We start from the raw sequence: 56,055 nt of genomic DNA on the forward strand, positions 1-56,055 counted from the left end.
AGGGCGCTTTTACGGGGGCGTTGGCGACCCGTAAGGGACGCTTTGAATTGGCCCAAGGTGGCACCCTTTTTCTGGATGAGATCGGCGAGATGAGTCCGCAGATGCAGGTGAAGTTGCTGCGGGTCCTGCAAGAACGGCGGTTCGAGCGGGTGGGTGGTACGCAGAGCTTTCCGGCCAACGTACGGGTACTAGCGGCGACCCACCGTAATCTGGAAGAACGAATTCGCGATGGTTCTTTTCGGGAAGATCTCTACTATCGGCTCAATGTATTCCCGGTTGAAATACCACCATTGCGCGATCGCTGCGGTGATGTTCGCCTGTTATTTCATCATTTTTTGCAGCGTCTGGAAGAATGCGGCTATAGTCCCGTAATGCTGTCAGAGTGCAGCATGGCTGCGCTCGATGCCTATCCCTGGCCGGGTAACGTACGCGAATTGCAGAATCTCGCGGAGCGACTGACGATTCTGCATGGCGGAGAACGGCTAGATGTTGCTGATCTGCCTCCGCGCTTTCGTGCTTCGGTGACAGAAAGTGCGGAGGCAGAGCGGCAAAGTCTTGCCGCCATCTGGTCCGAGCCCGTGACCTTTTTGCCTGATGGACCCTTTGATCTCAAACAGCATCTGGAGGGTATCGAAAAAGACCTGCTGCTCCAGGCTATGGCTGCCTCCGATCAGGTGGTGGCGCATGCCGCCCTGCGTCTCGGGCTGCGTCGCACCACATTGGTGGAGAAGCTCAAGAAATATGCCTTGGCCAATCCGCGGGAGTGTAGTAGCTGATGGTGCCTGGCGATAAGCAGATCCCGGATGCCGCGAGCCTTATGGAAGCCTTCTCGCTCTTTAATCAGGCGTCCAGAGATTTAACGGAAGCTTACGGCACCCTCCAGATGGAAGTGCAGCGCCTGGGTGCGGAACTGGCCGAGGTGAATACCCGCCTGCGTCAGGAACTGGAGGCGAAAGAGCGCATGCGCGAACGTCTGGCCATGCTTCTGGAGTTGTTGCCGGGTGCGGTGTTGGTGGTGGACCATGCATCCGTCATTATGGAAATGAACCCCGAGGCGCGACGGATTCTCGGAGCGGATCTGCGTGGCGCCGATTGGCGTGAGGTACAGACGCTGCATCGGCAGTCAGGCCCCAATGAATGGATCCTGCAGGGGGAAGGGGAGGCGGGGTTGCGCGTGACGGTGGCCGTCAATGCGTTACCAGGGGATGGCGGACAGATCATCCTGCTGCAGGATGTGACGGTGGCACGGGCACAGGAGGAGGCGGCGCAACGCCGCGAACGCCTCGCGGCGATGGGGGAGACCATGGCTGGTCTGGCGCATCAACTGCGTACCCCGCTGGCCACCACGCTCCTGTCGGTGTCGCAATTATCCTATGACCGTGGCGAGGCGCGTTTTCACAAGCAGCAGCAGCGCGCCCTCGAGCGTCTGCAGCATCTGGAGGCCACTACTGATGCCATGCTGCGTTTCTTGCGCGGCACCGAACAGGAAGAGGGCGCTGTGGCGGTGGTGGAGATTCTGGAAGGTTTACAGCAGGAGTTCGAGCTGCTCTTCCGTCAAAAAAATGTCATTTTGCAAATGCCGCAAGTATCACCTGACTGGTTTTTGACGGGAAGTCAGGCTGCCTGGGTAAGTGTACTGGCCAATCTGCTGCATAACGCGTTGTTCTACAGCCCCCCGGCAAGCACGGTGCTGCTCAGCTTGCAGTTGCTCGGGGAGGGGGATTTGATCCTGGCTATTGCCGACGCAGGTCCAGGTATTGCAGAGGCCGACTGGGAGAAAGTGTTTACCCCTTTTTATACCAGCCGTAGCGATGGCACCGGCCTTGGTCTGGCCATCACCCGCAATTTTGTGGTGGCCATGGGGGGGGCGGTGGGGATTGAGGCTGCCGCGAGCGGGGGAGCATGCTTTATGTTGCGCCTGCCGCTTTGGCAGCCGCCGCAACCGTTGCCCAGTGGGGCGATGACGCAGGAGAAAGCATGATGGGCCGTTACCGACCCCAGATATTACTGGTAGAAGACGATGATCACCTTGCCGAAGCCCTCCAGGAGGGTTTGGAGGATCATGATTATCGGGTGCAGCGCGCAGGGGACGGCACGGCAGCCCTGGCAGCCCTGGCAGCGACGTCCTTTGACCTGGTTCTGAGTGACGTCCAGATGCGCCCTATGGATGGCTATGTCCTGCTCAAAGCTCTGGAGGGCCGTCTCGAAAGCCCGCCGGTACTGATGATGACGGCTTGGGGCACCATCGCCGAGGCGGTACGGGCGTTACAGAACGGAGCCGTGGATTATCTCGTCAAACCTTTTACGATGGACGTGCTGTTGGAAAAAATCTGCCGCCATGCCCACCGGGCGCGTCAGGTGGAAGGTGGTCCCATTGCGGAATCCGCCGCGATGCAGTCCACGCTGGAGATGGCACGGCGGGTAGCGGTAACCGATGCGACGGTCCTGCTGACGGGCGAGAGCGGGGTCGGCAAGGAAGTGCTTGCCCGCTATCTGCACCGGCAGAGCAAGCGTCAAGAGGGGCCTTTTATTGCGGTGAATTGCGCGGCGATACCCGATACGCTATTGGAGGCGACGCTGTTTGGTCACGAAAAAGGGGCTTTTACCGGCGCCAGTCAGGCCAGTGCCGGGAAGTTTGAACAGGCCCAAGGGGGCACGCTGCTCCTGGATGAGGTCACGGAAATGCCCCTGGCGTTGCAGGCCAAGCTGCTGCGGGTGCTGCAAGAGCGGGAGATGGAACGGGTGGGCGGCAAGCAGACCATTGCGCTGAATATCCGGGTGATCGCGACCAGTAATCGCGATCTCCAGGCGGCCGTGGCCGCCGGGCACTTTCGTGCGGATCTGTATTACCGGCTACAGGTGTTTCCCATAGGGATTCCACCCTTACGGGAGCGGCAGGCAGATATCCTGCCCTTGGCAGAGCATCTTTTGGCACAACACTGCCAGCAGATGGGTTTGCCGCCGAAGAGACTGGACGCTGCCGCCAGCCGTACGCTCTGGGCTTATCCTTGGCCGGGCAATGTCCGTGAGCTGGAGAATGCGTTGCAACGCGCGGCCATACTGGCCATGACAGAAGAAATCCAGGCGCCAGACCTGGGAATCGCCGTCGCGGACGGCGTTGCGGATCGCCCCCTTCCCGACCTGGAGGGACTATCCTGCGAAAAAGCGCCGGGGGCCGTAATGGATGCATGTTTACCGCTGGACGATCTGCGCGCCCACCACGAACGGGAGGCCATCGTCCTGGCGCTAGCCCAAAGTCAGGGTTCGCGGACGCTGGCGGCGCAGTTTCTGGGGATCAGTCCGCGTACTTTGCGACACAAGTTGCAGCGCTTTCGTGAGGCCGGGTATGCGTTGGGCTAGAAGTGGTGCAGATTTTGCTTATTAAAACGCAACAACGGATAGAGCAGGTGTAGCCATGAGCAGTGTAGATTCCCTGGATTCCCTTTTAACGCAATTGCGAGCCCTTGCCGATCAGGCGCAGGGGATGAAGGCACCAGCTCCGTCCACCGGCAGTGAAGGTGATTTTGCCAATACCCTGAAAGGCATGGTGAACTCTGTGAACGAACTGCAGGCCAAATCCAGCGCGTTGCAAGCGCAATTTTCCAGTGGGGATCAGTCGGTGAGCCTCAGCCAGGTGATGGTGGCCTCGCAAAAAGCGGGTCTTTCTTTTCAGACGATGCTTCAGGTGCGCAATAAACTGGTATCTGCATACCAGGATATCATGAATATTCAGGCCTGATCGGTGCGATTCATGGCGACCAAGGACTGATGCATGGCCACTGAAGCGGCAAGACCTATCACGCTCTCCGGCGGTGCTGCGGAAGCTCAGCGGCGCTGGCAGGAAATGACGCCCAATCGCCGTTTTACGGTATTGGCGGTTCTCGCCGCCGTGCTGGCCGTGCTGATCGTTGCCTTCGTATGGAGTGGTAAACCGCCATACAAAGTGCTCTATACCAATCTTTCGAATCGGGATGGCGGTCAGGTCATTGCCGAACTGCAAAAGCTCAATATTCCCTATCGGATCAGTGACGGTGGTGGAGTCATCTCGGTGCCGGGAGGTCAGGTTTACGGGACCCGGATGAAGCTCGCGGCGGCGGGGCTGCCTAAAGGAGCCGGGGTTGGCTTTGAACTGCTTGACCAGGAACCCATGGGTACCAGTGAGTTTGTCGAGCACATCAATTATCAACGGGCGCTGGAAGGTTCTCTGGAGCGGACGATAGCTTCCCTTTCAGCGGTAGAACACGCCAAGGTGCATCTCGCTATCCCCAAGCCTTCGGTGTTTCTCAGTGAACAGGAGAATCCCACGGCATCAGTGATGCTGGAAGTCTATCCGGGGCGGGTGTTGAGCGCGGCGCAGGTGGCGGGAGTGGTGCATCTGGTGGCGGCCAGCGTGCCCGGTTTGCGGGACAAGAACGTTACCGTGGTCGATCAGCACGGTGACTTGCTGAGTTCTCACGCCAATGCCGACAGCGGTCTGCAGCCGTCGCAACTAGCCTATCAGCGCGAGGTAGACCAGCAATACCAAAAACGCATTCAGGAAATGCTGACGCCCATAGTGGGTCACAATGGGGTGCGGGTCGCCGTTTCCGCTGATATTGATTTTGCCAAGAGTGAAAGCAGCTCGGTGCGTTACGGCAAGGGACAGATACTGAGCGAACAGACGCATGTCAGCAGCGGTACGGGTGGTACCGGACCCTACGGCGTGCCGGGCGCGCTTTCCAATCAACCGCCAGGGGTGGCCATCGCGCCTCTGGTGGCGCCGGTGGTTTCGGCGATGTCGCCGGCCGCGCTGATTGCGGTCGCCCCCACCCTCAAGATGCTGGCGCCCACAGAGAGTAGCAACGATAGCACCACGAATTACGATGTCGATAAGACCATCGTGCATACCGTGCAACCGGTGGGCCGTGTCAAGCGCCTGTCGGTTGCGGTGCTGGTCGATGACCGGGTTACGGAAAGTGGCCTGGGTGCCATCCACGCCAAACCCTTGACGGCGGCGCAACTGGCACAGGTACAGCAACTGGTGGAAGACGCCATCGGCTACAATGCGCAGCGCGGCGATACGGTGAAAGTAGTCAACATGCCCTTCACTACGCAGTCGGCGGCGACTGCCCTGCCGTGGTGGCAGCAACCCTGGTTCCTTACGCTGATGAACAGTGGCTTGCGTTATCTGGTGCTATTGATTCTTGCCCTCCTGCTTTATGTCGGGGTAGTCAGGCCATTGCTGCGCCGTCGCATGCGGCAGGAACCGGTAATGAACACCGAAGACGGCGCCGGTGAAGCCATTTCAGCAGAGGATAAAGGTTCGGCGACAGCAGGGGTCGGCGTGCCCGCAGCCACCCCTGCCGGAGCGGGTCATGGACCGGTGGCGCTGCCAGAAAATCCGCTGGAAACCGATCTCTATGTCGCCCGCCAGCTGGTCATGCAAGACCCGGCGCGCGCCGCGCAGGTAGTGAAGGAATGGTTAGCCAATGACCGTGAATCGGGATCTTAACGGCATTGATCGCAGCGCGATTCTCCTGCTGAGCCTGGGGGAGGACGAGGCTGCGGAGGTGATGCGTCATTTGGGGCCGCGCGAGGTCCAGAAGTTGGGTGCCGCGATGGCGCGTATGTCCCATGTTTCTACCGATCAGGCGCAGACGGTGTTGTCGGATTTTCGCTCACGTCTGGAACGTCAGACTTCCCTGGGTGTCGGGAGTGACCAATATATTCGGGGGATGCTGAATAAGGCTTTGGGCGCGGATAAGGCGAGCACCCTCATTGATCGTATTCTCCATGGCGGTGATTCCAGTGGGTTAGAGAATCTCAAATGGATGGATGCCCGTTCCATCGCCGATTTGATCAAGCTGGAGCATCCGCAAGTGCTGGCCATGATCCTCGCCTACATGGAGCCTGAACAGGCGGGTGAGGTGCTTCATCATCTGCCCGAGCGGCTGGTTAGCGAAGCCATGATGCGGTTGGCCAGCCTGGAGACGGTGCAACCCGCAGCGATACGGGAGTTGAATGATATCTTGGAAGAGCAGTTATCGGGAGAGACGCAAAGCCTGCAGGTGGCCAGTCTCGGTGGCCCAAAAGCTGCAGCCGAAGTGCTCAATCGTCTGGAAACCAGCCTCTCCGGTAGCATTCTCGAGAAGATGCGGGAAAATGATAGTGAACTGGCGGAAAAGGTGCAGGAGAAGATGTTTGTCTTTGATGACCTGATCAAGCTGGATGACCGCAGTCTGCAGGTGTTGCTGCGGGAGATCCCTTCCGATGGATTTGTCACCGCGTTGAAGGGTGCCAGTCCCGGGCTGCGCGAAAAATTCTTCACGAATATGTCAAAACGTGCTGCAGAGATGATGCGCGATGATCTGGAGGCCAAGGGGCCGGTGCGGGTCAGCGAGGTGGAAACCGCGCAGAAGGCCATCCTGCAGATTGCCACCCGTTTAGACGCGGCCGGGCAGATTAACCTGGGCAACGGCAGCAGTGAGGCCATGGTTTGAGGGTTGGAGAGCGCCTATGAAATTGCCCCAGGAAGTGATTTCTCGTGACACGATTGGCGAGCTGCAACGCTGGCAGTTGCCGGATATGTCTGTTGTCGCGGTGCGAGCCCAGCCGACGGAGGCGCCGGGGGAATCCATTTCCGCGCAATCCGTAGTCTTGCCGACGGCGGATGAATTGCAAGCCATTTATGGGCAGGCCGAGCGGGAAGGGCGGAAACAGGGGCATCAGCAAGGTTACGCGGCGGGGTATGCCGAAGGCATGGCCGCTGCGGCCCAGGATCGACAGGCTTTGCAGCAGATTTTTCATGATTTCAGTGCGCCGTTACGGGCGCTGGATGCGAGTGTTGAACAGTCACTGTTGGCGCTGGCCATGGAAATTGCCCGACAGGTGATTCGCCACGAGCTGGTGCTGCGGCCAGAGTCGCTGTTGCCGTTGCTCCGGGAGGCATTGCGCGCGGTGCCAGTACGGAGCGCGCAGCCGAGTATCCGCCTGCATCCCGATGATCTGGCATTAGTGGAACGTTTGATGCCGGATCTGACGGAGCAAGGTGTGGTGTTGCAGGCCGATGCTGAACTGGAACGGGGCGGCGTATTAGTGGCCGCCAGCCTGGATGCCGAGGTGGTGCGCCCCGACCGCCGCTGGCAGGGACGTGAATTCGATCATTCGGCTACGCAACTGGATCTTCGTCTGGAGACGCGCTGGCGGGAAACCCTGGATCAGCTGTTCGGCGAGATTTCCACATGACCGGTATATTTGCCGACCGCCAACAACATTGGGGCGAATATCTGCAGAGTATACAGTCGCGTATGCAACGGCAGCCGCCCGCATTATTGCCCAGCGGGCGGCTGGTGCGCATGGTGGGTCTGGTTTTGGAGGCAGAAGGTTTTGATGCGAGTATCGGAACGCGCTGCCGGGTGGCCGCAGCGCATCAGCGCGGTATCGACGCCGAGGTGGTCGGTTTTCAGGCCGGACGTCTACAACTCATGGCGGCGGGAGATTTGCACGGAGTGGCGCCTGGTGCACGGGTGCAACCTTTGGCGGGAGAGGCTCAGGCAGGGGTAAGCCCGCAGATGTTGGGTCGGATTATGGACGGGCAAGGTCAGGTACTGGATGGTGGTGGGCCCATTCTTGGTCAGGAACGCGTCCCTTTGCTGGGAACAGCCATCAATCCCATGCGGCGCGCGCCGGTGCGGGCGCCCCTCGACGTAGGGGTGCGCAGCATCAATGCGTTGTTTACCATCGGTCGCGGCGCGCGCATGGGTCTGTTTGCCGGTAGTGGCGTGGGTAAGAGCGTCCTCCTGGGGATGATGGCGCGCAATACGGATGCGGATGTCATTGTTGTCGGATTGATTGGTGAGCGTGGCCGCGAGGTCAAGGAGTTCATTGAGGATATTCTCGGTGAGTCCGGTCTGCGCCGTGCCGTGGTGGTGGCGGCACCTGCCGATGTGCCAGCGCTGACCCGCATTCGCGGTGCGCACCTGGCAACCGCCATCGCCGAATATTATCGGAGTCAGGGCCAGCATGTGTTGCTGCTGATGGATTCATTGACCCGTTATGCAATGGCGCAGCGCGAAATCGCCCTGGCCGTGGGCGAGCCGCCAGCCGTACGGGGTTACCCGCCTTCGGTATTCGCGCGCTTGCCCGCATTGGTGGAGCGCGCGGGCAATGGTCCCGAGGGGGGCGGCAGCATTACGGCTTTTTATACCGTGCTTATGGAAGGCGATGACCAGCAGGACCCCATTGCCGATAGCGCGCGGGCCGTGCTCGACGGACATCTGGTATTGTCCCGCAGCCTCGCTGAGCAAGGGCAGTATCCAGCTATCGATCTGGAAGCCTCTATCAGCCGGGTGATGCCGAATATTGTGCCGCCACTTCAGTTGAGTCGCTTGCATTTGCTCAAACGCCTCTATAGTCGCTATCGCGACCAGCAGGATCTCATCGCGGTCGGTGCATATACGCCTGGCATGGAGCCGCTACTTGACCAGGCGGTGCGCGCCCATCCCGGAATTCTCGCCTTTCTGCGTCAGGATCAGCGGGAATCCGTATCGCTGGCCACAAGCCAGGCGCAACTGGCAGAAATTATGACGCATTACATGGACGATCACGCGGGCGTTATGCCCGCTTAACTATTATGAGCCGCCAAGATACCATCCTCTACCTCCGTGAAGACGCTGATAACCGGCAAAAGGAGCTGGCCCAGACACTGGGTCGGCAGCGTGCGCTACTGCATGAAATACAGAATAAGCTACAGTTGCTGGAAAATTATCTGGCGCAGTATCGCGAGCAGGCGGTCGCCGCGGAGCAGGCTGGTATCCTCAGCGCGCAAGCGATGGAGATGCGCCGTTTCATCGCACAGCTTGAACAGGTGCTTCATTTGCAGCGAGAAAATCTCCAGCACCAACAGCAGCAGGTGTGTTGGCTGCAGGGCGAATGGGTGGCGGCCCGGGGCCGGGGAAAAGGATTGGCCACCCTCGCGCAGCGTCTGGAAAATGAGCAGCGCGACCAGGCGTTGCGCAAAATGCAGAAAGAGCTGGATGAATGGGCCATGCGCTCCTCCACGCTGCGGATCGGGCGTGTTTTTTGCTTATGATGCTGCAAATATCTTTCTGAGGAGGTGCTGGCCATGGCTGCAGAAATCACGAGCGCAACCGTCAGCCCCATAACGACGCCTGCGTCGACAGGTGCTCCGGCTTCGGCACAGACCCCAGGAGGCACCGGACCGGTGCCTGCTTTCGCCCAAGTGATGGCGGGGCAACGGGCGGTGGCGCCGGCGAGCGCCCAGGGTAAGGTGGGTACGCCTGAAAAAAGCGCGGGAAAAGGATCAGACGCGCCACAAAAAGTCTCGTCGCACGCGCTTCGCCAGCAGGTGGGGGAAAGCAGTGGCAAAACTTTGCCGGTGGCGCTGGCTACCAAGGCGACGTCGACGGTTCCCGCTCCAGCGACAACCAGCGCCACTGCGGTGCCGCCCAAAAAGGTTGCTGATAAAACCCATGCGGCCAAAAACACGGCTGTTGCTCCCCTGCCGACAGCCATGTTTTTTTCGCCGACACTTCCCTTGGCAGCCACCGCCGCGTTCCCCCATTACCAAGACGTATCCGGGAAACCGACACCTTTAGGGGGTGCCGACGAGTCCGGTCATAATGTGGTGGCGACGCTGTCCCAAAAAGGTGCGAGCCATGCAGCCGGAGCATTGGAGACAATCCATGTTCAGAATCTGCAGGGCAAAGAGGCAGGTACGCAAGCGCCGCGTCCCGCGCTGGCTCGGGATGTTGGCGTGGTTACCGCGGCCAGCCCTTCGGCAGCCGCGTTGGCGACGGTCTCCACCAAGCGTTCGGAAGGGACTAATGGTGCCAGTCAACCCGGCGCCAATCTGCCGAATATGACGGTGTTAAGCGGGGTTGCGCCGACCGCAGGCCCTGCCCAGGCGGTGGCTGTCGTGGCGCCCCCGGTGGATAGCCATCCGCAATGGGGTCAGGCGTTGGGGCAGCAGGTGCAATTTTTGCTCGGCCAGGGGATACAGCAGGCTACCCTGCATCTCAACCCGCCGCACCTGGGTCCGCTGGAGGTGCATCTGGATCTTCAACAAAATGGTCAGACCAATGCCTTTTTCATCTCACCACATCCGGAAGTGCGAGGCGCCATTGCCACGGCCATGCCGCAACTGCAGGAGAGTTTTGCTGCGGCCGGGATGAGCCTGGGGCAGGCGGGTGTAGGGACGGATGGCGGCGGGCGGCCCTTTGCGCGCAACAAATCGGCGTCTGTCTCCGGTATTATCGCGGTTAGAGAGGGGACAGGTGGCGTTGCCGCACTTCCGATATCGGTCCGTGCCCGGTTGGGATTGGTGAATACCTTTGCATGATTCTTGCAAAGCAGTACCGCTAACGATACGGTGACCGCATGGCACAGGATATTCTTTCTCAGGATGAAGTAGACGCCCTCTTCAAAGGGATGGCAGGTGGTGATGTTGATACCGAGACTGATGCAGCGCCCGATCCGGGTGGTGTGCGGCCTTATGATCTCGCCAACCAGGATCGTATCGTGCGCGGACGTATGCCTACCCTGGAGGTGGTCAACGAGCGTTTTGCTCGTCTATGGCGGGTCAGTCTGTTCAACTTTTTGCGGCGCACGGCAGAAATCTCCGTCGGTCAGGTGCGGCTGATCAAATATAGTGAGTTTATCCGCAGTCTGGTGGTGCCCAGTAATATCAATATGGTACAGATCAAGCCTCTGCGCGGGACCGGGTTGTTCGTCTTTGATCCCCGCCTGATTTTTGCGGTGGTGGACAACTATTTTGGTGGTGATGGCCGTTTTCATGCGCGTATTGAGGGCCGAGACTTCACCCCGTTGGAGCAGCGCATTATCACGCGGCTTCTGGATATGGCATTTAAAGACTTTAAGTCGGCCTGGGCGCCGGTGGCGGCCCTGAACCCGGAGTTGATGCGCTCGGAAGTAAACCCGCAGTTCGTCAATATCGCGACGCCGACAGAAGTAGTGATCACCACCACGTTCACCGTAGAGCTGGAGTCGGGGACGGGCACTCTCCATGTCTGCCTTCCTTATGGCATGGTCGAACCGGTACGTGATCAACTCACGGCAGGCACGACGGCGGATCGTTCTGAGGTGGACCGCCGCTGGGTGCAGTCTCTGCAGGATGAAATGCAGGAGGCCGAACTGGAACTGGAAGCGCAGTTCGTACAAACGCGCCTGACTCTGCGGCAATTGCTGGCGCTACGCGATGGCGACGTGATTCCCATTGAAATGCCAGAAACGATTGTCGCGCGAATCGATGGCATTCCGGTGCTTTCCGGGCGTTATGGAATGTCTAATGGCAAATATGCCGTTCAGGTGACGGAGCATCTCTGTCCGGAAATCGCAGCAGGGCAAGCCGCCATGGCGGCATTGGAGAGTTGAACCATGGCTGAAGAGCAAATACCGGTTGGCGCGGAATCTGCGGCAGATGCGGCAGATAACGGTGCGGCCGATGATATTATGGCGGACTGGGCAGCGGCTATGGCGGAGCAGGGCGGGGCCAGCCCCGATACGGACGCATCTGCTGAACCGGACAAAGAGCTGAATGCTCCACTGAAGCAGGCCCCTGAGGCAACTCCCGCTCCTATTCCCGAGTTGCACGCTGCCAGCAGCGGTACGCAGGCGCAGAATCTGGATATGATTCTCGATATTCCGGTGACGCTGTCGGTAGAGCTCGGACGTACCAAGATTCAAATTCGGAATCTCCTGCAGTTGGCGCAGGGTTCGGTGGTCGAGTTGGAACGCCTCGCTGGCGAGCCGATGGATGTGCTCGTGAATGGTTATCTTATCGCGCAGGGTGAAGTCGTGCTGGTGAATGACAAGTTTGGCATTCGTCTCACCGACATCGTCAGCCCGGCGGAACGGGCCAAGAAACTCCGTTGAAAAAAAATCCCAGTTCCGACTTCAGCGTCAAAATTGCTGCCCTGCGAGCGTCAAGAATCCGACTGGCAGGCATGGTCTTCGCCTTGTGGAGCCCGTCGGTTTGGGCGGATACCTCCGTCGGTATGGGGGCGCACAGCGCTTTTTCGTGGTCCGCTATTCTCCAGCTATTTTCTGCCCTGGTGCTGGTCCTCCTGATATTTTTCGGGGTGGTGTGGCTTCTCAAGCGCCTGCAACCCGGTCTGGTCGGTGGGCAGGTCGGTGGTATGCGGGTGGTGTCGTCACTCTCCCTCGGAACGCGGGAACGCCTTTTGCTAGTACAAGTGGGAGAGCAGCTGTTGCTTCTCGGTGTGACTCCGGCAGGGATTACCCTGCTGCATACCCTGGAGACAGCGCTGCCAGACACCACCAGCAACGCGCCGGCCACTTTTGCCGGTTGGTTGCGCACCGCGATGGAGAGGCGCAAGCAAGGGCCATGGAACCAGCACATAGAGACCCCCACCAGGGACCCGACCGAACCCCCGGCCCGTTCCGGACCAGGATCGCCACCTTTGGTCTAATTGCTCTCAGTATTCCGGGAGTAGCCATCGCCGGCGGCCTTCCCGCTTTTACCACAGGTCCCGCAGCAGGCGGCGGCACCGAGTACAGCCTTAGTATTCAGGCGCTCATCTTCATGACGGCACTGGTCTTTTTGCCCGCCATGTTGCTGATGATGACAGCATTCACCCGGATCATCATCGTCCTCTCCCTGCTGAAGCAGGCTCTGGGTTCGACCCAAATGCCGCCCAGCCAGATCATCGTCGGCTTATCGCTCTTTCTTACCTTTTTTGTGATGGCGCCGGTGTTTCAGAAGCTCAACACGGAAGTACTGCAGCCCTTCACTCAAAACCAGATCAACATCACCCAGGCCATGTCGCGTGCCGAGGGGCCGTTGCGCACCTTCATGCTTTCGCAGACGCGACCTGATGATCTCGCCCTTTTCGTCAAGCTCTCCGGACACCCGCAATTGCAGGCCCCGGCGGATACGCCCATGACGCTACTGATCCCGGCCTTCGTTACTTCGGAGCTGAAAACCGGGTTTCAGATCGGCTTTCTGATCTTCATACCCTTCGTAATCATCGATCTGGTGGTGGCTGCCGTTCTGATGTCTATGGGCATGATGATGCTGTCGCCGGTGACAGTGTCTTTTCCCTTCAAACTCATGCTCTTCGTCCTGGTCAACGGCTGGGATCTGGTCATCGGTTCGCTGGTACAGAGCTTTGTCCATTGAGGTGAGGGAATGACTCCAGAGAGTATCGTCACGGTCGGTCAGCAAGCGGTGTGGACGACCCTTTTATTGTCGGCCCCCTTGCTGGGGATTGCGTTGGTTGTCGGTCTGCTGGTGAGTGTCTTTCAAGCGGCCACCCAGCTCAACGAAATGACACTCAGCTTTGTGCCCAAGATTCTGGCGATGGCCTTGGTGCTGGTGATTGCCGGTCCGTGGATGCTGCATCTGATCATGGACTTCACCATCCACCTGTTCCATGACATTCCGCATCTGATCAACCAATGATTCACTTTACCACACTGCAACTGGAGCACTGGATCGGCCTGGTCTTGTGGCCCTTTATTCGTATCCTCGCGCTGTTGTCCACGGCGCCGGTATTTAGCGCCACCCAGGTACCGATTCAGGTGCGGGTAGGGCTGGCGCTGCTGATCAGCGTGGCTATCGCCCCCGCTCTGCCCGCGATGCCTGCCGTACATTTTATGTCGGGAGCGGGTTTCGTGCTGCTCATCCAGCAAATCCTCATAGGCAGCGCGCTAGGCTTCGCGGTGACGGTGGTTTTTAGTGTGGTGCAGTTTGCAGGATCGGTCATCAGTCTACAGATGGGGCTGGGATTCAGCAGTTTTTTTGACCCGGTCACGGGCGTGCAGGTCCCTACCCTTTCTAATTTTCTTAACCTGCTTGTCTTACTTCTGTTCATGGCAATGAATGGTCAGTTGCTGGTGTTGGCGACGCTTATGCGCAGTTTTACCTTGCTGCCGGTGACGGCGACGCTCAGCCTCAATCCCTCGGCCTGGCATTTGCTCGTGGAGGAGGGGGATATCATCTTCTCGTTGGGTTTGGCTATTTCTGCGCCGATTTTAGGCACGCTGGTACTCGTAAATATTGCTTTAGGCGTGCTGGGCAAGTCTGCGCCCCAGCTCAATATTTTTGTGATCGGTTTTCCGGTGCTCCTGGCGCTGGGTATCCTCGCGCTGTATGTGTTTATGCCGGCCATGACCATGATTGTTCAGCATCTGCTCAATCTATCCATGGAAACCGCAGGGCAAGCGATGCTCTCGGCGGCGCGGCCATGACTCTTTCGCCCAGGATATAAGACGGCATGGCCGAAGAAAATGCCCAGGAACGTACCGAAGCGGCGACACCCAAGCGCCGCGACGACGCACGCAAGAAGGGCCAGGTCGCGCGTTCCAGAGAATTGTCCACCAGCGCCTTGCTGATGGTCTCGGCGAGCGTGTTTTTTGGGTTCGCCGACAATATTTATCAAAGCATCGCCGGATTTCTCTACACCGGCCTGCATCTCTCGTCCGCCGTCATGACCGATCCTCAAGACCTCCTCCGCCATTTTGCAACGATGTGTGAAACGGCGGCGGAGCTGGTGGTGCCCTTTTTTATCATGCTGCTGATGGCCGTGATTGCTGCCGGATTGGTGGTGGGTGGCTGGGTCTTTAGTACCCAGTCGCTGGTACCGGACTTCTCGCGTATGGACCCCATCAGTGGTCTGCAAAAAATGGTTTCCAAGCATGGTGCACTGGAGTTGGTGAAGGCGATCCTGAAGGCTGTGGTGGTGGGCGGTATCGGTATGACGTTGCTCTGGGCCCAGCGCAACGCCCTCTTCGGTCTGGTTCGGGAATCGCCGGAACAAGCCATGCTACATTTGATGCACATGAGTGGCTTGGTTTTTCTCGTGCTTGCGGCGTCTACCCTGCTGATTGTGCTCTTTGATGTGCCATTCCAGATATGGACCATCAACGTAAAGCTGAAGATGTCGCGCCAAGATCAGAAAGATGAAATGAAAGAGATGGACGGCAATCCCGAAATCAAGGCCAAGGTACGCGCCATGCAACGGGAGATGGCGCGTCGGCGGATGATGGCGGCGGTGCCCAAGGCCGATGTCATTGTCACCAACCCGACCCATTATGCGGTGGCGCTGCGTTATGCCGAAGGAGAAACACGGGCACCCGTCCTGCTGGCCAAGGGCGCTGATCTGGTGGCCGCCAGTATCCGTGAGCTCGCGGCAGAACATTACATACCGGTGGTGGAAGCGCCACCCCTGGCGCGGGCGCTCTATCATCATGTGGAGTTGGATCAGGAAATTCCCGTCACTCTCTATAGGGCCGTAGCGGAACTCCTCGCCTATCTATACCAACTCCGGTTGGCGACTCCGCAGCAGCAACCACAAGTGCCCGCGCACTGGTCAGTGCCCCCGGAAATGGATGAAAAAGGATAAACTGTGAACGCCCTGAACCGGATGTTGCAACGCGTGAACTGGCATACCCTGGCGGCCCCGATCCTGGTGATCATGGTGCTCGCCATGCTCATTATTCCATTGCCGACTTTTCTCCTGGATATTTTCTTTACCTTCAATATTACGCTGGGCCTGATTATCCTGCTGGTCAGTCTCTATATGGTGCGACCGCTGGAGTTTGCCGCCTTTCCGACAGCACTATTGTTAACGACTTTGTTGCGTCTTTCCCTCAATGTGGCGGCGGCAAGGATCATTTTGTTGCACGGCCAGAATGGACCCGGTGCGGCCGGACAGGTGATTGAGTCCTTCGGCGAGTTTGTCGTAGGCGGTGACTATGCGGTGGGAATCATCGTCTTTGCGATTCTGGTCATCATCAATTTTATGGTTATCACCAAGGGGGCCGGGCGCATTGCAGAAGTCAGCGCCCGTTTCACTCTCGACGCCATGCCGGGCAAACAGATGGCTATTGATGCGGATATGAATGCCGGCATTATCGATCAGGAAGAAGCCCATCGGCGGCGCAGCGAGATAGCGCAAGAGGCCGATTTTTTTGGTTCCATGGATGGTGCCAGCAAGTTTGTGCGCGGTGACGCCGTCGCGGCGATCATGATCCTATTCATCAACCTGATCGGTGGTTTGATCATCGGTATCTGGCAACATGGTCTCAGTCTTGGCACGGCCGCCCATGACTACACCCTGCTCAGCATCGGTGATGCGCTGGTGGCACAAATTCCGGCACTGGTCATTTCCATTGCCGCTGGCATTGTGGTGACGTCAGTCAATACCGGTCAGGATTTGGGAAAACAATTAGTGAGTCAGATTTTCCAGAACCGGGACGTACTGGTTATCGTCGCGATGATCCTCGCCGTTCTCGGGCTCATTCCGGGGATGCCGCATCTGCCGTTTCTGGGGGCAGGCGCGCTGTTGGGCGGCCTTGTTTGGTATCGCAAACGCCAGCAGCCAAAGGCCGAAGCCGCGACGCCTTCACCACCCGCCGAGCCGGAGGAGGTCACCTGGGCCAGCGTCGAGCCGCTTGATCCACTTGGGCTGGAGGTCGGTTACCGCCTGATTCCGTTGGTCGACAAGGGGCAGGGCGGTGAGCTGCTGGCACGGATTCGCGGGGTGCGTAAAAAGTTCGCGCAGGACTTTGGCTTTCTGGTGCCCGCTGTGCACGTCCGCGATAATCTTGAATTACGGCCGACGGCGTACCGGATCACCGTCAAAGGTGTTGAAGTGGCAGGTGGTGAAATCTTTCCGGATCTGCTGCTCGCCATAGACCCAGGCAATGTCCTCGGCAAGCTCGAAGGCACCCCGACTACCGACCCGTCCTTCGGTCTCCCGGCCTTGTGGATGAACCACGATCAGCGCGACAAAGCGGTCGCTTTGGGTTACACCGTGGTTGATCCGGCAACGGTGATCGCCACCCATTTGCATCAGATATTGCAGTCCCACGGTGCTGAACTGTTGGGCCGCGAGGAGGTGGAGGGGATTCTGTCCCATCTCGCCAGCCGCTCACCCAAGCTGGTAGAAGACGTCATCCCGAAGATGCTGTCTCCCGACAAACTCAAGAAAGTCTTGCAGAACCTGCTGAATGAAGGCGTGCCCATTCGCGACATGCGCACCATCGTCGAAACTTTGGCGGAGCACGCACCGCAGAGCCAGGATGTTGACGATCTCACTGCGGTCGTTCGTACCGCACTCGGCCCTTACATTGTGCAAGGACTCTTTCCCGGACAGGGGGAGTTGCCAGTCGCAGTGCTGGACGGACAGTTGGAACACTTATTGCAGGAGAGCTTGCGCAATAGTAATGGCGAGGCTTTGGAGCCGGGGCTGGCGCAGCGGGTGCTGGAAAGGGCGGGGGAGTTGATGCAGCAGATGGAAGCTGGCGGTATGCAGCCGGTGCTGCTGGCCATGGCCCCCATGCGCGCCTTTCTGGCACGTTTCCTGGCCCGGGCTGCGCCGCGGATGCGGGTGCTCTCTTACGCGGAGATCCCCGAAAATAAACGGATCAAGGTGGTGGCCACGCTTGGTGCTTAAATGGCCTGGCGCTCACCCTCAGGGAGAAGGATACAGATGAAGATCAGGCGATTTAACGGGGCGAGCACTCGCGACGTACTGCAGCAGATTCGCACCACCTTGGGTGCCGATGCAGTCATTCTCTCCAACCGGGATGTGGATGGGGGTGTCGAGATCGTTGCGGCCATCGATTTTGATGAAAAACAGTGGACTGAGGTCACGCCAACGCCAAGCTGGCCTGAACCGTTACGCGGAGTTCCGGCAAAATTGCCAGAGGAGAATGTTCTCACCATGAGCACTAAGCCCCCACTAGCTGTCCCTGAACGTGTGGCGCCCATGGCAGTGAGCAGCAGTGCCACCACGGGGGCTACTCCGCTCCGTAACGAGCTTCAGGCCCTGCGGCAATTGGTGGAAAAACGCTGGGGCAGTCTGCGCGCCAGCAAGCAGGCGCGCGAGGTGCTGACGGATATGGGTTTCTCGGCGGGCTGGGCTGCGCAAATCGCGCAGCAGGCCGCAGAGGAGGCCTGGGAGGCGCCACTGCGCGCGGTGCTGGAGGAGCGGGTGGGCTTGAGCGAAAACCCTCTGGATAAAGGTGGAATTTTCGCGGTATTGGGTCCTACCGGCTCAGGCAAAACCACCAGCATAGCGAAACTCGCTGCCGCCCAGGTGTTACGCCATGGACCGCACTCCGTCGCATTGCTGACCACCGATACCTATCGTATCGCGGGCGTCGAGCAGTTGGGGATCTATGCGCGCATTCTTGGCGTACCGCTGGAGGTCATCCGTGGTCCGGAAGACCTTTTCCAGGCCTTGGAGAAGCATTGCCAGAGACCGTGGATATTCATCGATACCATCGGCATGAGCCCGCGTGACCAGCGCTTGGGAGAGCAGTTGCAGTGGCTCGCCGCTTTGGGACCGCAAGCCCATCGTTTTCTGCTCATATCGGCTGGACTGAGCGACAAGAGTTTATCGACGGTTCTGGCACCATATGCGGATCTTCCCCTGGCAGGAGCCATCCTCTCCAAAGTAGATGAGGCGCCGGCTTTTGGTGGCGCATTGGAGTGGTTGGCACAACATCATCTGCCCATTGCCTATTACAGCGACGGTCAGAAGGTGCCGGAAGACCTCCATGAGGCCCGTTGGGACGCGCTGATTCATATACTGCAATCGGTTCCGGCAGGCGATGCGGTGGCTAGCACTGCCCATAATCGCTATCATGGCGCCTGAAATGCAGGGGTCCTCAATGATTGAGACCCGACTGGATCAGGCGGAGGGGCTTCGAAGGATGCGTGCGCGTAAACCAGTCAAGGTGATTGCCGTCGCCAGCGGTAAAGGCGGGGTGGGCAAGACCAATGTCGCTGTTAATCTGGCTATCGCTCTCGCCCAGAAGGGCGAGAAACCCCTGCTTTTCGACGCCGACCTCGGTCTCGGCAATGTGGATATCCTGCTCGGCCTCAGTCCTCGCTATAACCTCTCTCATGTGATTTCTGGTGAAAAATCCATTGAAGAAGTGCTCGTCAATGGCCCTCAGGGCATTCGCGTGTTACCTGCAGCCAGCGGTATCGCGCGCATGGCGGTTCTGGATGGCCTGGCTCAGGCGAGCCTGATTCAGGCTGTGAGCAACCTCGATATTGACGTTGATTACCTGCTGATTGATCTTGCTGCTGGCATTGCGGGTGATGTACTGACCTTCAGCTGCGCCGCCCAGGATGTCGTTGTTGTGGTTTCCAATGAGCCGGCTTCCATCACCGACGCCTACGCCCTCATTAAGTTGCTCAGCCGTGATCACGGTGTGCGGCGTTTCCGGGTGCTGCCCAATATGGTGCGTGACCAGCGCGAAGGTCAGATGCTCTTTCAGCGCGTCGCCGCAGTGGCGGACCGTTATCTCGAAGTCAGTCTTGATCTGATCGGCAGCATTCCCCTGGATCCTGCTCTGCGTAGTGCGGTACGTTCGCAGCGGGCCATTGTCGAACTCTACCCCGACAGTCCTGCCGCCCGAGCGCTGCGTGATCTGGCGACAACAGTGCGTAGCTGGCCCTTGCCAACGGGTCCCGCTGGGCATATCGAGTTTTTCATGGAACGCCTGTTATCGGCAGAAAAATCGCTGCAGAGCTTATGAGTGCCGGAATGGCAGTGGATCGAATGGTACAGCGCAGCGCGCAGGTGGCACGCTATGTGCCCCTGGTGCAGCGTATTGCCCAGCGGATCCGTGCCCGGCTGCCCGCCAATGTCGATGTAGCCGATCTTGTGCAGGCAGGTTTGTTGGGATTGATGGATGCCCTCGATAGCCAGTCGGGAGACGAGAGTGATGCCTTCATCAGTTATGCCAGCATGCGGATTCGTGGCAGTATTCTTGACGAGCTGCGTGCCCAGGACTGGTTGCCCCGCCGTGCGCGTGCCAAGGAGCAATCTATCGGCAGGGCTATGGCCCGTCTGGAACAACATCTCGGACATCCGCCCAGTGATGAGGAAATTGCCAAAGATCTGGGCTGGACGACGGCGGCTTACCAGGCCGCGTTGCGTGAGAGTGGCGGTCAGATTCTTTATCTCGAAGATCTGGCAGCGGACAATGACGCTTTTGTCGGTCGCTACCTCCGCGACGCTGCGGACGATATTCAGGCGGTGCTGGTATCTGAAGAATTTTCCCGCGATCTCCAGCGCGGTATCCGCACTTTACCAGAGAAAGAGCAGCTGGTCCTTGCGCTTTATTATCAGGACGAACTCACGCTGAAAGAGATTGGCAGCGTATTGGAGGTCAGCGAATCCCGCGTCAGCCAGATTATGCGGCAAGCGGTCCTGCGTTTGCGTGCCACTCTGGGAGACTGGCATGACGACGGGTTTTGAGGGCTGCTCATTCGCTGGTCCCCAGAAGGGAGCAAAATCGTGGATTTTTTGACGCTGATTGGTCTGGTGGTGGCTTTCGGTGGTATTTTTGTTGGCCAGCTTCTGGAAGGTGGTAAGCTCAGTTCCATCCTTCAGCTCACTGCCTTCATCATCGTTATCGGCGGTACCATGGGTGCGGTGATGGTGCAATACACCATGCCCGTGTTCGTTCGCTCTCTGAAGATGGTGCCCTGGGCGGTGCTGCCCCCCAAAACCGATCCTCAGCCCGTCATCGCGCAAATTCTGGAATGGAGCAATACCGCCCGTAAAAACGGACTACTAGCGCTGGAAAGCCTGATCGAGGATGTCAATGACCCGTTTTTACAAAAAGGCTTACAGATGCTGGTCGATGGGGCGGAACCGGGGAAAATCCGGGCTACCCTGGAGGTCGATCTGGATTCCCGCTCGGAGATGGAGCGGCAGGCGGCCAAAGTTTTTGAATCGGCGGGTGGGTACTCGCCGACTATCGGTATTCTTGGCGCCGTGCTGGGCCTGATTCATGTCATGGAAAATCTCGCAGACCCGGCCAAACTTGGAGCGGGCATAGCAACGGCTTTCGTTGCAACCATCTACGGTGTGGGGTCTGCCAACCTGCTTTTTCTCCCCATATCGAACAAGATCAAAGGTGTCGTACATCAGCAAACCTATCTACGTGAGATGATCATCGAGGGGCTGGTTGGGATAGCGGAAGGTGAAAATCCCAAAATCATTGAAGGGCGACTGCAAAGCTTTTACGCACGCTGAATGCTAACCCATGGAACACGAATAGTTATTGCGCTAGTCTGCAAGGTCTATATGTTTTACATGATATCTGGAGTACAGCGTTTATGGCCGATTTTCCGCTTAAACCCATTGAGCGTGGTGCCCAGCCCGTGGAGCCTTTGTGCCCGATTTTCGACAAAAGACGGGAGAACAATACGCGGCGACCCCGATTGTCGCCTCGGCGCGAAGAAGAAGCGCCGGAAGAGGGGCATCAGATTGATGAACTGGTTTGAACGACTGCATAGGGCTGACTGCCCGGCAATTTATTTCAGTGAGTCAATGAATGGGGTGTTATTTTCCCGTGCGCTACGGAATCAGGCGCACCTGATTCCGTCCACCCTGTTTCGCCCGATACAGAGCAACGTCAGCAATCGCCATTCTTTCCGCGGGGGACATGTGGTGGGCGAGGGCGGTGATACCTATGGATAACGTAATAGTCAGCAGGTGGCCATCGACTGTCTGAAAAGGGTCGGCGGCGACGGTTCGACATAGGCGCTGCGCCGCAAGCAAAGCGCACTCCGTGCCAAGCCCTGGGAAAATTGCCAGAAACTCCTCACCACCATAGCGGTACAAGCCATCATAATGACGCAAAGCAGCGCGCAGACGTCGCGCGATTTCCCGCAAAATCGCATCTCCAGCAGGATGTCCGTAGGTGTCATTGAGCGTCTTGAAGTGATCCACATCTATCATCGCGATAAAACCGTTAGCGCCGCGATCGACCAGCGCCTGTTCACGTACTAAGTCCTGCTCCATCCGGCGCCGGTTTGGTAGGTTGGTGAGTATGTCTATCTCCCCCAGATTTTTACTAAAAGCGACGATCTCCTCAAAGCATTGCTGTTCCAAAGCACTGGCGGCGCCTATGACGGGGACGAACTCCGGGATGGGACAGTTTTTTGACGCTTCTTCAGAATGAATATGCAGTTGATGCAAAATCTCATGGCAGGAAGCCTGTAAACTATGCCAGCAGGCTTTGTGGGCTTGCGGTATGCGCGCTTCAGGCCCATGCAAGGCCTGTAAAACCATTTGTTCCGCGCGGCGCGGCAATTTTTTGCCTTGTAGATGTTCCTGCAACCAAGTTTGCCAGAATGTTTTCCAAGAGTTGTAAAAAAGAATTAAATCATCGAGGTATATGCTTTCGTCGGCGATATCTCGTGTCTCACTCCCGGAACGTGGGGCATTCTGCGATCGGGCTGTCATGGAAGTTCCTCCGGTTTTATATTCACAAGCAATAAGCAGGCCATGATAGGCACAGCGCACGCGTTTTTCCGCATCTCTGATCATGCCTTCATGAGCGGGGGTAGTACCGCTGGCCTTGCGCCGTCTACCATTTCAGTTTTCCCTGTGACGTGTCGTTATTCCTCCTGAGAAGAAGCGGGAGAAAAGTGTTATGCAGCATATACCCAAAAAATCGGCACAGGATTTCTCTACAGCGGTGCCGTATTTTTCGTCCGATGGCCTTGTTTTGCTGGGACTGGAGGGTGTTGAAAAATACATACGCCGGATTCGACGGGCGTTGGAGCGTCGGGATTTCGCCGCAAAGCAGCGCGCGATGGAGCGGGTTCAGCAGATCGTTCAGCATCTGTTGGTCACTCTGGACGACAATCTCCCATCCCCCCACCTGCGGCGCCTCGATAGTCTCTATCGGTACCTTTTGCTGAAACTGGCGTATATAAATTTATTCAATGATATACAGGAGATTGCCGGATGCGCCACGATCCTTGGCGACCTGCGTTTGGAATGGTCAGCAATCTTCCATCCTTCCGAAAGAAACGATTTGTGCAGGCGGAGCCAAGTCGACCTGGCAAGATTTTTACTTGGCTGAACGACAAGGATCGGGTATATAAGCGTTAGGTAGAAGGTCAGTTCTCTCAGATATCGACAGTCAAGGAAGCCATGGCAGAAGAAAAGAAGCCGGGGAAAAGCAGTCGGGTGATCATCCTCATCATTGCGATTGTCGTGTTGCTCATCATCGCGGCAGGGGGCACTTGGTGGTTTGTCCTGCGCCCAGCGACCGCGCCCACGCCTGCACAAATCGCCAAGGAAAGGTTGCGGGACACCAAGTTTATTGATCTCGGTTCTCTCGTCACCAATCTGCAGAGCAGTGACGGCAGTACGCATTATATTCAGGTACAGATACAGTTGAAAACCTATAATACTGTCGTCGAAACTTCAGTAAAATCTTTTATGCCCGAAATTCGTAATGGTATTTTGATGCTGCTCAGTGCCCAGAATGCTGACAAGGTCAGTGAGCCCGCAGTGCGTGATCAGTTGCTGCAAGAGATAAAGCAGCAAGTGAATACGACGTTGGAGACCGACGGAGGGGTGCAGAAAGTGCCTCCGACTGAGAAGAATCCGCCCATTGCCGCCGTTTACTTTGCCAGTTTCGTTGTCCAGTAAGTAGATGATGACATCATGTTTTTACTAATCGGTTATGTCATTGCACTGGGCGCCATTTTTGGCGGATTCACGTTGGAGGGTGGCCAACTCGCCGCCCTTGTCCAGCCCTATGAATTGCTCATGATTGGCGGCGGGGCATTCGGCGCGTTTTTTGCCGCCACTTTTCCGAGGACTTTTAAATCAGTATTCAAAGCGTTGCCACGGGCATTTAAAGGTTCTAACTATACCAAAGCCGTCTATATGGAGCTGCTCAGTTTGCTCAATGAGCTGTTTGCAAAAATCCGACAGGGCGGATTGATGTCTATTGAAGGCGATGTGGACGATCCGCAATCCAGTGAGCTCTTTAAAAAATACCCTCGCATTCTCGCTGATCATCATGTTCTGGAGTTTATTACGGATTATTTGCGGCTTATGGTGGGCGGAAATCTGGGAGCATTCGAGATGGAAAATCTCATGGATGTGGACATAGATACGCATCATCGTGAGCAGGAAATTCCCATCCACGCATTGACACGCACTGCGGATGGTATGCCAGCGTTCGGGATTGTGGCGGCAGTGATGGGCGTGGTAAATACGATGGGCTCCGTGGATAAGCCACCGTCCGTATTGGGCGAACTGATCGCCGCCGCACTGGTGGGTACTTTTCTCGGCATCCTGCTGGGTTATGCTGTGGTATCGCCTTTGGCGGCGCGCCTTGAAGATCGCGCTGCTGAGGCCAGCAAAATGTTTGAGTGTATCAAGGTGGCCTTGCTGGCGACGATGAATGCCTACCCCCCTCAGGTGGCTGTCGAATTCGGACGCAAGGTGCTTTATTCGACGGAGCGTCCCAGTTTCCAGGAGCTGGATTCACATTTGCGTGATTTGAAAGGCAAGTAGTGCATTTATGGCCGGTGACGACAAAACCAAACCGATAGTCATCAAGCGTATCAAAAAAGGCGGTGGCGCTCACGGTGGTGCGTGGAAAATTGCCTACGCTGATTTTATTACCGCGTTGATGGCGTTTTTTCTGTTGATGTGGCTCTTGGGATCTACCACAAAAGCGCAATTGCAGGGTATTGCCCAGTGGTTTAAGAATCCTGAGCAAGTGTCGCTGATGGGCGGGCCGGGTAGCGGATCATCCAACTCGATCCTGCCGGGTGGTGGAAGTAATTTGAATAAAACGGTCGGAGAGGTGCAGCGGGGTCAGAAACGGCAGGTCATGGCGAGTAATGAAACACCGGTCAACCGCGCGGAGCGTATTGATCAGCACAACCTCGAACAGCTTCAGAAGGCGCTGGATGCGCAAATTGCCAGTAAACCGGCACTGGCGGCATTCCGGAAACAGCTGCTTATAAACATCACCCCGGAAGGGTTGCGCATTCAGGTCGTGGATAGTGCTAAAAGATCTATGTTTCCCAACGGGAGTACCATACTGGAGCCCTACGCCCACGCTATTTTCCAGGCTATTGCGCCGACTCTGAATGAGTTGCCCAATGAGATCAGTATAACTGGCCATACCGACGCGTTGCGTTATCTCAATGACGGGAAGGGCTATAGTAACTACAATTTATCCGCAGGCAGGGCGAACGCGGTGCGGCAGACCCTGGTACAAAGCGGGCTGGATGAGAGCAAGATCTTGCGTGTTGTGGGTATGGGCTCGGCGGTGCTGTACGTTCCCAAAGAGCCGAATTCTCCGCTGAATCGCCGAGTAAGTATTGTCGTGCTCAGTCAGGAGGCAGCCAGACGTATTATTTATAATCAGCAGGCAGAAAATAATGTGACATCATCTGATGCCGCGGAGCATGTCTTAACAAAAGCAGGTGCCTTATTTTAAAGCCGCTGCCCAAGCCATGGATTCCAGCGACATGTTGGTGATGTCTGTTACCGATAAGCCGAGTGCGTGACCAGCATTTCGCACCACCTCGATATCACCACTCTCGGCCGCTTCGACGATTAGAAGCAGCATGCCATCCTCCCCCTCATGCTGCAGTATGGCGGCATGCATTTCCTGTGAGAGTCGCAACTCACCCAGCAGTTCAGGCAGCGGTTGATTGAGGCAGGCATCCAGCAGGGAGAGCATACCCGCTAAAAATGAGCGATGCAGTGCCACTGGTTGCGCATCCAGTTTAGGAGAGCGCTCGCGAAGCAGCTCCGCAAGGCGTGCGCGGGTCGCGGCCATCGTCAGCAATGGCGTTTTGCGCGCCCCTTGGCTGGCAAAAAGTAACAACGTTAGCCAGCGTTGCAAGGGTTGCCTGCCCAGTAATATGAGCGCGCGGCGAATACTGTCAATTTCCTGACCTCGGGTCAGCCCTGCAGAATTCAAATAGCGGAGTAACTGAAAAGACAAGCCGGGATCACGGCGAAAAGTTTCTTCAATATCACCGACTGGATTTTCCTCGGCAAGCATGTTTAACAGGTTGAATATGGTAAGTTGATTGGCAGCAAGACTTCTCCCACTGATAATTTCCGGACGCATGAAATAGTAACCCTGGCTATAGTCCACCCCCGCTTCAAAGCAGCGTCGTGCCATGATTTGGGTTTCAACCCGGGTAGCGATAATGGCTGGAATATTGGTTATATCGGCTTTGCGAATTAGTTGTATCCATGCCTCCCATTCCCTGGGTTCATTGAGATACGTATCTATTTTGACGAAATCCACGACCTTGAGTAAGCCGATCTGCCATGGCGCTGCTTCAAAACGATCCAAAGCGAGGCGAAAGCCGCGTTTTCGCAAATTGAGAATATTGTCAATAAACTCCCGTGTTGGCGCTTCGATAATGGTAAATTCTGGGATTATTTGCGTGGCTGGAAAAAGTTCTAAACTTTTTTCATCAAAATTGCTGTTGGTAAAGTTGATAAAGGCTGGTTTTCCGCCGAGTAACTGTTCTATATTGAATACGCTGAATGTTTTTATCAGCACCCTAGCCGAACAGAGGAACGGATCCTCCAGTGGTCCGCTGGCTTCTTCTCTCGCAAATAGTTCATAGCCGATCACCTCGCCATGACGACTCAGAATGGCTTGGCGGGCAACAAGTTCTTGGGCAGCGTCTGGCGTGGGCATGTTTGCAATTTTTGAGTTCATTTCATACCGTCATGAGGCGATCTAACAAGGTCTTCGAGATGCCCGTTACTTCCAGCAGGCGTGCTGTATAAGCGCGGTCCGTGAGATACTGACAGAGATCCAGCATGCGCAGGATGGCTGCTGTTAAAGCGCCTTCGCCGTATTGTTGGGAAACGCCGTGGGTCCCTAATAATTGTGGTAAAGCGGCCCGCAAAAAACTCATGGCAAAGGCGGTATACAGCGGCGGAATGCGTTTTTGCACATTATTGCTGCCCTCTTGATGCTGGGCTTCCAGAAACTGCTGGTCGTGCGGACCGGTGAAGAGATTGCCGAGCCAATGGGTCAGGTGTTGCGGAAAATCCTGATGTGCAGTCGCGAGCCGCTGCTCCACTTCGGGGACGCTCTTCAGATGCTGAAGGAAAAGGGCAACGACCTCCGGCAGCAGCGCCAGTGCCTGGGGTGCAGCAGACTGAAGGAGATGCACATCCGTCTCTTTCAGCCCGGCCATCTGCGCAAAAATCGCCAGGTTCTGATCTTTGTTCACTATTTCTAAGAAATCCATACGCTCTACCCTCTGGTATCCTGCTGATGTTTTACTCTGGTCTGCTGAGATTACACGATATCGGCAAGATTGCCAGAGGTCCATTGGGGACGCTAAAGTTTTGGGAAATTGTGTCGTAGAGTCGATGTGATGTTCCCGTTGTCGAACCCCCTGGATGATTAGGGCGCGATGAAGTCGCGTCCCGGCGAGCGGCTTACAACGTCGGTTGGATCGTATGGATGGTGGCGTTGATGGTTGCGGAAGCGATTCTGCCCGTGATCGCGCTGATCTATACGTATCGACGTTTCATGACGCGGCTTTTGCGCGCAGGGTTTGGTGCGGCACCACGACTTTAATGGTCTGTACCAGGCTGCACCAACCCAATATGCCTAGTAGAAAATCTCTTGATTGAAAGCGTCGTGTTAAATATGTCGGAATATGTGGATATAAATCTGGACACTGAAAGTTGAGCCATGTTACAGAAAAATAGATATTCAATTATAATGGGTGCCTGTTACATTTTCGCCATACCCAGTTTCGCTCAGGCCGAAGCGCCAAAAAATTTCATCCAGAAGAGTGGCATTAGCGGAACTATACGCTCTTGCTACTTCAGTAAACTCTATGGTGCCGCAGCCGAAAACAACATGGATGCTTACGGCCTGGGTGGTATTCTCAACGTAAAAACCGCGCCCGTTTTCGGAGGCTTTATCTTGGGGGCTAGCTTCTTCACTGCCAACGATTTGGGCACACACGGTAATAATCCCAAGCATGTTGACACTACATTGATGGGCATTGCGTCTTCCATTAATGCACTGGGGCAAGCTTATATTCAGTATGTCATGCCTCGCCGCCTGCTGATTCGCATCGGCAACCAGATAATCAACACGCCGTGGATGGGTCCCCGCGATTCACGCATGTTGCCTCAGACCTTCCAGGGCATGTTCGCCCGGATCACCCCTGTTTCTGGATTAAATCTAGAGGCCATGCGCATTTTCCGCTGGAAGAGTCGAACCTCCAGCGATTACTACAAAGACAATCTGTATTATGACACAAATTATTACAACGATCCGCTGTATGACGTGACCGCCGTATTGCCGAAAAATGCTGGGAAGTTCCAGGGTACGCTGGCCTTCGGCGCAACATATAAAGCGAAGGGTGCAGAGGTTCAGGCCTGGTATTACAACTTCTACCAGTTTGCGCAGATGTTTTATGGTAGTGCCGCCTATACCCTAAAAACGGGCGCAGGGTTCTTTCCCTTTGCTGCCGTGCAGTATATGCGAGAATGGCAGGTAAATTCGGTCTTCCAAAAATATGACGCCAAACTCTTCGGACAATCTGGCGGTGTCAATGCGACATTGTGGGGTGGCAAACTGGGTGTGAAAAGTCCTAGCGGTAAAGTGTTTGTGGCATATAATGCCCTTATTCCTCATGCTGGATCCTTTGGTGGGGGTGCCATTATCTCACCCTATGGCAATTATAAGGCCACTTACTCGTCGTTCATAACGGATAACCTGCTGGCCTTTGGTCCCGGACATGCGTGGCGCGTTGCTGCAAGCTATCGACTGTGTCAAAAGCAAATTATTTTAATGGTCGGATATATCCACTTTAATACCAATTATGAGGGTACGACCCACGGCGTTTACCTAGATATGACTTATGTCCCCAAGGTGCTCAAAGGATTTGCCGTCCGTGATCAGGTCGCCATCGATAATGGTTTACAGGCGTATGCAGGCAGATCCTTCATCTACAATCGGATGATGTTGCAGTATGTCTTCTAAAGGATTCATTGATGGGATGGGAAACGAACCTGATCCGGAGTCGCTAAAGTTTTGCGGAGTCGTGCCGTAAGGTTGATGTACCTAATTTCTTACGCAATGCATACAGAGAATAAAATGACGGACAATCTCCCTTTGGATCAGGTGCTTGAGCAGGCGTTTCAGGTGCTGGCGTCCCAGATCAAATCCGGTCGGACACAGATGGAACAGGCGGTTTCTGACATTATGAGCCGCTTCGTCAGGCTCCATGAGCGTCTGGGTAATGCCGTGCGAGCCTCACGCGGCGCGGCGCAGGCCGAAAGGGGAGATCCGGATATGGGCGGTTTGTTCCGCACCAGTGAGGCGGAACTTCTGGGCGTACTCCAACATATCGGCACGGCTACCCAGCAGCATGAGGCGCAGCAACAGGTGATATCGGCACTTTTGTCCCAGATCAATACGTTGGAGCGTATGGCGCAGGATGTGGGAGAAATCGCCTCTCAGACAACGTTGCTCGCGCTCAACGCGGCCATCGAAGCGGCCCGCGCTGGTGAGCATGGCCGCGGTTTCGCCGTGGTCGCTGATGCAGTGCGCAAATTATCCACCCGCTCCAAGGACACCAGCCAGCAAATGAGCGAGAGCGTTAAAGTCATCAGCACGGCCATTCGTGGTGTGGTCGCGCAAACGGCGACGGCTATTCAACAGGAAAGGCAATTCTTGGCCAACGCAGAGCTGTCTATCCGTAGCGTATTGCATCGCCTGCAAGAGATGACAGGCCGCTTGTCGGAGTCCGCGGATATTCTGCAAGGCGAGGCACAAAAGATCGGTGAGGAAATGGACCAGTTATTGATCGCCCTGCAATTTCAGGATCGTGTCAGTCAAGTGCTGGGGCACGTGGAAGAGGGGATGCGTGATCTGCCGGCGCACCTGGCACAAGGAAATCCCGGAGCTGGGATAGACGAGTGGTTGCAGGCGCTGACCGGAAAATATACGACCCGTGAAGAACGTGCCATTCATCATGGTGAAAGCACCGCGGCGCCGGACGCCGGCCAAGACATCACTTTTTTCTAAAATAGCGCGCAAGGAGTTCGCGAAATGGCAAAAACAGTTCTCGTAGTCGATGATTCCGCATCCTTGCGGCAAGTCGTCAGCATTGCGCTGAAAGGCGCAGGTTATGAAGTCATCGAGGCTTGTGACGGTGTAGATGGTTTGGCAAAACTGGGCGCAGCAGCCAAAGTCCATCTCATTATCAGTGATGTGAATATGCCCAACATGGATGGCATTACTTTCGTCAAGGAGGTTAAACAGAAGCCGGAATACAAGTTCACGCCGGTGATCATGCTTACCACTGAGGCGGAAGAAGAAAAAAAACTCCAGGGACAGGCGGCTGGCGCTAAAGCTTGGGTGATCAAGCCATTCCAGCCTCAGCAGATGCTGGCCGCGGTAGGCAAGCTGATTTTGCCTTGATGGCTATGGACATTGAGCAGGAGCAGCAGGGTGCCAATCTGCAAATCCGGTTATCCGGCGATCTGGATATTTACGCGGCGGCATCCATGCGTACCCATCTGCTGAGCGTGCTCCAGCAGCATCATGAAATTGAACTGGTATTAAACGAAGTGGCTGAAGTGGATGGGGCCGGTTTGCAAATGTTATTGGCGACTAAAGCCGAGGCTATGCGCCTTGGTGTGATTCTGCGACTCACTGGACATTCAGTCGCTATGGTTCGGGCGTTGCAGTTGTGCCGTCTGACGGCCTATTTTGGTGATCCTGTTATTCTGACGCGGGAGATGGCCGGATGATTGACCTTGATCCACAAATGGCAGCAGCACTACAGACTTTTTTCGAAGAAAGTCGTGAATTGCTACAGGACATGGAAAATGCGCTGTTGTTCATGGAGGATGCGGGCGCTGATTCGGAACGTATAAACGCAGTCTTTCGGGCGGCGCATACCATCAAGGGTTCTGCTGGCTTGTTCGGACTGGAAGAGGTGGTGCGTTTTACCCATCGCCTGGAGAATCTGCTGGATCAAATCCGGTCGGGAATTACGGAGCTCACGCCGGTGCGCATCACGTTGCTACTTTCCTGTGGCGATCATATTGCGGGCTACTTGGACCGAATTGCCACTGAGTCGTCATTGGATCAGAGTTTTCTTGCGGAGGATTTGCGGCTGCTTGGAGATCTCGCGGCCCAATTGGGCTCTAGCCCGGTGGCCAGCATAATGCCTGCCACAGCACCTGCGCTCGCCCCGACAACGTTGGCACCAACCGTATCCCCTTTCACCGAACCAGAGTGCAGCAATTCGCTCGATTCGGTGCAAACGGGCAACTGGCATATTTCCCTGCGTTTCGGGCTCGACACGTTTCGTGACGGCATGGATCCGCTTTCTTTTTTGCGCTATCTGGAGCAGATCGGCGAAATTGTCGGGATCGTTACCCTGACCGATAGCCTGCCGCTACTGTCCCAGATGGACGCAGAAAGCTGCTATCTGGGTTTTGAAATCAGTTTCAAGAGTTCCGCCGACAAGGCAAAAATTGCCGATGTGTTTGACTTCGTCAAAGAATCCAGCACGATTCACGTCCTCCCTGCGCATAGCCAGATTACCTCCTATCTCCAGTTGATTCAGCAATTGCCGGAAGCCGATAAGCATTTGGGCGAGATTCTCGTCGCTGTAGGCTCGCTGACGCCAGAGGAGTTGAAAAGAGCGCTTGCCTTACAGGATTCGGCGAGCCAGGTCGGTCAGCATCAACCACTCGGTGAGATTCTGGTGGCCCAGAAAATGGTGCAGGAGCCTGTGGTACAGGGCGCTCTGGAGAAACAGCAACAACAGCGCGAACATCAGGTAGTCGAGCGCCAGATGTTGCGGGTACGCGCTGCCGATCTGGATCAACTGGTGAACCTGGTCGGGGAACTGGTCATCGCTAGTGCCGCCAACAGTCTTTATGCGGCGCAGAATAACGCCGAGGATCGCATCGAATCCGCCGCGCAGGTGGCGCGCCTGGTGGAGGATATCCGCGATGGTGCTCTCCACTTGCGCATGATCGATGTCGCTGAGGTATTTCAGCGTTTTCCGCGTGTGGTGCGGGATACTGCACGGACTTTAGGCAAGGATATTCGTCTGGAAATCAGCGGCGAAGGGACGGAACTCGACAAGAGCATGGCGGAAAAAATCACCGATCCGCTCATGCATTTGGTGCGCAATGCCATGGACCATGGCATTGAGAGTGTGGAGCGTCGTCACACGCTCGGCAAACCGGCGCAAGGCTGTATCCGTTTGCATGCGTGTCATGATGCCAGCGGCATTCTTATCGAAGTGCGTGATGACGGCGGCGGACTCAATCGCGAGAAAATTCTGGGCAAAGCGATAGAAAAGGGGCTGGCCACTCCAGAGCAACAACTCAGTGACCAGGAAATCTATGCACTGATATTCGCCCCCGGCTTTTCCACAGCCGACCAGGTGAGCGACATTTCCGGGCGAGGGGTAGGGATGGACGTGGTGCGTCAAAACATCGAGGCTATCCGTGGCAGTATCGAAATCCACTCCACTCCCGATGTAGGCAGCACCATGCGCATCCGTCTGCCACTCACCTTGTCTATCATTGACGGCTTTCTCGTCAAGTTGGCGACGGATACCTTCGTCATCCCTGCGGAGTCCGTGGAGGAATGCCTGGAATATCCGGAACAGCAAGGCACTGTTGGGTATATGGTATTGCGCGACCAGGCTCTGCCGCTACTACATTTGACGAGAGTTTTCCGGTTTGATGCCCAACCCGAAAAACGTCGTAATGTCATTGTCGTGCGTCACGGTCAAGATCGGGTTGGCATGGTAGTCGGGGCTATCCTCGGCAATCAGCAGACGGTCATCAAACCGCTCGGCAAGTTGTTCGATCAGGTACCGGGGATATCCGCAGCGACCATCCTCGGTAATGGCGACGTCGCCCCCATTCTGGATATTCCTGCACTGATTTACCAACACGCTTCCGCAAAACACATTCATTGATTTTTGATTTACACCAGAGGAGTTCACTATGTTTGGGAATATGCGTATCGGTCTGCGCTTGGGCGCCAGTTATGGCGTGATTATCATCCTGCTGATCCTCGTTGCGGCGACGCTGATGGTGCAACTGCAGAAAATCAAGGGCGATACCGATAACGTTACCGGCGTAGTATGGCCCAATGCGCATCGCGCCAATGAACTCCACGTTGCCGTCCTGGCCATGGCCAGTGACTGCCGCGACGTGTTATTAAGCCAGACTCCTGGGCAACGTGCCCAGGGTCAAAAGAATGTCCGGAATCTGCAATCGCGGAGTCAGGACCTCGTGATGGCGCTTCATGAAAATATCCGCCCTGCCCAGGGCAAATTGCTGGTGGAAAAAATCCAGGGCCACCTGAAAGAATACGATTCCGCGCTAACGGTCTGTTTTCAAGACGTGAATGCCGTCACCGCGGGAACCGCCAGTGCGGCGACCAATAGTGCCGCCATCACCCAGTTTCAGCAGCAGGCGGTCCCCCAGGAAGACCGGCTTCGCGCTGAACTGACTCAACTCGATAAACATATAGCCGACAGTTTTGGCACAGCGACGCAGCAAAGCAATGCAGATTATGTCAGGGCCCGTGACCTGGGTGCCGGAATCGGTTTTGCCGCCATTCTCGTGGCGATTCTGATGGGCTTTTTTCTGACCCGCTCTATCATTCGCCCCTTGAACGAGGCGGTCGGTGTGGCCGAACTGGTCGCCGATGGTGATCTCTCCATGCAGGTGGTGTCACGGACTCGCGATGAAACGGGCCGTTTGATGGCGGCGATGGCCACTATGGTGGAGCGTCTGACCCAGACCATTGGCGAGGTGCGTAGTGCGGCAGACAATCTCTCCAGTGCCTCCGAGCAGGTGAGCGCAACTTCTCAGTCGCTCTCTCAGGCCGCCTCGGAGCAGGCCGCCAGTGTCGAGGAGACTTCCGCCACTCTGGAAGAGGCCGCGGCGTCCATCAAGCAAAACGCGGAGAATGCGCGGGTGACCGACGATATCGCCACCGGTGCCGCCAAAGAGGCGCGTATGGGTGGCGACGCCGTTACCCAGACGGTGCAGGCTATGAAGAATATTGCCGACAAGATTGGAATCATCGACGACATCGCCTATCAGACCAATATGCTGGCACTCAATGCTGCGATCGAGGCCGCCCGTGCTGGTGAACATGGTAAGGGCTTTGCCGTGGTCGCCGCTGAGGTCCGTAAACTGGCGGAGCGCAGTCAGGTGGCGGCACAGGAAATTGGCGCACTGGCCAGCAGCAGTGTGCAGGTGGCGGAACAGGCCGGAAGCGCTCTGACCGCCCTGGTTCCGGCGATCGGCAAAACCTCTGATCTGGTGCAAGAAATCAACGCCGCTTCTAATGAACAGGCGGCCGGCATTGATCAGATCAATCTGGCGGTGGGGCAACTCAATCAGGTCACCCAGCAAAATGCATCCGCCTCGGAAGAGCTGGCGGCGACGGCAGAGGAGATGAGCGGGCAGGCCGAACAACTGCAGCAACTGATGGCAACGTTCCGGCTACGCACGAAGGGGGGCGGATCTTCTGCCAATGCGGGTGCGCATAAGGGCTCTGCGGCAGGAGTACACCGCCAGGGACGTGGGCAAGACGTTGCGCCAGTCAGTACTGACAGCCACGATTTCGTCCGCTTCTGAGGAGGCGCCCATGAACATGCTGCCAGCAGGAGACGGCGCCGCGCAGGTTGAGCGTTGGGGAGGGCAATATCTGATTGTCCAGTTACAGGCGGAATCCTTTGGTGTGGATATTTCGGCGGTGCGAGAGATCATCGCCTATGTCGTCCCTACCCAGATCCCCATGATGCCAGCTTTCGTGGTGGGGGTGATCAACCTGCGCGGGCAAGTGGTGCCCGTGATCGACATAGCACGACGTTTTGAACGTCCGGCGACGGCCATTCATAAACGGAGTTGCATTATTATCGTGGACCTGCAGGAGGGGGAGTCACGACAGCGCCTCGGCGTCATCGTCGACGCGGTCAACGAGGTGCTGGAGTTTCCTGCGGACCAGATAGAGCCAGCGCCACAATTTGGTGCCGGTTTGCGTACCGAATTTATCCGAGGTATGGGCAAGGTGGCTAATCAATTCATTGTCCTGCTGGAAATGGCCCGGGTGCTCTCCATGGACGAGATGGCCGAACTCGCCGCGATTGCGGCTGGTGCATCATAGTCCATGTCGGTGACCACTCCCCTATCCGCCTTGAGTGATGCCGACTATCGAGGTATTCAGGCTTTTTTGCGGAAGGAGGCTGGAATTACTCTCGGTCCGGCCAAAAAGCCGCTGGTGATGGGGCGGTTGGGAAAGCGCCTGCGGGCACGCGATTGCCGTAGTTATGATGCCTATTTGCGTCTGCTCGACAGCGACGCGACTGAGCGGCAGCAGGCCGTGGATCTACTCACGACCAATGAGACCTACTTCTTTCGGGAGACCAAGCACTTCGCCTTTTTGAGTGAACAGATTATCCCACAGCGGGCTAACCAGTCGGCGCTTCGTGTCTGGAGCGCCGCCTGTTCTTCCGGCGAGGAGCCTTACAGTATCGCTATGGTGCTGGCGGAACGCCGCGGCCGCGGTTGGGAAATTCTAGCCTCCGATTTGAGTACTCGTATGCTGGCTTCGGCTGCGCAGGGTATTTACCCCATGGAGCGTGCTGAAAAAATTCCTAAAACCTATTTGAAGCGCTTTTGTCTGCGTGGAGTGGGACGACAAGAGGGGTCATTCAGTATCGTGCCGGAGCTACGCAAGTCGGTAAAATTTTCGCAAATCAACTTGGATCACCCGCTGCCTGCCGTGGGGGATTTTGATGTGATTTTTTTGCGTAATGTGCTGATTTACTTTGATCCGCCCGCTAAGGAGGCCATTTGTTTACGCCTGCTCGCGCACCTGCGTCCCGGCGGATATTTTTTGGTGGGACACTCCGAAAGTCTCAATGGTATCGTCGATGGTCTGCGCCTTGTTCAACCCGCGGTCTATCGGAGGGATTGACGCATGGGTATCATGGAGATATTTCTGCAACCGGGAGAATGGTATTTCGGAGATCGGGATACGCGTATCAGCACCCTGCTCGGTTCCTGTGTCGCCATTACCCTCTGGCATCCCCGCCTGCAGTTGGGCGGGATGTGCCACTTCATGCTCCCTAGTCGAGGCAGTCCGCGCCCGGCAGCGGCGTCTCTGGACGGTCGGTACGGCGATGAGGCGGTGGCCGCGCTGATGCAGGAGTTGCGCCAGCAACGCACTCATCCCAGTGACTATGTGTGCAAGATATTTGGTGGCGGTAATATGTTTCGCCAGCAGCCCGGCAGAACCATTATGGACGACGACAAGGCGATAGGTACCGTCGCCCACGGCGAGCGCTTTCACCGCCATACGCGAGAAACCTGCGTTGATGTCCCCTGTAAAAATGTGCGGGCAGCAAAGCAATTGATCGGGCAGGCAGGTTTCGGTATTACTGCCTCGCACCTTGGGGGGCAAGGTCACCGCAATCTTTATTTTGAAGTATGGTCGGGTGCGGTGTATTTGAAATTCAGTGGGCGAGGCGCCGCTATCCATGCGGGTTAATAACCAGATAACTATTGAGCTAAGCGTCTTGTGAAAAAAATACAGGTATTCGTTGTCGACGACTCCGCGGTCGTGCGCCAAGTGCTGCAAACGGCCCTGACGCAAGACCCGGATATCGCCGTACTAGCGACTGCCCATGACCCGATTTTTGCTTGGGATCGCATGCAGCGGCAGTGGCCCGATGTGGTCATACTCGACATCGAAATGCCGCGCATGGACGGCGTGACCTTTCTGCGCAAAATCATGGCGGAACATCCCTTACCGGTCATCATCTGTTCCAGTCTGGCGGAATCTGGGGCGCAGATTACCTTGAATGCCCTGTCTGCCGGTGCCGTGCAGGTTATCCAGAAACCCCATTCGGGTCTGCGCGATTTTTTGCAAAAAGATGCACCGGAGATCATTCACGCGGTCAAGGCTGCGGCGCGTGCCAACCTGCGTAATATTCGTCCTGCGCCTGCCGCCAGTTTTGCTTCTACTACTGCTGTTGTTCCCGATGTATTGCTACAGAAAAGCACGGAAAAAGTGATTGCCATCGGCACCAGTACCGGCGGCACACAGGCACTGGAAGTGCTGCTCCGTGCGCTCCCGGTAACGGTTCCGGGGGTGGTGGTGGTCCAGCACATGCCGGAAAAATTTACCGCCGCCTTTGCTGCCCGCCTCAATACGATCAGCGCCCTGGAAGTGCGTGAAGCGTGTGATGGTGACCGGGTTTTACCCGGCTGCGCCCTCATCGCGCCAGGTGGTAAACACATGCGTTTGAGGCGTAATGGTGCCCAGTTTATGGTGCAGGTGTTTGATGGTCCCCTGGTGAAGCACCATCGTCCTTCCGTCGATGTGCTTTTCCGCTCCGTGGCGCAGGTGGCGGGACGGAATGCCTGGGGGGTCATCATGACCGGCATGGGCGATGATGGCGCGCAGGGGCTCGCCGAGATGCACTGCGCGGGCGCGCATACCATTGCCCAGGACGAGGCGAGTTGTGTGGTTTTCGGGATGCCTAAGGAAGCCATTCGCTTAGGTGGGGTGGATGAGATTCTGCCGTTGCAGAGTATTGCAATGCGCCTGCAGCACTCCATACCGGCAGGCGGAGGCAAAGTGTGAGCAGCAAGATGACGATTCCGGATACTCCGCCGGTGGATCTCACTCAGCAAAAGATGGCGGCAATGATTTTGGCCGGGCGCCTGGCCCAAAGGCGCCAACCCCTATATATGTTGGGAATTGCTTTGATTTTTATGATAGTGGCGGGGCTTACCTACTCGAATAGCCAAGGCTGGCAGCATCGGCTCATACAACGGGCGGCGTTCAGTGAACAACAGGCCGGTCAGAAGTTGGCTGACAGTGTGGCCATAAATTTGGCCACGATGTTGCAGATGCACCTCAGAGACCTAAGACTTTTGGCAGGGCTTCCGGAAAAAGAACTGACCACGGACTTGGTGACGCACTTTGACAAGGTGCACACCTGGCTTGCCAAAGTATCGTGTAACGCAGAAAAGCCCAGAGCGCAGAATCCTTCAGATAAACGTCCCTTGAAGCGACGCGATGATGCGGCCTCCGGCATGGTAAGCGCCTACCACGGAAGCATTGGCGTACCGGGCATTTCCGCAGACGGAGTTTTACACATACCCATGAGCGTGACTGCGCACCATCCAGAATCCTTCCATGGGTCTGGTAACGCCATCTGCTCCGCTGATTTATTGTTTGGAAAGCAGCAAGTCATGGTGTCCCCCAAGACGGATCATATCGTGCTACTGCTGGATAACCTCCACCGGGTACTCGCCGTCTGGCGCCAAGGGCACTGGTCACTGCCGGACAGTTCATTCTCAAGAGGGTTACCTGCGCACATAGATATTCCAGTTGCTGGAACCCCCTGGATGATCAGCGCGCGATGGAATCCCGCCTTGGCGAGCGGCTTACAGAGTCAGTTGGAGCGTATTGGCACGTGGACGGTGCTGTTGATGGTCGCGGAAGCGATTCTGGCCATGATCACGCTGATCTGGAGGTATCGACGTTTTATGGATGCCCGTTATCAGCGTATGCATCAGGCATTACAGGCATTAATGTTGGAGAGCCCCGGTGCTCAAGATTTCTACGAGAAGCTGGTACAGATCAGTGTATTGGCGACGGGCGCCTTAGCAGCCTCTGTTGCGGTGCCGGATCATGCCAGTGGACAGTTGCCGGTACATGCTGCCCACGCTCAAGACCCCCGGTTGCAGGAAGTTCTGGGCAGTCTGCCGCTGTCGTTAGACCCCGATGGGTTTCCCTGGGGCCAGATGTCGCCCTGTCTGGCATATCATCGCAAGCAACCGGTGAATCCATGTTCTTCCCAGTTTTCCAGAGTGATGACGCAGGTCATTCAGCAGTGCCCCGAATGGCATCATTATCGCGAGATGATTGCCTGGCCGATTCTGCTGTCTGGTGAAAAAAATCCGTGCGCAATCTTTATGCTGAAAGTCACTCGGATTAACCGTTGGCTTTTTGGAAAAAGCCTGATTGCCCACTGGGAGTCGCTGTTGCATGACGTAGAACGTTACCTCGAACGATTAGAGGCGCGTAGTGAGCAGGAACGGCTGATGCAGACGGATACACTTACCGGTCTGCCTAATCGGGCCCGTTTTTCCGAACAGGCTGAATGCTTGTTGCGTGTGGCGGAGTACGGGCCCGTATCTTGGGGTATCGCTGTATTGGATCTGGATCTCTTTAATGAAATCAACACCTCCTATGGCCCTCATCAGGCCGATAACTGTTTGAGGATGATTGCGCACAATCTCGGGGGGGTATTGACAGAGAAAGATACGCTCCTGGCCCGCATCGGTGGTGATGAATTCGGTATCATGATACCGGTCGCGGATGGCGGGATCATTGCTGACATCAGTTCGCAGCTTTTGCTCGCGGTAACTGCGGCAGCGCGGCAGATACTGGATGCGCCGCTGTCCACTTCTATCGGGTGGTCCTTTTTTCCTCAGGACGGGCAGAATATTCATACCCTCCTGGCCCAGGCCGACGAGGCTATGGCCGAGGCAAAGAAATCCGGCGGAAATGAATACCGGGTTTATAGCGGTGCCGTGGCACAGCGCGCTGTACAGCGGCTTTGGGTGCATCGTTCTTTCCCGGGGGCCATTGAGCGCGGAGACGTCCATTTTTTTCTGCAGCCCAAAGCCGATATGCTTGCCGTCCGACTTACCGGTGTCGAAATGCTTGCCCGTTGGCGCTCTGTGGAAGGGCGTTGGATTTGGCCGGGTAAATTTATGCCGTATGTCGAAGAAAACGCGCATTTGATTCGTTTGTTGGGTATTCGGGTTTTGCAGGAGGCGGTGCGTCTGCGTGAGCGCATGCACGACGAGCACTTGCCCTTGCAAATTTCCATCAATATTGGTGCCAAGCATTTTTTGAATCCCGCTTTTACTGGTGATTTAGAGACACATTGCCCGGATGGTCGGGGGATTACGCTCGAAATTACGGAAACCGCTTCGGTTACGGGCAGGAAATCTGCCCAACCCGTCATGGAATGGTGCCAGAGTCGTGGTTTCGCCCTGTCTATGGACGATTTTGGTACCGGATATTCTTCGTTGCTGTCGGTGGCACGCCTGCGCTTTAATGAACTTAAGCTGGACCAAGGCTTTATTCGTGCTTTCCGCAAGGACTTGGCCAGTTTCGGTGTTGCTGGAGCCAGCCGGTTGCTCAGCCAGATTGCGCAATGCGATCTGGTAGCCGAGGGGGTTGCCACTCCTGATGAACTGCATTTGTGGCTACTGCTTGGCGGGCGCTACATACAGGGGTATCTGCTGGCTCCGCCGCTCCCTGAGAATGCTTTCTTCACTTGGCAAAACTGGTTGCTGCCTGCGATTCTGCGGCCCACCCGCGCCATCGCCTTACAGGATATGGCGGCTTTGTGGCAGCAGTTGCAACAGGAGAATGCCTGACGGGACAGGTCGACCGAGTACTGCTAAGATGACGCAAAACAGGGGGCTGTCGTGACATGCGGGACCAATGAGAGTCCGGCCGGGAGGTAGAGGGGAAACGATGACGGAACAGATTCATGAGGTCCGCCAGTACCTCTTTGCTGATCGCTATCGGGTCAGCTCTTGGCTGCATGCGACCAATGTCTTGGCGAGACTCCATCGGGATCACATTTTTTGTACCTTGTGGCTGGATGATCAACCTGAGAGTTTCAATACGCTACTGCTCGATATGCAGGAGGAGCTTCTCTGGGTGGATGTTCCGCGCAATTTTCCGCAGAACGTGCGCCCGGAATGTCCCGTTACGATTATCGCCAGCGTTGATGGTCTGGTTAGCGGGTTCCGCAGCAGCATAGTTCGGGTGGAAAGGGAGGCCATCGTGATCCGCTACCCGGATGCCCTTTATCAATTGCAGCGTCGTCAGTTATACCGGGTCCCGCCGACCGTGCAGGATCCAGATCAGGTAGAGGCATATCGGCAGGGCGCGCAGATGATTACAGGACGGATGCAGGATATCAGTGCGGGCGGCTTGCGCATGCTTAGCCGTCGTCCAAAAGATTTTCCCTTTCAGCCGGGAGAGCGGATACCGCAACTCATCTTCGGTATTCGTGACAGTGCGCCGCTGCGTATGCCAGCGATCGTACGCTTTGTGGATACTTCTGCGACGGATGGCTCCAGTGTTATTCTGGGGCTCGCGTTTCTGGATCCGGGCGCCGCAGATCAGGAAAAAGTCGCGCAATATGTGCAGGCCCGTGACCGGGAAATCTTAAGTTTGTTGAGCATTGGTTTACGCAGTTCTGCCAAGGCAGAGCCTGTGTCCTGGAAAGGCCGGATCAAGCGCTGGTGGAAAACATGATCACCAAGGATGAATGTTGATGTGGTTTCTTATGCTGGTTCTTGCGCTGATTATTATTGCTGCCCAAGCGATGTTGTGGCGTTTGCAGCGTCTCTTGCTGACGAATCTGCAGGTGTCTCAAGCGCGTGTGCAAGCGCTGGAGGAGACCGTGAGGCGCATTACCGTCGGCCAGACGACAAAAAAGACGGATGCCTCCCACGCTGTGCACGACACCGATGGCGGAGGTCTCAAGATCCTGTCACGACCGACGGAGGAGAGCGAGGAGAAAGAAAACCGTTATCGGCGTGCCCGCGTGTTAGCCGAGTCGGGGCGCGACGCCTGCTATATTGCGAGCGCCTGCCAGATCGGTGAAGAAGAGGCGGAACTTCTGATCCGCCTGAACAACCGGCCGTCGCAAAAATGACGCCTTCCGCCAGCGCCCTGGCGCCTCTGCGTGTTTCTGGCGCGGTACTTATTCCAAATGCGGCTACAGCGCTTGCGAAAACCGTCATACCCGGCACCCTCCTGGAGGGACGGGTACTGCAAAGCGCCAATAACCAGACGCTCATAGCAGTTGCCGGGAAAAGGCTGGCCTTTCAGCTGCCCGGCCAGTGGGCAGCTGGGGACCACTTGCAGTTGCTCTATCTGGGAGGCAGTTCCCGTCCCGCCTTTTTGCTTACGACCTCGGCAGGAACGTCGTTGCCTGATCGTGTGGGTTTGTCGAGTACAGCGCAGTCTCTTCTGGGCTTGCCTCCAGCCGAAAGTGGTAGCGGGCTCCGCAGCTTACAGCCGTTGCTGCCGCAGCCACCCTCAGAAAGTGCCCCGCTCGCGCAGCTGTTGCAGCAGTCTATAACGCAGAGCGGGCTCTTTTATGAAAGCCATCTGGCGGCTTGGGCGCAAGGCCAGTGGTCGCTGCAAAGCCTGCGCGCAGAGCCACAGAATGCGTCCTTATTGCCGGTACCTGAAGGCCTGTTACCGCAGGCGATACCGGTGACTCAACGTCCTCGGTCGCTGCAAAGCCTGCGCGCAGAGCCACAGAATGCGTCCTTATTGCCGGTACCTGAAGGCCTGTTACCGCAGGCGATACCGGTGACTCAACGTCCTCGAGCGGAGGTGCCTGCTCCGGCAGCCAGCCAGATCCAGAAACGTGTTTTACCCGATCGTGTCGCGGGAGCGATGACGTACACGCAGATTGCCGATTTTGGAAAGCCACCCATAGCATCGATGACCGGAGATCTTGCCGGCCTTGTGGCCCGCCAGATTCAGGTGCTGAACCAGCAGCAGATCACCTGGAGCGGCGCGGTTTGGCCGGGTCAGTTCGTGCAATGGATGGCCAGCCGATGCGAGGAGCGTGCAGGAGAGGAGGCCAGATCACCGATGACGACGTCGGAGACAGGACCGCATTGGGATAGCACATTGACACTGCACATGCCCCATTTGGGGAACATTCAGGCGAAGCTGCATTTGCACCGCGACACGCTGAGCCTGGCTATCACTGCGGATCAGGCGGCAGCGTTAAAAAATCATTGGGGGGATTTGAAGGCGGCTTTGCGGGCGCTGGGCCTGCGTGTAACGCAGCACGAGATCCGCGCTTTTGATGGATAACAAACCAGAAAACCCACACAACGCCGTGGCCTTGCGGTATAATGGCAAAGATCCGGTGCCTATTGTCGTGGCGAAGGGGCGAGGATTAGTCGCGGAACAAATTATCGCGATAGCCCATGAAGCAGGGGTTTTCGTGCATGAATCCAAGGAACTGGTGAGTCTGCTGATGCAGGTTGATCTCGACCGGCAGATTCCGCCGCAACTCTATCAGGCCGTCGCGGAAGTTCTGGCATGGGTTTATCGCATAGAACAGGACGGGGCCAAGAGTCCCCAAGATCATCTGATATAGGGACTGTGGCCTGTCTCCGTTGGACAAGTAAAGGATCATCCCGCAAGATACGGCCCATACGCGGGTTCACGCCCATTCGCTTTTTTTGGAGAGTGTTTCGGATTGCAGAGCATGAATAAACAATGTGGCAACAGAGTGTGGCAGAGACTGCGTTCCCGCGTCAGTATAAAAAAAACAGGCAGGAAACCCGTAGATTCCCTGCCTGCTCTGTTTGTGGTACCGGGGACTGGATTCGAACCAGCACAAGCTTTCGCTCACTAGGACCTGAACCTAGCGCGTCTACCAATTCCGCCACCTCGGCGTGAGCGGAATAATCATTTATTAAGGAGCATTTGTCAATGCCGGAAACACAAGAACCCGCATCGTTGAGCGAGCGCGATCCCATGTTCGAGCGGGAAAAAGAAAAATATGAACGACCTATTGTCAGCCGGGAATACATCCTCAGCTATCTGGAGGGTGCTGGCCAGCCGCTGACTCTGGAAGATATTATCGCTGAACTCGAGGTGGCGGAAGATGATCAGGAAGCCTTGCGGCGTCGTCTGCGGGCGATGGAACGGGATGGTCAACTGGTTCGCAACCGTCGCGGCGCATACGGAATCGTGGAGGCGATGGAACTGGTGCGTGGTACGGTCAGCGCGCACCCCGATGGTTTTGGTTTTCTGATCCCCGAGGGAGGCGGAAAGGATCTTTTCCTTTCTCCGCGGGAAATGCGCAAGGTGTTCCATGGTGATACGGTTCTGGGACGGGCGGTAGGGGAGGATCGACGCGGACGTATTGAAGGTGCGGTCGTGCGCATTCTGGAGCGTGCGCTCAAAGAGATTGTGGGCCGTTACTATGCGGATGGTGGTATGCACTACGTGGTTCCCGAAGACCGCCGCATTCCCCAGGAGTTCGCGGTGGTAGAGGGTGGTGAATTGGCGCCGGTACACGGGCAGATTGTCACGCTGCAAATTACTCAATACCCCGATGGGCGCAATATGCCTCAAGGAAGCATCGTCGAGATTCTCGGTGAGCACATGGCCCCAGGTATGGAAGTCGAAATTGCCGTCCGTAACTATGGTTTGCCCCATCAGTGGTCAGGAGAAGTACTTGCCGAGATCACCCATTTCTCGGAGACAGTACCCGAGGCGATGAAGGAAGGTCGCCGCGATCTGAGAGATTTGCCGCTGGTCACCATCGACGGTGCCGACGCCAAGGACTTTGACGACGCCGTCTATGCAGAACAAATCGAAAATGGCTTCCGGTTGATTGTCGCGATCGCTGATGTCGCCACTTATGTGCGCCCGGACTCGGCGCTGGACAAAGAGGCGGTGATCCGCGGCAATTCAGTCTATTTCCCGCGGCGGGTGATTCCCATGTTGCCCGAGATACTGTCCAACGGGCTCTGCTCCCTCAATCCCCATGTGGATCGCCTCTGCATGCTCTGTGAGATGGAGATGGATACGACGGGCGAGGTACAGCGTTTCCGCTTTGACCGGGGCGTCATGCGCTCTCAGCGCCGTTTTACCTACGATGAAGTGGCAGCGATCTTGGCGGGTGACGAGGCCGTAAGGGCGCCGGACGTGGCTATGGTCCCGCACTTGGAGGCCCTGCACTGCCTCTATGAAAGCCTTGCCAAGGCCCGTGAGCGGCGTGGCACTATTGAGTTCGACTCCCAAGAAAGTCGCATTATCTACAACGATCAGTTGCGTATTGAAAAGATTGTGGCCGTCACCCGCAATGTGGCGCATCGGATCATTGAAGAATGTATGCTCGCAGCGAATGTGTGTGCGGCGCAATATTTCCGTATCCACGAGCTGCCCATGCTATACCGGGTGCATCCGGAGCCGTCCAGCGACAAGCTGGAAGATTTGCGTCGCTTTCTCGGGGAGCTCGGTGTGCCGGTGCGTCTGCCTACCCACCCGCGCAGTGCTGATCTGGCCAAAATCATTGAGGACACCCGTGAGCGCAGTGATTCCAGTCTGATCCAGACGGTCATTCTGCGCAGCCTCGCGCAGGCCTATTATACCGTGGATACGGGTATGCATTTTGGGTTAGCCTTCCCGGCTTATACACACTTTACCTCGCCGATCCGCCGTTATCCGGATCTCGTGGTGCATCGTGGTATTCAGGCCTTGCTAGATGCTGCGGGTGCCGAACCGCAGTGGTTTCCGAAGAAGGAACTGCAAGAACTCGGTCAACATTGTTCCATGACCGAGCGGCGGGCCGACGAAGCCAGTCGCGAGGCGGTGAATTGGCTCAAGTGCGAATTTATGATGGATAAAGTAGGAGAGACGTATACCGGCATTATTACCGGCGTCACCGGATTTGGTCTCTTTGTGGCGTTGCGGGAAATTTATGTGGAGGGTCTTATCCATATCAGCACCCTCGGAGAAGACTACTTTCACTTTGATGCACAACACTACCGCATCATTGGTGATCGCAGCAAAGAAACCTTCCAACTAGGGGATGCAATCGAGATTAAGGTCATGAATGTTAATTTAGATGATCGTAAGATCGATTTCGAGCGGGTCATGCCTGCGGGCCAGAGTGGTGGCGCCGCGAAAAGTCGCCGGAGTCGGCGGAGCAGGAAAGACTAGAGAAGTGCCGCTGGCGCCGCTCCCCTGAGGGGCGCCGACGGGGTTCTGTACTTATTCCTTAATCATACCATTTTCCAGATAAAGCGGATCATAGTCGAAGATAATGGTCTGATCGGATAGTATCAGGCTGACATCTTTGTTGGCATAATCCAAACGACTCAATAATCCTTTTATTAATTGGATGCGCGCCACTTTTTTATCGTCTGCGTTGACAATGGTCCACGGCGTAAAGCTGGTGTGGGTACGCGCAAACATGGTGTTTCGCGCGCTACTGTAGTCCTTCCAATGCTTGATTGCCTGCTCATCAATGGGGCTGGTTTTCCATTGTTTGAGTGGGTCATCTTTACGCGCTGCCAGTCGGTTTTTTTGCTCACTTTTGGAAATATCCAGATACACCTTGATGAAATGAATACCCGAGCGAACCAGCATGCCCTCAAAATCCGTGACCTCGGCAAAAAATTCTTCATATTGCGCATCAGTGCAAAAACCCATGACTTTTTCCACGCCGGCACGGTTATACCAGCTCCGGTTAAAAAAGACGATTTCTGCGGCGGCGGGCAAATAAGGAGTATAGCGCTGGAAATACCACTGACTTTCTTCGCGATCCGAGGGCTTACCTAAAGCCACGACCCGCGTTTCGCGGGGACTGAGGTGCTGGATGATACGTTTGATGCTGCCGTCCTTACCTGCGGCATCACGTCCTTCCAGAATGACCAGGATTTTGTCATTCTTGCGGATAATGTGGCGTTGCAGTTTGACTAGCTCGATCTGGAGTTGATGCAACTCTTCTTTATAATGCCGTTTTTCCAGAGCGTTATCTTCTTCGTGCCTGGTCATGATGCCTCCTTTTTACCGACGGATAATGTGGTGCTTAATACGGGCTGCGTGCCGCATACGGGCCAGATCGTAGGTGTTTCAGAACAACGTCGCCATCATCTGACCACAGAACGTCCCGCTTATAGCCAGTCGAAAAGCGGTGGGATAAGCGCCCACTCCAGCGCGGATGGTCAACCAGTCAACGTGTTGAATGGCCACTGCACCCTCCGTATGGGCAAGTCCAGTGTGTCATGGCAGCGTATACTCTCGGCTTGCGATTGCTTGCCGGGCAAACTCGCTGGAAGGCCATTGCTGGCCTGATTACGATTCGAGGAGGCTAATATCCTGAACTTCGAGCCCCATCAGGTTCAGACGGACTTTCAGGTCGCGGATGGCGACCTGAACGGGCGCCTCTTGCCCGGCCACACCCAGTTCGATTTGCGGGCCAGTCGCCGTGAAGCTGGGCAGGCTGGAGAAGCGTATATCTGGATGGGCAGCACAAAAGCTTTCCATGAGAGGGACCAGGTTGCCCTCCCGCGCATTGGGCAAAAGAACCCGTGCCTCTATGTCTGCCACCAAGGGCGGAAAATACTGCTCCAGCACCCAGTCACTCATGGGCTCCGCCATTTGCGGAAATCCCGGGAAGAAGTATCCATTCGCTATGGAAAATCCAGGCACATTATTGACAGGATTAGGAATCAGCCTTGCTCCGGCGGGCAGATCGGCCATTCGTACCCGCACCGGTTCCGCCTCGTCGCCGAATTGTTGGCGAATCAACGCCTCCGCGTCAGAGTGCCGGGACAAGGCAACGCCAGCAGCCGCTGCGGCGCAATCGCGGGTCAGGTCGTCGGGTGTCGCGCCTAAACCACCAAAGGAGAAAAAAGGCACGGATTGCGCCATGGCCCAGTGCAGCTGAGTCAACAGGGTCTCCCGGGTATCGGGTACGATCACGCACCAGGCGACACCATAACCGCGTCGCGCCAATTGCTGGCGGCTGCGGAGAACATGGCGGTCTTCCCGTTTGCCGGAAAGTATCTCGGTGCCGACGATCACCAGGCCAACCTCTTCGCTCATGAGGAACTCTCCAGAGACGGGGCAATGGCCTCGCGCGTGGCCGTCTGTGGTGGCTCTCGCCACAGGGTGCGCCCGGCGACGAGAGCCACTCGGCCAGCCAGCAGCCACGCCAGCGCTTGCGGATAAATACGATGTTCGGTGGCGAGCACGCGCGCGGCAAGAGATTGCTCGTCATCCGCTGGCAGAACTGCCACGGCGGCCTGGATGATTATCGGGCCAGCATCCAACTCCGCTGTCACAAAATGGACGCTGGCACCATGCCAGCACACACCCTGCTCCAGCGCCTGGGCATGGGTATGCAAACCGGGAAAGGCGGGAAGAAGGGAAGGGTGGACGTTCAGCATTCTGCCTTCATAGTGCCGAACGAAAGCGGGAGTGAGCTGACGCATGAACCCTGCCAGCGCCACGACATTCGGGGCGTAGTCGTCAATCTGCTTTTGCAGTGCGGCATCGAAGTCTGCCCTGGTCCCGTAGCCCCGATGATCGACAGTAAGGGCAGGAATGCCTGCCGTCATCGCCAGTTCCAGCGCTCTGGCGCCTGGGCGGTTACTGATGACTGCAACGACTTGCGTGTCCGGTATCTGCCCGCTATGGCAAGCGGCAAGGATGCTTTGCAGGTTGCTTCCCCGGCCAGAAACCAGAATCACCAGCCTTTTAGTCAAGAAAACATACTCCCGCATCGTCCTGACGTGGCACCAACTGCCCGACAACGAAGGCCTGCTCGCCGCGCTCTGTTATAGATTGCACGGCAGCCTGTCTGGACTCCCAGGGAACCACTGCAATCATGCCGATACCCATGTTGAAAACCCGCCGCATTTCCTCCATGGAGACCTGTCCCTGTTCCTGTAACCATTGGAAAATAGCAGGTATTTGCCAGGTTTGGGGATCAATGCGAGCGGCCAGCGTTGCGGGCAGTGAACGGGGCAAGTTTTCTACCAATCCGCCGCCGGTAATGTGAGAAAGGGCGTGTACCGTAACCGCGTTGCGCAGGGCTTGAATGGTATTCACATAAATCCGGGTCGGTTGTAGCAGCAGATCCACCAGCGGTTCACCGTTGATCTGGACATGGGCGTGGGCACCGCTGCGTACGAGAATTTCCCGAATCAGGGAGTAACCATTACTGTGCGGCCCGGACGAGGCAATGCCAATCACCGCGTCTCCCTCCCGGCAGGCCGCACCCGTCAGGATATCGGACTTCTCGACGATACCCACCGCAAAGCCCGCAAGATCATAATGTCCAGCCGTGTACATGCCGGGCATTTCTGCAGTTTCCCCTCCAAGCAAAGCACAGCCAGCCTGCCGGCAACCTTCGGCTACCCCGGTGATAACCGCTTCGGCTATGGCATTATCCAGCTTCCCGCAGGCATAGTAGTCGAGGAACCAGAGAGGCTCAGCGCCGGAGACGAGAATGTCGTTGACACACATAGCGACCAGATCAATGCCGATGCTGTCATGTTGGTTGGCTTCCAGGGCGAGTAACAGCTTGGTGCCCACCCCATCGGTGCCTGACACCAGCACCGGCTCGCGATAACCACCGGGTAGGGCGAACAGTCCGCCGAAACCGCCAATGCCGCCGAGCACGCCGGGGCGGTAAGTACTTTGGGCAAGGGGCTTGATACGGTCCACCAACGCATTGCCAGCATCGATGTTTACTCCGGCACTGCGATAGGTTAAAGGTTTCGGGGTATCCACGGCGACTTCCTCAATGGGGTTTTGGTCATGGTATGAGGGCCTCTGGCGCCTGTCAAAGGGGGTAACCAGCGGTATCGTGTGGTGATCGTCGTCCAATAAAAAAGAGCGGCGGACCGCTCTGTTAAGCGTCAATCCCCGGCAGATGATCAGAACCGCTTGAAAATCTGCCCACTTTTGGCTGACTGGAAGCGTGCTTCTACCACGCCCCAGTGCATGTTTTTGTGAATGGCGGCTAGATAATCCGCACGGCCGAGCGCCTTCCAATCTACCATGTAGGCATGCTCAAAGACATCGACGATGACCAGCGGTACAAAACCGCCCACATTACCGTCTTCATGAAGCTGGACAAAGTGATTGTTTATCTGACCGGTGGTGCCATCGTAGTAGGCGATAGCCCAGCCCACGCTACGGCTCTTTGCGGCAGACATCAGATCCTCATGCCATACTTCGGTGCTGCCAAACTGCTCAGTGACCGCTGCCTTAAAACCAGGTGCCTGATCGATATTGCTGCCGGGCTTCAACTGGGCAAAGTAGTACTCGTGTAAAACCATGCCGTTATACTCAAAACCAAAGCGCCGACGACGGTCTGCATAGGTGAGTGATCCCGTTTTTCCAGCAGCGCGCATTTCCGCAAGCTCTTTGCGCAATGCATTGCTTTGATTGACGTAACCAACATAAAGCCCCCAGTGATCATTAATCTGGGCATCGGAAATGCCATCCAGATTGCTGGGCTTTAATTCTTCGCGCACGCTATATTCGGACATTCGCTATTCTCCTGATTTCAAGTTTAGAACTGAACCAACTTCGGTAGATTGTAGTCAGTGGCAGAGCTGTCTGCAAACGACCTTCCAGTCGTTTGAGTGGTGAGATGTCCTCGATTTTTCTTGACAGTCATCGCACCCTTGCCTAGCTTCACTGCGATGAATCTGCCGAATCGGTTGACCTTGTTACGACTCTTTCTGGTGCCGGTGATCTTCTACGCACTGGCGAAGGGGTTTTTTGCCGTGGCCTTGATCACTTTTTTGGCTGCGGCGATTACCGATGCACTGGATGGTTGGATAGCCCGTTATTATCATCTTCAGACCCGTTTGGGCGCAGTTCTTGATCCGTTAGCGGATAAATTACTGGTTGTGACGACGGTCATCACGCTGACCTGGATGCAGCGTATTCCTTTGTGGATGACTGTTGCCGTTCTCTCCCGGGATCTGCTGATTGTCGGTGGCGGCTTGCTTTACCTGCTGCTGATCGGAAAATTCAGTGTTCGCCCGACGCTGCTATCGAAATGGAACACGGCGCTACAATTCATTGTCATTGTGCTGGTGCTATTACAGGCAGCATGCCATTGGCATGCCCCGTTGATGTCAATTTTTGTCCTGGTGTTCCTGATGGCCGTTGTGTCCGGGGGGCAGTATGTCTGGATATGGAGCCGCAAGGCGATTGCTCAGGAGGGGGCTGCGGACGAATCATGAGGGGAGCGCGACAACTGGTTCTCCCATTGGGGGTAAAGTCACCAGCAACGCTGGGAGGATATTATCCCTATCCGAATGCGGAGGCGCTGCGTGCGGTGCTAAACCTGGTGGCTGAACCGCAGAACATCTGTCTTTATCTTTATGGGCCAGGTGGGGTGGGTAAAAGCCATGTACTGCTGGGGGCCGCCGCCGCGGTTGCCGGGTGGGTACCTTATATAGACTGCAGTGATGTCACCAATCCGTTTAAGGCAATAATGGCTCCAGGGACGTTCTCCAGTCTGATAGAAGCGCCTCTGTTGTGTCTGGACAATGTTGAAAGCTGGGCGGGTCAGCGCGATAAGGAAATTTTTTTCTTTGATCTCTATAATGAACGCATGGGTCGCGGGCAACCGATGCTCCTTGCCAGTCGACGATCACCGCAGCTCACTGACTGGGTGCTCCCGGACTGGGCAAGCCGAGTGAGCGCGGGTTTGCAGTACGCTTTGCGTTTCCCCAGTGATGCGGAGAAAATGGTCATTTTGCAGGAAATGGCGCTGCGCCGTGGTCTACAGATGGGCGTAGACGCCGCTCATTATCTGTTACGGCATTATCCGCGTGATCTTGGTGCACTGGATCAATTGTTGAGTGTGCTGGATGCCCGGAGTTGGGAGCAGCAACGAGAAGTGACCATCCCTTTCATACGTCTTTGTCTGGCTGCGGAGAACTCGTGATGACCATAAAAATACCGCCGCGGCAATGCTTTCGTCAGAAAGACAAGGTGCTAGAACCCAGTCCCAAAGAACATGCGAACTGCTGGCAACGCCTAGTCCACCGAGTATATCTTGCGTGGGATGGCTTTTGGCGTGACGACTGTACCGACCGTGCGGGGCTGCTTGCTTATACCACGCTTTTTGGTTTGGTGCCGCTGGCGGTACTGGTCTTCAGTCTGTGGAATCTGGTGGGGTTCAGCCTGTTCCACCGTGCCCAGGTGGATCATCTGATTTTGCATAGTTTTGTCCCGCGAACAGGGGATGCGATTTTGCGTCAGGTAAACAGCCTCGCAGCGCGCGGAGCGCAATTGGGTTTGTTTGGCGTATCAGGACTGGGTGTTACCGCGATTTTTCTGCTTCATGAGGTAGAGCGACATTTCAACGCCATCTGGGGTGTCACTCCGACTTGTCTGTGGTGTCGCGTTTTACGCTATGTGGCTATGCTTGTATTAGGCCCGCTCAGCTTTGCATTCATCCTACCTCTGCTGGGTCCCCTGCAACCCCTGCAACCCCTGCTGGCCTACTTGGCATATATCCCGGTCTTGCCCCCCGTTTTGAGTCATCTGCTTACCCTTCTGGTGGTCACCGTGATGATGGCCGTGCTCTACAAAATACTGCCCTCGGCGGTTACGCGCTGGCGGGATGTCATCGTTGGCGGGATATCCGCCGCCATCCTGTTTGAAGCTGCCAAGGTTGCGCTGGCTGGTTATCTGCGATTTTCAACCTTCGAAACCATATATGGCGCTTTGGGCGCCCTTCCTATTTTTCTTCTCTGGCTATATATGGCCTGGGCGATTGTTTTGTTCGGTGCGGAGATGGCCGTGGCTGTGATAGTCCGTGATAATCATTAGGGATATTTCTCTCTGCGCATTACTATGCCGAATGGGGAGGAAAAATCACCGACAAACGCTTTACTTGCAGCGCCGCGATCGCTAATATGCCGCGCTTATGTTTTCCGCCAAAGCGTCCAGCCTGCCACTTGCCCGGGTGTCTGTCCATGGTGACAGGCTGGAGGGTGTCATTGATCCGCATTCGTGGTCGCGCTTAGGTGAGGCGCTGGTCAGCGTACAGACGGTGAGTGTATACCTTGATCTGATTCGCAGGGGGCAGGTGATTGCTGCCGATGGCCGTATAGAGGTGCTTGGAGAGATTCGCTGCGAACGCTGTATGGGCGCTATGCCGTTACAGCTTTCGGTGACCGTGCACAGCGGGTTAGTAGAACAGGAACCCACGGTGACCGCGCTGGATCCTGAGTTGGAGGTGGTTCTTGCCGAAAATGGCGTTGTCGCTCAGCAAAGTTGGCTAGAGGATGAAGTGCTACTGGCCCTCCCCATGATTCCTCGCTGTGCGGAGTGGAGGTCAGGCGTATGTCCGGTTTCGGGGCTTGAACCGTTAACAGTTGGTAAATGAAGTGCAGTACATCTTGATACAGATTGGGAGAAAGTGAGTCATGGCCGTTCCACAAAGTAAAACTTCCCGTTCACGTCGCGATATGCGACGCGCCCACGATTTTTTGGTAACAGTAAACCGTTCCGTATGTGACCATTGCGGTGCAGCCAAACTGCCCCATCATGTGTGCCCGGAATGTGGTTTCTATAAAGGTCGCGAGATCGTGAAGAAGGCGGTCGAAGCCTGACCACGCCATTGCATCAGAGCGTTCTGGGGGCTTCGCGATGCCGCATATTGCGGTAGATGCCATGAGTGGTGATTCCGGGCCGTCGACGGTGGTTCTCGCCATCCGTGATCTGCTCAGGGATTACCCTGATGTCATTTTTCACATGGTCGGCGACACGAATATCCTCCAGGCGGAGCTTGCGCGGTCACACCTGCAAGGCTCGGCGCAGATTGTTGTACATCACGCCAGTCAGGTGGTGGCGATGGACGAGGCACCATCACAGGCCTTACGCGGCAAACGGGACTCGTCTATGCATGTCGCCATCAGCCTGTTGCGGGAAGGACATGTCGATGCGGTGGTCAGTGCGGGTAACACCGGTGCGCTGATGGCGCTTGGTAAAGTGTTTCTTCGCACCATTCCCGGCATAGACCGACCGGCTATTGCCGCTTTTCTGCCGACGACGACAGGACGTTTGCTCGCCCTGGATTTGGGTGCCAATGTCGATTGTCATCCGGAACATCTCCTGCAGTTCGCAGTCATGGGCTCGATACTCGCTGAGCGCGTCATGGGCCTTGCCAAGCCGCGGGTGGGTTTGCTCAATATCGGCTCTGAAGATATCAAGGGCAATGAGCAGGTCAAAGAAGCCGCATTGCTCCTGCGCGCTGCCAAGCTGAATTTTATTGGTAATGTGGAAGGTTCCGATATTTATCGGGGCGTTGCTGATGTGGTGGTTTGTGACGGCTTTGTGGGTAATGTCGCGCTCAAGACCTCTGAAGGACTGGCGGGGATGATTAGCCAGGAACTGCGTGCCAGCTATACTCATGGTTGGTATGGGCGTATTGCGTATTTGGTCAATCGTCCGATCTTGCAACGTTTGCGGCGTCGCCTCGACTCTCGCCAGTACAATGGTGCCACCCTATTGGGGCTGAATGGCATTGTCATCAAAAGTCATGGCAACGCCGACCGCTTTGCCTTTGCCTGTGCCGTGGAGGTGGCTATTGCTGAAGCCAGGCATCGCCTGACCCTGCATATTGCCGAGGTGATTCAGGAAAATCTCGCTTCAACGGTGCGAAACAGCGCGTGAAACCCATATTTAGCCGTATTGTCGCCACTGGTGGCTATCTGCCAGATCGTATCCTCAGCAATCATGACCTGGAACAGATGGTGGATACCAGTGATGCCTGGATCTTTGCGCGCACCGGCATCCGCTCCCGGCATATCGCCGCTCCCGACGAGAAAACAGTAGACATGGCGGAAGTGGCCGCACGCCAGGCGCTGGCGGATGCGGATCTCCGGGCGGAGGATTTGGACCTTATTATTGTCGCGACAACCACTCCGGACCAGATATTCCCCAGCACCGCCTGTCTGCTGCAGGCCCGCTTGCGAAACCATGGTGCGCCTGCCTTTGATATTCAGGCGGTTTGTACCGGCTTTATCTATGCGCTGGCGACCGCCGATCGTTTTATCAGGAGCGGCGGGGCGCGGCACGCGTTAGTTGTCGGCGTGGAGAGTATGTCCCGCATCGTCGACTGGACAGATCGTGGCACCTGTATTCTTTTTGGTGACGGTGCCGGTGCTGTAATCCTCAGTTCCAGCGACGAGCCCGGTATCATCTCCACGCACATTCATGCTGACGGCGCCTATGCCGATTTGCTACAGGTGCCGGGTGGCGAGACACGGATGACCATGCAGGGAAACGCGGTGTTTCGCATGGCCGTGCGTACCCTGGGTGAGATTGTACAGGAAACACTCGCAGCAAATGCCCTGACACCAGAGGACATCGACTGGCTGGTGCCACACCAAGCCAATATCCGAATTATCCAGGCGACGGCCGATAAGTTAGGCCTGCCTATGGAGCGGGTCGTGACGACTGTGGAGCATCATGGTAATACTTCCGCAGCGTCGGTACCTTTAGCGCTGGATGAAGCAGCCCGACGTCGTTGTTTCCAGCCGGGGCAGCGTCTCCTGCTGGAGGCCTTCGGGGGGGGGTTCACTTGGGGATCTGCCCTCCTGCGTTGGGGCTGAACGCCCTGTATACCAATTTGTACTGAGAGGAGGTTCGCTTGCACGGCTCTATCGCCTTTGTTTTCCCCGGTCAGGGTTCGCAATCCTTGCACATGTTGGCTGAATTGGCCACCAGTCATCCGTCGGTCAAGACGGTTTTTGCAGAAGCTTCGGCCCAGTTGGGCGAGGACCTATGGTCGCTTACTCAGGATGGCCCTGTCGAAAAACTGAATCAGACGCGCTGGACGCAGCCGGTGATGCTGGCTGCGGGGTACGCCGTTTATCGAGTCTGGGAAGAAGAGGGGGGGGGCTTCCCCGACTTTGTCGCCGGACACTCTCTGGGTGAATACACGGCCTTGGTGGTCGCAGATGCGATGGACTTCCCGGATGCAGTACGTTTGGTCGCTGAACGCGGTCGTCTGATGCAGGAAGCGGTGCCGGAAGGTATGGGTGCCATGGCTGCCATCATTGGTCTCGGCGATGATGAGGTGAAACAACTTTGCGCTCAGGAAGCACGAGGTGAAGTGCTCGCAGCGGCTAATTTTAATGCGCCAGGACAGGTGGTGGCCGCAGGTAATCAGGCCGCCATTGAACGCCTGGTGGAGTCGGCGCGTGCAGCAGGCGCGAAGCGCGTTGTCGCGCTTCCGGTCAGTGTGCCCAGTCATTGTAGTCTGATGATGCTGGCTGCCGAACGTTTTCAGAGCACTCTGGAATCGGTGCAGTTCCGCAGCCCTAAGACGATGGTGGTGCATAACGCCGATGTGCAAAGCCACAACACGCCTGAGGCCATTCGCGCGGCCCTTGCTAAGCAGTTGTATTCGCCGGTACGCTGGACAGACACGATTCGTCATCTTGCCCGACAAGGGGCTATGACCTTCGTAGAAATGGGGCCAGGTCGCGTGCTGTCGGGTTTGGGGAAGCGTATTGAGCCTGATCTGACCATGCTCCACATTGAAGATGGCAAAAGCCTCAAGGCCACCCTGGAGGTGAT

General features: G+C 56.3%; 59 protein-coding genes and 1 tRNA gene (2 of these 60 only partly in view). 51 read left to right on the plus strand and 9 right to left on the minus strand.

Annotated elements, in window-relative coordinates; all coding sequences use genetic code 11:
• From M0P56_RS01465 to M0P56_RS01575, 23 genes are all read left to right on the plus strand, one after another.
• On the plus strand, nucleotides 1–776 hold the 3' portion of the coding sequence (locus M0P56_RS01465; protein WP_291508278.1) for a sigma-54-dependent Fis family transcriptional regulator. It extends 295 nt beyond the left edge of the window; 776 of the gene's 1,071 nt are visible here — the last part of the coding sequence; the start codon falls outside the window, past its left edge; its stop codon occupies nucleotides 774–776.
• Nucleotides 776–1,981 carry an ATP-binding protein gene (locus M0P56_RS01470; protein ID WP_291508279.1) on the plus strand — a complete coding sequence of 402 codons (1,206 nt, stop codon included), beginning with the start codon at nucleotides 776–778 and terminating at the stop codon, nucleotides 1,979–1,981. The genes M0P56_RS01465 and M0P56_RS01470 overlap by 1 nt, the downstream gene beginning before the upstream one ends.
• Nucleotides 1,978–3,360 carry a sigma-54 dependent transcriptional regulator gene (locus M0P56_RS01475; RefSeq protein ID WP_291508280.1) on the plus strand — a complete coding sequence of 461 codons (1,383 nt, stop codon included), beginning with the start codon at nucleotides 1,978–1,980 and terminating at the stop codon, nucleotides 3,358–3,360. The genes M0P56_RS01470 and M0P56_RS01475 overlap by 4 nt, the downstream gene beginning before the upstream one ends.
• Nucleotides 3,361–3,415: 55 nt before the next feature.
• Entirely contained in the window at nucleotides 3,416–3,739 is a 324-nt protein-coding gene (gene fliE / locus M0P56_RS01480) for a flagellar hook-basal body complex protein FliE (RefSeq protein ID WP_291508281.1), read from the plus strand.
• 33 nt (nucleotides 3,740–3,772) lie between these two features.
• Entirely contained in the window at nucleotides 3,773–5,491 is a 1,719-nt protein-coding gene (fliF, locus tag M0P56_RS01485; protein WP_291508282.1) for a flagellar basal-body MS-ring/collar protein FliF, read from the plus strand.
• Nucleotides 5,469–6,479 carry a flagellar motor switch protein FliG gene (fliG, locus tag M0P56_RS01490; protein WP_291508283.1) on the plus strand — a complete coding sequence of 337 codons (1,011 nt, stop codon included), beginning with the start codon at nucleotides 5,469–5,471 and terminating at the stop codon, nucleotides 6,477–6,479. Before fliF ends, fliG begins: the two co-directional genes overlap by 23 nt.
• 16 nt (nucleotides 6,480–6,495) lie before the next feature.
• The gene (locus M0P56_RS01495; RefSeq protein ID WP_291508284.1) at nucleotides 6,496–7,224 is read left to right on the plus strand and encodes a flagellar assembly protein FliH; all 729 of its coding nucleotides are present in this window, start codon (nucleotides 6,496–6,498) and stop codon (nucleotides 7,222–7,224) included.
• On the plus strand, nucleotides 7,221–8,606 hold the full coding sequence (locus tag M0P56_RS01500) for a FliI/YscN family ATPase (protein WP_291508285.1): 1,386 nt from the start codon (nucleotides 7,221–7,223) through the stop codon (nucleotides 8,604–8,606). Before M0P56_RS01495 ends, M0P56_RS01500 begins: the two co-directional genes overlap by 4 nt.
• 5 nt (nucleotides 8,607–8,611) lie before the next feature.
• Nucleotides 8,612–9,070, plus strand: coding sequence for a flagellar export protein FliJ (gene fliJ, locus M0P56_RS01505; protein WP_291508286.1), 459 nt, complete (start codon nucleotides 8,612–8,614; stop codon nucleotides 9,068–9,070).
• Between the two features lie 33 nt (nucleotides 9,071–9,103).
• Complete coding sequence (locus M0P56_RS01510) at nucleotides 9,104–10,339, plus strand: flagellar hook-length control protein FliK (protein WP_291508287.1); 1,236 nt, start codon at nucleotides 9,104–9,106, stop codon at nucleotides 10,337–10,339.
• Between the two features lie 38 nt (nucleotides 10,340–10,377).
• The gene (gene fliM / locus M0P56_RS01515) at nucleotides 10,378–11,391 is read left to right on the plus strand and encodes a flagellar motor switch protein FliM (RefSeq protein WP_291508288.1); all 1,014 of its coding nucleotides are present in this window, start codon (nucleotides 10,378–10,380) and stop codon (nucleotides 11,389–11,391) included.
• Nucleotides 11,392–11,394: 3 nt separating this feature from the next.
• A complete protein-coding gene (gene fliN, locus M0P56_RS12365) occupies nucleotides 11,395–11,892 on the plus strand; it encodes a flagellar motor switch protein FliN (protein ID WP_366109894.1) in 498 nt (165 codons plus the stop codon).
• Nucleotides 11,889–12,449 carry a flagellar biosynthetic protein FliO gene (fliO, locus tag M0P56_RS01525; protein WP_291508289.1) on the plus strand — a complete coding sequence of 187 codons (561 nt, stop codon included), beginning with the start codon at nucleotides 11,889–11,891 and terminating at the stop codon, nucleotides 12,447–12,449. Before fliN ends, fliO begins: the two co-directional genes overlap by 4 nt.
• Nucleotides 12,365–13,159 carry a flagellar type III secretion system pore protein FliP gene (fliP, locus tag M0P56_RS01530; RefSeq protein WP_291508290.1) on the plus strand — a complete coding sequence of 265 codons (795 nt, stop codon included), beginning with the start codon at nucleotides 12,365–12,367 and terminating at the stop codon, nucleotides 13,157–13,159. The genes fliO and fliP overlap by 85 nt, the downstream gene beginning before the upstream one ends.
• A gap of 9 nt (nucleotides 13,160–13,168) precedes the next feature.
• The gene (fliQ, locus tag M0P56_RS01535; protein WP_163053815.1) at nucleotides 13,169–13,441 is read left to right on the plus strand and encodes a flagellar biosynthesis protein FliQ; all 273 of its coding nucleotides are present in this window, start codon (nucleotides 13,169–13,171) and stop codon (nucleotides 13,439–13,441) included.
• The gene (gene fliR, locus M0P56_RS01540; protein WP_291508291.1) at nucleotides 13,438–14,229 is read left to right on the plus strand and encodes a flagellar biosynthetic protein FliR; all 792 of its coding nucleotides are present in this window, start codon (nucleotides 13,438–13,440) and stop codon (nucleotides 14,227–14,229) included. The genes fliQ and fliR overlap by 4 nt, the downstream gene beginning before the upstream one ends.
• 26 nt (nucleotides 14,230–14,255) lie before the next feature.
• Nucleotides 14,256–15,383 carry a flagellar biosynthesis protein FlhB gene (flhB, locus tag M0P56_RS01545; RefSeq protein ID WP_291508292.1) on the plus strand — a complete coding sequence of 376 codons (1,128 nt, stop codon included), beginning with the start codon at nucleotides 14,256–14,258 and terminating at the stop codon, nucleotides 15,381–15,383.
• A gap of 3 nt (nucleotides 15,384–15,386) precedes the next feature.
• A complete protein-coding gene (gene flhA / locus M0P56_RS01550) occupies nucleotides 15,387–17,438 on the plus strand; it encodes a flagellar biosynthesis protein FlhA (RefSeq protein ID WP_291508293.1) in 2,052 nt (683 codons plus the stop codon).
• Between the two features lie 36 nt (nucleotides 17,439–17,474).
• Complete coding sequence (gene flhF / locus M0P56_RS01555) at nucleotides 17,475–18,644, plus strand: flagellar biosynthesis protein FlhF (protein ID WP_291508294.1); 1,170 nt, start codon at nucleotides 17,475–17,477, stop codon at nucleotides 18,642–18,644.
• Between the two features lie 58 nt (nucleotides 18,645–18,702).
• Nucleotides 18,703–19,536 carry a MinD/ParA family protein gene (locus M0P56_RS01560; RefSeq protein WP_366109965.1) on the plus strand — a complete coding sequence of 278 codons (834 nt, stop codon included), beginning with the start codon at nucleotides 18,703–18,705 and terminating at the stop codon, nucleotides 19,534–19,536.
• Nucleotides 19,533–20,261, plus strand: coding sequence for an RNA polymerase sigma factor FliA (gene fliA / locus M0P56_RS01565; RefSeq protein ID WP_291508296.1), 729 nt, complete (start codon nucleotides 19,533–19,535; stop codon nucleotides 20,259–20,261). The genes M0P56_RS01560 and fliA overlap by 4 nt, the downstream gene beginning before the upstream one ends.
• 39 nt (nucleotides 20,262–20,300) lie before the next feature.
• Entirely contained in the window at nucleotides 20,301–21,044 is a 744-nt protein-coding gene (locus tag M0P56_RS01570) for a flagellar motor protein (protein ID WP_291508297.1), read from the plus strand.
• An 83-nt stretch (nucleotides 21,045–21,127) separates the two neighbouring features.
• Complete coding sequence (locus M0P56_RS01575; RefSeq protein WP_291508298.1) at nucleotides 21,128–21,295, plus strand: hypothetical protein; 168 nt, start codon at nucleotides 21,128–21,130, stop codon at nucleotides 21,293–21,295.
• A gap of 73 nt (nucleotides 21,296–21,368) precedes the next feature.
• Here the strand turns inward: M0P56_RS01575 and M0P56_RS01580 are convergent, their stop codons facing one another.
• Nucleotides 21,369–22,259: a GGDEF domain-containing protein gene (locus M0P56_RS01580; RefSeq protein ID WP_291508299.1), complete on the minus strand. Its 891-nt coding sequence runs from the start codon at nucleotides 22,257–22,259 to the stop codon at nucleotides 21,369–21,371.
• A 190-nt stretch (nucleotides 22,260–22,449) separates the two neighbouring features.
• Here M0P56_RS01580 and fliS point away from each other — a divergent pair, with 190 nt between their 5' ends.
• The 4 genes from fliS (at nucleotide 22,450) to motB (ending at nucleotide 25,272) form a co-directional block, all read left to right on the plus strand.
• The gene (gene fliS / locus M0P56_RS01585; protein ID WP_291508300.1) at nucleotides 22,450–22,884 is read left to right on the plus strand and encodes a flagellar export chaperone FliS; all 435 of its coding nucleotides are present in this window, start codon (nucleotides 22,450–22,452) and stop codon (nucleotides 22,882–22,884) included.
• Nucleotides 22,885–22,955: 71 nt separating this feature from the next.
• Complete coding sequence (gene fliL / locus M0P56_RS01590) at nucleotides 22,956–23,459, plus strand: flagellar basal body-associated FliL family protein (RefSeq protein ID WP_291508301.1); 504 nt, start codon at nucleotides 22,956–22,958, stop codon at nucleotides 23,457–23,459.
• Between the two features lie 15 nt (nucleotides 23,460–23,474).
• Nucleotides 23,475–24,335: a flagellar motor stator protein MotA gene (gene motA / locus M0P56_RS01595; protein ID WP_291508302.1), complete on the plus strand. Its 861-nt coding sequence runs from the start codon at nucleotides 23,475–23,477 to the stop codon at nucleotides 24,333–24,335.
• A 7-nt stretch (nucleotides 24,336–24,342) separates the two neighbouring features.
• The gene (motB, locus tag M0P56_RS01600) at nucleotides 24,343–25,272 is read left to right on the plus strand and encodes a flagellar motor protein MotB (protein ID WP_291508303.1); all 930 of its coding nucleotides are present in this window, start codon (nucleotides 24,343–24,345) and stop codon (nucleotides 25,270–25,272) included.
• Here motB and M0P56_RS01605 read toward each other — a convergent pair.
• The gene (locus tag M0P56_RS01605) at nucleotides 25,264–26,520 is read right to left on the minus strand and encodes an EAL and HDOD domain-containing protein (protein WP_291508304.1); all 1,257 of its coding nucleotides are present in this window, start codon (nucleotides 26,518–26,520) and stop codon (nucleotides 25,264–25,266) included. The two genes, motB and M0P56_RS01605, sit on opposite strands and share 9 nt — an antisense overlap.
• A gap of 1 nt (nucleotide 26,521) precedes the next feature.
• Entirely contained in the window at nucleotides 26,522–27,061 is a 540-nt protein-coding gene (locus tag M0P56_RS01610; protein ID WP_291508305.1) for a protoglobin domain-containing protein, read from the minus strand.
• Between the two features lie 452 nt (nucleotides 27,062–27,513).
• Between M0P56_RS01610 and M0P56_RS01615 the strand changes: the two genes are divergently transcribed.
• The 15 genes from M0P56_RS01615 (at nucleotide 27,514) to M0P56_RS01685 (ending at nucleotide 43,066) form a co-directional block, all read left to right on the plus strand.
• Nucleotides 27,514–28,818 (plus strand): OprD family outer membrane porin, encoded by a 1,305-nt coding sequence (locus M0P56_RS01615; RefSeq protein WP_291508306.1) that lies wholly within the window; start codon nucleotides 27,514–27,516, stop codon nucleotides 28,816–28,818.
• 114 nt (nucleotides 28,819–28,932) lie between these two features.
• Nucleotides 28,933–29,865: a methyl-accepting chemotaxis protein gene (locus tag M0P56_RS01620; RefSeq protein WP_291508307.1), complete on the plus strand. Its 933-nt coding sequence runs from the start codon at nucleotides 28,933–28,935 to the stop codon at nucleotides 29,863–29,865.
• A gap of 24 nt (nucleotides 29,866–29,889) precedes the next feature.
• The gene (locus M0P56_RS01625; RefSeq protein WP_215876878.1) at nucleotides 29,890–30,261 is read left to right on the plus strand and encodes a response regulator; all 372 of its coding nucleotides are present in this window, start codon (nucleotides 29,890–29,892) and stop codon (nucleotides 30,259–30,261) included.
• On the plus strand, nucleotides 30,261–30,593 hold the full coding sequence (locus tag M0P56_RS01630; protein ID WP_291508308.1) for a lipid asymmetry maintenance protein MlaB: 333 nt from the start codon (nucleotides 30,261–30,263) through the stop codon (nucleotides 30,591–30,593). Before M0P56_RS01625 ends, M0P56_RS01630 begins: the two co-directional genes overlap by 1 nt.
• Nucleotides 30,590–32,791 (plus strand): chemotaxis protein CheA, encoded by a 2,202-nt coding sequence (locus tag M0P56_RS01635; protein ID WP_291508309.1) that lies wholly within the window; start codon nucleotides 30,590–30,592, stop codon nucleotides 32,789–32,791. The genes M0P56_RS01630 and M0P56_RS01635 overlap by 4 nt, the downstream gene beginning before the upstream one ends.
• A 28-nt stretch (nucleotides 32,792–32,819) precedes the next feature.
• Complete coding sequence (locus M0P56_RS01640; RefSeq protein ID WP_291508310.1) at nucleotides 32,820–34,469, plus strand: methyl-accepting chemotaxis protein; 1,650 nt, start codon at nucleotides 32,820–32,822, stop codon at nucleotides 34,467–34,469.
• A 10-nt stretch (nucleotides 34,470–34,479) separates the two neighbouring features.
• A complete protein-coding gene (locus tag M0P56_RS01645; RefSeq protein WP_291508311.1) occupies nucleotides 34,480–34,998 on the plus strand; it encodes a chemotaxis protein CheW in 519 nt (172 codons plus the stop codon).
• A gap of 3 nt (nucleotides 34,999–35,001) precedes the next feature.
• Nucleotides 35,002–35,811 (plus strand): protein-glutamate O-methyltransferase CheR, encoded by an 810-nt coding sequence (locus tag M0P56_RS01650; protein ID WP_291508312.1) that lies wholly within the window; start codon nucleotides 35,002–35,004, stop codon nucleotides 35,809–35,811.
• 3 nt (nucleotides 35,812–35,814) lie between these two features.
• On the plus strand, nucleotides 35,815–36,384 hold the full coding sequence (locus tag M0P56_RS01655) for a chemotaxis protein CheD (RefSeq protein ID WP_291508313.1): 570 nt from the start codon (nucleotides 35,815–35,817) through the stop codon (nucleotides 36,382–36,384).
• Between the two features lie 30 nt (nucleotides 36,385–36,414).
• The gene (locus M0P56_RS01660) at nucleotides 36,415–37,482 is read left to right on the plus strand and encodes a chemotaxis response regulator protein-glutamate methylesterase (RefSeq protein WP_291508314.1); all 1,068 of its coding nucleotides are present in this window, start codon (nucleotides 36,415–36,417) and stop codon (nucleotides 37,480–37,482) included.
• A complete protein-coding gene (locus tag M0P56_RS01665) occupies nucleotides 37,479–40,301 on the plus strand; it encodes an EAL domain-containing protein (protein WP_291508315.1) in 2,823 nt (940 codons plus the stop codon). Before M0P56_RS01660 ends, M0P56_RS01665 begins: the two co-directional genes overlap by 4 nt.
• Before the next feature lie 100 nt (nucleotides 40,302–40,401).
• Nucleotides 40,402–41,193 carry a PilZ domain-containing protein gene (locus tag M0P56_RS01670; protein ID WP_291508316.1) on the plus strand — a complete coding sequence of 264 codons (792 nt, stop codon included), beginning with the start codon at nucleotides 40,402–40,404 and terminating at the stop codon, nucleotides 41,191–41,193.
• A gap of 19 nt (nucleotides 41,194–41,212) precedes the next feature.
• Complete coding sequence (locus M0P56_RS01675; RefSeq protein ID WP_291508317.1) at nucleotides 41,213–41,596, plus strand: DUF2802 domain-containing protein; 384 nt, start codon at nucleotides 41,213–41,215, stop codon at nucleotides 41,594–41,596.
• A complete protein-coding gene (locus tag M0P56_RS01680) occupies nucleotides 41,593–42,777 on the plus strand; it encodes a flagellar hook-length control protein FliK (RefSeq protein ID WP_291508318.1) in 1,185 nt (394 codons plus the stop codon). Before M0P56_RS01675 ends, M0P56_RS01680 begins: the two co-directional genes overlap by 4 nt.
• Nucleotides 42,770–43,066, plus strand: coding sequence for an EscU/YscU/HrcU family type III secretion system export apparatus switch protein (locus M0P56_RS01685; protein ID WP_291509245.1), 297 nt, complete (start codon nucleotides 42,770–42,772; stop codon nucleotides 43,064–43,066). The genes M0P56_RS01680 and M0P56_RS01685 overlap by 8 nt, the downstream gene beginning before the upstream one ends.
• Before the next feature lie 214 nt (nucleotides 43,067–43,280).
• Here the strand turns inward: M0P56_RS01685 and M0P56_RS01690 are convergent.
• Nucleotides 43,281–43,367: transfer RNA gene (locus M0P56_RS01690), tRNA-Leu, on the minus strand.
• A 37-nt stretch (nucleotides 43,368–43,404) separates the two neighbouring features.
• On the opposite strand from M0P56_RS01690, the gene rnr reads away from it, so the two are divergent.
• Nucleotides 43,405–45,645 (plus strand): ribonuclease R, encoded by a 2,241-nt coding sequence (rnr, locus tag M0P56_RS01695; protein WP_291508319.1) that lies wholly within the window; start codon nucleotides 43,405–43,407, stop codon nucleotides 45,643–45,645.
• A gap of 51 nt (nucleotides 45,646–45,696) precedes the next feature.
• Here the strand turns inward: rnr and ppk2 are convergent, their stop codons facing one another.
• From ppk2 to M0P56_RS01720, 5 genes are all read right to left on the minus strand, one after another.
• Nucleotides 45,697–46,482, minus strand: coding sequence for a polyphosphate kinase 2 (gene ppk2 / locus M0P56_RS01700; protein WP_291508320.1), 786 nt, complete (start codon nucleotides 46,480–46,482; stop codon nucleotides 45,697–45,699).
• A 300-nt stretch (nucleotides 46,483–46,782) separates the two neighbouring features.
• On the minus strand, nucleotides 46,783–47,535 hold the full coding sequence (locus M0P56_RS01705; protein ID WP_291508321.1) for a molybdopterin-binding protein: 753 nt from the start codon (nucleotides 47,533–47,535) through the stop codon (nucleotides 46,783–46,785).
• On the minus strand, nucleotides 47,532–48,197 hold the full coding sequence (purN, locus tag M0P56_RS01710) for a phosphoribosylglycinamide formyltransferase (protein ID WP_291508322.1): 666 nt from the start codon (nucleotides 48,195–48,197) through the stop codon (nucleotides 47,532–47,534). Before purN ends, M0P56_RS01705 begins: the two co-directional genes overlap by 4 nt.
• Nucleotides 48,190–49,227, minus strand: a complete 1,038-nt coding sequence (gene purM / locus M0P56_RS01715) for a phosphoribosylformylglycinamidine cyclo-ligase (RefSeq protein ID WP_291508323.1) — start codon at nucleotides 49,225–49,227, stop codon at nucleotides 48,190–48,192. Before purM ends, purN begins: the two co-directional genes overlap by 8 nt.
• Nucleotides 49,228–49,373: 146 nt before the next feature.
• Nucleotides 49,374–49,991 carry a Fe-Mn family superoxide dismutase gene (locus tag M0P56_RS01720; RefSeq protein ID WP_291508324.1) on the minus strand — a complete coding sequence of 206 codons (618 nt, stop codon included), beginning with the start codon at nucleotides 49,989–49,991 and terminating at the stop codon, nucleotides 49,374–49,376.
• Between the two features lie 120 nt (nucleotides 49,992–50,111).
• Between M0P56_RS01720 and M0P56_RS01725 the strand changes: the two genes are divergently transcribed.
• The 8 genes from M0P56_RS01725 to fabD all read left to right on the plus strand — a co-directional run.
• On the plus strand, nucleotides 50,112–50,696 hold the full coding sequence (locus M0P56_RS01725) for a CDP-alcohol phosphatidyltransferase family protein (protein ID WP_291508325.1): 585 nt from the start codon (nucleotides 50,112–50,114) through the stop codon (nucleotides 50,694–50,696).
• On the plus strand, nucleotides 50,693–51,406 hold the full coding sequence (hda, locus tag M0P56_RS01730) for a DnaA regulatory inactivator Hda (RefSeq protein ID WP_291508326.1): 714 nt from the start codon (nucleotides 50,693–50,695) through the stop codon (nucleotides 51,404–51,406). The genes M0P56_RS01725 and hda overlap by 4 nt, the downstream gene beginning before the upstream one ends.
• Entirely contained in the window at nucleotides 51,406–52,296 is an 891-nt protein-coding gene (locus M0P56_RS01735) for a YihY/virulence factor BrkB family protein (RefSeq protein ID WP_291508327.1), read from the plus strand. Before hda ends, M0P56_RS01735 begins: the two co-directional genes overlap by 1 nt.
• Before the next feature lie 97 nt (nucleotides 52,297–52,393).
• A complete protein-coding gene (locus M0P56_RS01740) occupies nucleotides 52,394–52,855 on the plus strand; it encodes a YceD family protein (protein WP_291508328.1) in 462 nt (153 codons plus the stop codon).
• 40 nt (nucleotides 52,856–52,895) lie between these two features.
• On the plus strand, nucleotides 52,896–53,081 hold the full coding sequence (gene rpmF / locus M0P56_RS01745) for a 50S ribosomal protein L32 (protein ID WP_291508329.1): 186 nt from the start codon (nucleotides 52,896–52,898) through the stop codon (nucleotides 53,079–53,081).
• Between the two features lie 37 nt (nucleotides 53,082–53,118).
• Nucleotides 53,119–54,144 carry a phosphate acyltransferase PlsX gene (plsX, locus tag M0P56_RS01750; RefSeq protein WP_291508330.1) on the plus strand — a complete coding sequence of 342 codons (1,026 nt, stop codon included), beginning with the start codon at nucleotides 53,119–53,121 and terminating at the stop codon, nucleotides 54,142–54,144.
• The gene (locus M0P56_RS01755) at nucleotides 54,141–55,085 is read left to right on the plus strand and encodes a beta-ketoacyl-ACP synthase III (protein ID WP_291508331.1); all 945 of its coding nucleotides are present in this window, start codon (nucleotides 54,141–54,143) and stop codon (nucleotides 55,083–55,085) included. Before plsX ends, M0P56_RS01755 begins: the two co-directional genes overlap by 4 nt.
• 38 nt (nucleotides 55,086–55,123) lie before the next feature.
• Nucleotides 55,124–56,055 carry the 5' portion of an ACP S-malonyltransferase gene (gene fabD, locus M0P56_RS01760; RefSeq protein ID WP_291508332.1) on the plus strand. It continues 4 nt past the right edge of the window, so the window shows 932 of its 936 coding nt (coding positions 1–932); it begins with the start codon at nucleotides 55,124–55,126; its stop codon lies off the right edge, out of view.

Source organism: Acidithiobacillus sp., from assembly GCF_023229925.1.
GTDB lineage: Bacteria > Pseudomonadota > Gammaproteobacteria > Acidithiobacillales > Acidithiobacillaceae > Acidithiobacillus.

Excerpts from the sequence above, each read along its gene's own strand:
- M0P56_RS01615 (WP_291508306.1), top strand. The coding sequence starts at position 27,514 with ATGTTACAGAAAAATAGATATTCAATTATAATGGGTGCCTGTTACATT.
- M0P56_RS01620 (WP_291508307.1), top strand. The coding sequence starts at position 28,933 with ATGACGGACAATCTCCCTTTGGATCAGGTGCTTGAGCAGGCGTTTCAG.
- fliM (WP_291508288.1), top strand. The coding sequence starts at position 10,378 with ATGGCACAGGATATTCTTTCTCAGGATGAAGTAGACGCCCTCTTCAAA.
- fliG (WP_291508283.1), top strand. The coding sequence starts at position 5,469 with ATGACCGTGAATCGGGATCTTAACGGCATTGATCGCAGCGCGATTCTC.
- rnr (WP_291508319.1), top strand. The coding sequence starts at position 43,405 with ATGCCGGAAACACAAGAACCCGCATCGTTGAGCGAGCGCGATCCCATG.
- M0P56_RS01630 (WP_291508308.1), top strand. The coding sequence starts at position 30,261 with ATGGCTATGGACATTGAGCAGGAGCAGCAGGGTGCCAATCTGCAAATC.
- M0P56_RS01655 (WP_291508313.1), top strand. The coding sequence starts at position 35,815 with ATGGGTATCATGGAGATATTTCTGCAACCGGGAGAATGGTATTTCGGA.
- M0P56_RS01575 (WP_291508298.1), top strand. The coding sequence starts at position 21,128 with ATGGCCGATTTTCCGCTTAAACCCATTGAGCGTGGTGCCCAGCCCGTG.
- M0P56_RS01670 (WP_291508316.1), top strand. The coding sequence starts at position 40,402 with ATGACGGAACAGATTCATGAGGTCCGCCAGTACCTCTTTGCTGATCGC.
- hda (WP_291508326.1), top strand. The coding sequence starts at position 50,693 with ATGAGGGGAGCGCGACAACTGGTTCTCCCATTGGGGGTAAAGTCACCA.
- motA (WP_291508302.1), top strand. The coding sequence starts at position 23,475 with ATGTTTTTACTAATCGGTTATGTCATTGCACTGGGCGCCATTTTTGGC.
- ppk2 (WP_291508320.1), bottom strand. The coding sequence starts at position 46,482 with ATGACCAGGCACGAAGAAGATAACGCTCTGGAAAAACGGCATTATAAA.
- M0P56_RS01675 (WP_291508317.1), top strand. The coding sequence starts at position 41,213 with ATGTGGTTTCTTATGCTGGTTCTTGCGCTGATTATTATTGCTGCCCAA.
- plsX (WP_291508330.1), top strand. The coding sequence starts at position 53,119 with ATGCCGCATATTGCGGTAGATGCCATGAGTGGTGATTCCGGGCCGTCG.
- M0P56_RS01560 (WP_366109965.1), top strand. The coding sequence starts at position 18,703 with ATGCGTGCGCGTAAACCAGTCAAGGTGATTGCCGTCGCCAGCGGTAAA.
- M0P56_RS01475 (WP_291508280.1), top strand. The coding sequence starts at position 1,978 with ATGATGGGCCGTTACCGACCCCAGATATTACTGGTAGAAGACGATGAT.
- M0P56_RS01625 (WP_215876878.1), top strand. The coding sequence starts at position 29,890 with ATGGCAAAAACAGTTCTCGTAGTCGATGATTCCGCATCCTTGCGGCAA.
- M0P56_RS01680 (WP_291508318.1), top strand. The coding sequence starts at position 41,593 with ATGACGCCTTCCGCCAGCGCCCTGGCGCCTCTGCGTGTTTCTGGCGCG.
- M0P56_RS01685 (WP_291509245.1), top strand. The coding sequence starts at position 42,770 with ATGGATAACAAACCAGAAAACCCACACAACGCCGTGGCCTTGCGGTAT.
- M0P56_RS01635 (WP_291508309.1), top strand. The coding sequence starts at position 30,590 with ATGATTGACCTTGATCCACAAATGGCAGCAGCACTACAGACTTTTTTC.
- M0P56_RS01645 (WP_291508311.1), top strand. The coding sequence starts at position 34,480 with ATGAACATGCTGCCAGCAGGAGACGGCGCCGCGCAGGTTGAGCGTTGG.
- M0P56_RS01500 (WP_291508285.1), top strand. The coding sequence starts at position 7,221 with ATGACCGGTATATTTGCCGACCGCCAACAACATTGGGGCGAATATCTG.
- rpmF (WP_291508329.1), top strand. The coding sequence starts at position 52,896 with ATGGCCGTTCCACAAAGTAAAACTTCCCGTTCACGTCGCGATATGCGA.
- fliL (WP_291508301.1), top strand. The coding sequence starts at position 22,956 with ATGGCAGAAGAAAAGAAGCCGGGGAAAAGCAGTCGGGTGATCATCCTC.
- M0P56_RS01610 (WP_291508305.1), bottom strand. The coding sequence starts at position 27,061 with ATGGATTTCTTAGAAATAGTGAACAAAGATCAGAACCTGGCGATTTTT.
- M0P56_RS01740 (WP_291508328.1), top strand. The coding sequence starts at position 52,394 with ATGTTTTCCGCCAAAGCGTCCAGCCTGCCACTTGCCCGGGTGTCTGTC.
- M0P56_RS01640 (WP_291508310.1), top strand. The coding sequence starts at position 32,820 with ATGTTTGGGAATATGCGTATCGGTCTGCGCTTGGGCGCCAGTTATGGC.
- M0P56_RS01495 (WP_291508284.1), top strand. The coding sequence starts at position 6,496 with ATGAAATTGCCCCAGGAAGTGATTTCTCGTGACACGATTGGCGAGCTG.
- fliP (WP_291508290.1), top strand. The coding sequence starts at position 12,365 with ATGGAACCAGCACATAGAGACCCCCACCAGGGACCCGACCGAACCCCC.
- flhB (WP_291508292.1), top strand. The coding sequence starts at position 14,256 with ATGGCCGAAGAAAATGCCCAGGAACGTACCGAAGCGGCGACACCCAAG.
- fliE (WP_291508281.1), top strand. The coding sequence starts at position 3,416 with ATGAGCAGTGTAGATTCCCTGGATTCCCTTTTAACGCAATTGCGAGCC.
- fliR (WP_291508291.1), top strand. The coding sequence starts at position 13,438 with ATGATTCACTTTACCACACTGCAACTGGAGCACTGGATCGGCCTGGTC.
- M0P56_RS01470 (WP_291508279.1), top strand. The coding sequence starts at position 776 with ATGGTGCCTGGCGATAAGCAGATCCCGGATGCCGCGAGCCTTATGGAA.
- M0P56_RS01510 (WP_291508287.1), top strand. The coding sequence starts at position 9,104 with ATGGCTGCAGAAATCACGAGCGCAACCGTCAGCCCCATAACGACGCCT.
- flhF (WP_291508294.1), top strand. The coding sequence starts at position 17,475 with ATGAAGATCAGGCGATTTAACGGGGCGAGCACTCGCGACGTACTGCAG.
- motB (WP_291508303.1), top strand. The coding sequence starts at position 24,343 with ATGGCCGGTGACGACAAAACCAAACCGATAGTCATCAAGCGTATCAAA.
- fliN (WP_366109894.1), top strand. The coding sequence starts at position 11,395 with ATGGCTGAAGAGCAAATACCGGTTGGCGCGGAATCTGCGGCAGATGCG.
- M0P56_RS01720 (WP_291508324.1), bottom strand. The coding sequence starts at position 49,991 with ATGTCCGAATATAGCGTGCGCGAAGAATTAAAGCCCAGCAATCTGGAT.
- M0P56_RS01650 (WP_291508312.1), top strand. The coding sequence starts at position 35,002 with ATGTCGGTGACCACTCCCCTATCCGCCTTGAGTGATGCCGACTATCGA.
- fliJ (WP_291508286.1), top strand. The coding sequence starts at position 8,612 with ATGAGCCGCCAAGATACCATCCTCTACCTCCGTGAAGACGCTGATAAC.
- M0P56_RS01580 (WP_291508299.1), bottom strand. The coding sequence starts at position 22,259 with ATGACAGCCCGATCGCAGAATGCCCCACGTTCCGGGAGTGAGACACGA.
- M0P56_RS01705 (WP_291508321.1), bottom strand. The coding sequence starts at position 47,535 with ATGAGCGAAGAGGTTGGCCTGGTGATCGTCGGCACCGAGATACTTTCC.
- fliA (WP_291508296.1), top strand. The coding sequence starts at position 19,533 with ATGAGTGCCGGAATGGCAGTGGATCGAATGGTACAGCGCAGCGCGCAG.
- M0P56_RS01735 (WP_291508327.1), top strand. The coding sequence starts at position 51,406 with ATGACCATAAAAATACCGCCGCGGCAATGCTTTCGTCAGAAAGACAAG.
- fliF (WP_291508282.1), top strand. The coding sequence starts at position 3,773 with ATGGCCACTGAAGCGGCAAGACCTATCACGCTCTCCGGCGGTGCTGCG.
- fliS (WP_291508300.1), top strand. The coding sequence starts at position 22,450 with ATGCAGCATATACCCAAAAAATCGGCACAGGATTTCTCTACAGCGGTG.
- fliQ (WP_163053815.1), top strand. The coding sequence starts at position 13,169 with ATGACTCCAGAGAGTATCGTCACGGTCGGTCAGCAAGCGGTGTGGACG.
- M0P56_RS01605 (WP_291508304.1), bottom strand. The coding sequence starts at position 26,520 with ATGAACTCAAAAATTGCAAACATGCCCACGCCAGACGCTGCCCAAGAA.